This is a genomic window from Parabacteroides sp. AF21-43 (assembly GCF_003635435.1).
GTDB classification, from domain to species: Bacteria; Bacteroidota; Bacteroidia; order Bacteroidales; family Tannerellaceae; genus Parabacteroides; species Parabacteroides distasonis.
In genome coordinates, this window is sequence record NZ_QTMG01000032.1 from 1 (window position 1) to 57671 (window position 57671).

Sequence of the window (57671 nt, forward strand, 5' to 3'; positions counted from 1 at the left end):
GCCGCCGCAAAAGACGGCTTCGGATTAGGCTTCCTGCAACCAGCCGTTATCCAACAGCCGGGTTAAATGCGTCCTCCCTATCTCGGCCGTCCCTTGCAGGACGACACAGCGGTCTTTCTCCTGAAGCTTTCTTAATTCCTCCAGTGAAGCCGCCATTTTCTCCGCCATTGTTGCCATAACCGTTTTTATTTAGATTCTGATTATTTTCGTGCAAATACTCGTTTTTAGACACGTGTAAATACTCGTTTTTAATTATGTGCATTTACTCGTATTTGTTGCAAAAATACAATATTTGTTCCGATAATCAGCTACTAATGAAGTCTTTTTTTACTTGTTGTATCGTCGAAACGGCCTTTCCCGTGAGCTTCGCCACGTTCCGGATCGAGTAGCCTTTCTTTAACAAGGCGATCGCCTCCCGGTATTCCTCTTTCCTCTGTTCGGCCGTTTTCCGGCTTCCCGGCTTCCGTCCCAGCCTGCCCCCTTTCTGGATGTACAACTCCCGTCCGCTATTAAGGCGGTCGATGATCCCCTGGCGTTCGATCGCGGCCAGTTCCCCCAACAGGGTAGTGATCAGAGAGGACAAGGGGTTTACCGTCTTGTCCGGCCGTAACGTTTCCAGGTTCAGGTTTTGAATATACACGCATATTTTATGCGTGTGCAGCGTATCGAGTGACTTTAGGATCTCCAGGGTTGAACGCCCCAGGCGTGAGATCTCGGTCAGCAACAGCATATCCACCCGGTTCTGCGGATCTGTGCAGTATTCCAGGCAACGGCTTAAAACCGGGCGTTCGATATTTGCCTTTCGTCCGCTTATCTTTTCCTCAAAGACCGCCGTCACCTCGTACCCCCGTCCGGCTGCGAACCTCTCCAGATCGACAACCTGCCGTTCGGTCGATTGCCTGGCCGACTGCGAGCTTACACGTGAATAGATAACCACATTCATCCCTTTTGCTTTTGTTCTTCCTTATCTATTGTTTTAATCACCTTATCCACCTCTTTCAAGGAGGCATTATTTCCGGATCTATCCAAAAAAGAAATTCGCTAATTAACCTATAATTACTATCTTTGCATTGTAATGCTTGGTAAAGCCTCTGTTATCAAAACACGTAACCAAGTCAAGGATATACCCGTTCATCAAGAACGGGTTTTTCTTTTGCGACAGCCCATTCATAAGACAAAGGATATTATAACAGGTCAGTAATCACAGCCGCCGGAATATCCAGCTTTGAGAAAGCGAACATCTTTTTCCCCAGATCCTTTAACGAGGCTCCGATATGGTACACGTCCGTTTCATCAACGATCAGGAAACGGTCGTGACTGTCCCGGTACGTCCTGATGTCGATAGGTGGGTACTGGCTGTTATGCCTGTCAAGATCAAGTTGGAGTTGCTGCGTGATACGCTGGGTGTAAATGGTGGCCGAGACACCGACGCTGCGTTTACTCAACATGAGCAAGACCGTTTCGTCCACATAGTTGTCGATAAGCACGATCGAACGCCTGGCCGACTTTACCAGATCGGTAGCGAACTTGTACGCATCGAAAATCTGGCCGTTATAAAAAATGCCTTCGACCGGGGGCAAGGCAGTACGCACAAAAAAATCTATCTTCTCGGTATGTTGAGCGACAGTCCTTTCAAGTTCTGACAAACGTTTATTAATGGAATACCCTTTTAAAAGATAGTCCTTTAAAACCTTATTCGCCCATTGCCTAAATAAAATACCTCTTTTACTATTGACACGAAACCCAATGGATATGATCGCATCCAAATTGTAATAAGTCAGATTGCGCATCACTTGCCGTTTGCCTTCCTGTCGAACTGTTCGGAAATCCCGAACAGTTGAACTTTCCTCTAATTCTTTCTGATCATATATGTTTTTTATATGCTCGCTTATATTTGCTTTGCTGGATTGAAAAAGATCCACAATTTGCGCCTGTGTCAGCCAAACGGTTTCATCTTCCAGCCTCACTTCCAACTTGACCGCTTCATCCGGCTGGTATAATATGATTTCTCCCTGTTCCATTACTTATTTACCTTTTCTTAATTCATCAAGCCTCTGCATCGCACCGCTGAACTTCTCACTAAACATCATATCATCGGGCAAAACAAACCAGGTGGGAATACCTCTCGACTGTGGATTACCTATACATTCATCTTGCCCGTTCTGTTTGCGGTAATCGTCCCATTCACTATAAGCGATGTTCCAACGAATACCTAATTTATAGGTATTTTCCCATTTAATAATAGCCAGTGAATAGGCCGGATCATCTTTGCCGTCATAAATCACTTCTACAACTTCAACCATCCCTTTAGGGGAATTTATAAACTTCGGATTTTTATACGAATAAGTGCTCATGTCTTTTATTTTTTATTTATAGCACACAAAGATACTCAAAAACAAATATATACATATATACATACGTATGATTAACGTATAAAAACATTTATGGTTATTCTAATCTTTGATTAATTCCGGTACAGAAACAAAACGTACCGAAAGGTGGAAACCGGATTTATTTCGGTACGCTTCCCCGATCGGCACAAAAAACACGCAAAAAACGAAAAATACTACTTTTAGTATTTTAGTATATTAGTTTTTGACTATATTTGCGGACATGACAACCATTTAAAAAACTGAATTTATGAGCAAAGCAAAAGTAATCTCCGTATTGAATCACAAAGGGGGAGTAGGAAAGACTACAACCACGATCAACCTGGGCGGCGCGTTACGTCAAAAAGGGTACAAGGTTCTTTTGATCGACCTTGACGGACAAGCCAACCTGACTGAATCGCTGGGCTTCTCTGCGGAGCTTCCCCAAACGATCTACGGCGCGATGAAAGGCGAATACGACCTGCCGATCTACGAGCATAAGGACGGCCTTAGCGTCGTTCCCTCCTGCCTGGATCTCTCGGCCGTTGAAACGGAGTTAATCAACGAGGCCGGGCGGGAACTTATCTTAGCCCACCTTATCAAGGGCCAAAAGGAGAAATTCGATTATATCCTGATCGACTGTCCCCCCTCGCTGTCGCTGCTCACGCTTAACGCACTGACGGCCTCGGATCGGCTGATTATCCCGGTTCAGGCTCAATTCCTGGCAATGCGTGGAATGGCCAAACTTATGCAGGTCGTCCACAAGGTGCAGCAACGTTTGAACTCGGATCTTTCGATAGCCGGGGTTCTGATAACCCAGTACGACGGAAGAAAGAACCTGAACAAGAGCGTTTCGGAACTGGTACAGGAAACATTCCAGGGCAAAGTGTTCAGCACCCATATACGCAACTCCATTGCGCTGGCCGAAGCCCCGACACAAGGGCAGGATATTTTTCACTATGCCCCCAAATCTGCCGGGGCAGAGGACTACGAAAAGGTATGTAACGAACTGCTAACAGAAATAAAGTAACCATATGGCAAAGAAGAACGATTTAAAAAACAGTATGTCGGCCGGGCTGACCGGGGGATTAGACAGCCTGATCCAATCCACGGCCGGGCAAAAAGAGGCTCAAAAGCCGAAGAAAGCGAAAACCGTGCATTGTAATTTTGTCATGGACGAAACCTATCACCAGAACTTAAAGCTGATCGCGATCCGCAAAGGCGATTCGCTAAAATCGGTATTGCAAGAGGCTATATCTGACTACTTGGATAAAAACAGTTCCCTGCTATAACAGCGTATCGGGAATATACAGGGCAAACACTCCACAAAAGAAATTCTCCAGGAAAAAGGTACGCAAAAAGCACCCCTACACATCAAAAAGTATATTGAAAATGCGATTCCCTATAAAGAACCCGTTGGCGGGATTAATCTTGCGTATGTTTAACCTGCCAACGGGTACGATATTAATTAAACGTTTACGTCTTTTGCCGCATTAACCCAGCCTGTTGTCTCTGCATCAAACTGGATCGGATTCAACACAGCCTCTCCCTGATCAGTATAACCACCACCGAAAATCAACGTGTAGATATGACGCTTGCCCTGTTCCCATGTATCTCCGAACGGAACATAAATTGTTTTGTATTCGCTTGCTGAACCCAACAGATAAGCTCCGGACTGCCGGATTTTGCAGGAGATCTCCAGATAACATTGCTTCGCATCGTCGGTACCCTTCTTGGTTTTGCTGGCTCCGGAAACAGTCCAAGCAGTCAGCTCCTGTGGTATATTCAGCATAGGAGTATTTGTGGTAATATCGGTAGCTTCGGTATTGCTATTGACCGTGATGTCTGCGTTTTTCACTACGGTAAATGCGTGTGGAAATGCTAAATCAGACGAACTCCAACTTCCCGTTCCATCGGCTGCCGCAGGCAATGTGAAGGCGCCGGCAAATTTGAAATTATGAATCTTGATCACGTCGATGTCCACCTGCATGTTATCGTATTGGGTCTTTGCTTTGAATACGACCTGTGACAGAATATGTTTGAAATTAAATTTCACTATTCCGTTGTTCATGTCTTTTGTCTGGCCTTTGGCCATGGCATACATCACGTCGTAGTTTGCATGAGTACCGGCTCCATACTCATCCATGCAGGTATAACTTATCTTTTGGACATCCTTGGTGGCTTCCCAACTATAAAACACCATCATGTCTTCACTAACCGTTCCGGGATTGAACGCGTAAAAGTCCAAAGCCTCGGTAGGCCAATAACGAAGGTCGCTCGCATTGTCATAATCCCACTTACCATTTTTGTACACGATCTTCACTCCGTCATGTTCAAATTCCGTGTCGTTCTTTCCCATGAAGGCAGTACCATCCGCCGTAAAAGCGAACACGTCGAAATCGGTGTTCTTCAAGTTGGTGTTGGTAGTAGGGGTAGCCCTCGTTTCCGCCGCATTACTTAACACGTTAAAACCAATCGCATTTCGTGAGGAGGTTTCCACATTCGCAATCTCCTCTTCTGAGCAACTCATCAGTAGTACTCCAAAGATTGCCCAAAGCATTACTGTACTTTTTTTCATAAAATGAATAAAATTGTTAATAAATATAATTAATAAAACTCGATTACAACACTATATCCACATTCACATCATCCCAATCATCAACGTCCACATCAAATCCCGGACCGCCACTTCCCGGCTCGGATGGTACCTCATAATCAAAATTCAACACCAGATGCACATCACCGATATGCCCCGCTACCGGGACATCATGCACTTGGTCGCTCACGTCCTGTTCCAATACAGACATGCTGCCGGAACGGTTCTTGAGATACAGCCGGAAAACATTGGGCTCTCCTTCAAGTGCGGAATGTCCAAACGTATAGAATCCGCCTATAATCTGATTCCGTGAAACCATTCCATCAAAGAGCAGGCTCTCCGAAAGACCGGCGGGCAAACTGTCGCCGGACATGTTAAGCGAGCCGGACATGCCGGAAAGAGCGGCCCGCAAATCCGCCACCCTGTCCAGTCCCCGAATTCCGTTCACCTCATACGTGTAGTGACATACCATGTTTACGGGAGTTAGCCGTATTATCTTCGTGCTTCCTTCCGGAATGTCCTTGAGGATAACTCTGTCTATATGGTCGCCACACAGCCAGGGTGGGGTGACGGCCATTGTCTGGTTATCCGGCGACCGAACATCACGCGTATCGGCAGTAAAAAGCGTGTAACTGCCGTTTTCTTTCCAAACCATCCCGTCGGTATCGTAGTTGAAGCAAATTACCCGGTAATCATTCTCGGGGAGCTCCACTTCCCCATCCTCTCCTCCGGGGAAATCAAATATCCACGTGTTGCTTTCATCATCGGTCGGATAAAATACGACCCTCATGCCTTCAGGCTTGTCATGATTGGAAATCTTGGTCCAGTCGAATACTACCCGCACCGTGGCAAAGTGCGGATGATCGTAACATAAATCCTTATGCTCACAAGCCGTCAGTCCCATCCATAAAAATATGAACACCAGACTAAAGCGTATCAGTATCACTGCCTGCCTCCTTTCTTCCGGCTATAATTCCCCCGCCCGATCAACCACACCAAAGAGATACCCGCCTTGGTCGGGCCGAACCAGCGGCGTTTTTTAGTGGTCTGCCATACATAGTGACCGTCCAAAGGGATGTACTCCTTGTACAATCCTCCAAGGTAGCCGATTCCCAACGTGAAATCCACATTGAACCGATGTCCCACAGGTAACGAGTAGCCGTAAGCCACGCCTCCCCCGTAACTCCATTTATCCCCCAAGTAACCTTTCCCACCCAATTCGAAATCATAGGTGACGATCTGCCCGTACAATCCGACATGATGCCCGGAAAACGGTTTTTCCACCGCTCTCCGACCGAACCAGCGGCGCAACTCCACATCTCCCCCATAGATACGCCAATAATTATGCTTCCGATCACTTTTCCACCAGGCATACATCCAATTCCCGGCCACAGACCAGTTCTTCCCCAAACAGAACTCAACCCCGATGTCAGGTATCAAAACAGCGTCATAAAGCAAGTTTGTTTTCACCGCCATGCAAAACGGCCGTTTCTTTACCGGAGCTATGACGGTAACGGTATCACGGATGCACAACGTATCACGTGTATGTATATATACCGTATCTCTGACGGGATTTATCGGATCACTATCATAGCATATTTTCACCATCGACGAACGAAGTTTCGGAAAATGGAATTTATACAAATATGAGTATGGCCTCCCCCCTTTCAGTCTTTTCAGTTCTCCCCCCCAATAAGGGCTATCCTGGTTTTCCAAACGGACGATCTTCTCCAACAAACGAAGGACATCCTCCCTCTCCGGAACATTCACATCCGCTCTCACCATCGTTATAAGTCCGTTCCAGTCGCTTCCCGAAAAATGAAAATCCTTCTCCAATACCGGAATCTTTATATAAGGTGATATATACCGCCACAAAACCTCTGCTCGTTTTTCAGACAGCCTTCCATTCAACAGCCCCCCTCCTTCCGGGGAAGCTCCTCCTATTATTTGAATTTTCCTGATAAGACGGACGGAGTCGTTCAATGCGGAACAGATTTTAGCAAACCGCTCCATCTCGTTCCCATTGTCAAGTAAACATGTATCTATATTTACCTTTCCTTGATGAAAATAGATCCTTACCGAATCACGCTTCTCCTGAGCGGATATTTCTCCGCTTATACTCAACACGAGCACGAACAATACACATTTAATATAAAAAAAACATCTTTTCGTCATTTAATCATTTGTTAATATGACAATCCAAACCCAGACTTTTACACCCCTTGAATTTCGACCGCAAAATACACATCTATAAACCAACCTCCAAAGCAAAAAACAAGTATTTTAAACTTATAAATACTTAAAAAGACAACCACACAACAGCTACAACATTTACCACAGCAGCCAATCACGCTTACACAACAATTAAAAACACTTAATATCATAAAGAAAAGTACTTAAACATACAAAAAAAAAAAAAACAGTTATTTTTGCAGGAAACATTATACTTAATAACACTTAAAACAATAAAACACATGAAATTCAGCACAAAAGCCGCTACTTTTCTAAGTTCAATAAAAACTCAAACTTACGACAAAAAAGAAAGCGAAATGATAATAACGTATCAACAAAAACGTGTCTTTCATCTATCCCTGCTCATGCTGGCCTTATGCGCACCCATATACATATATTCAGTTCCATTTCCCAATGAACAGTTTTATTATATTAACAGCGTATTATTCCTGTTTATCATTATGTGCACTCTCGCTTATTTTAAAAAGAGAGTAAATCTGACCACGACCTTTTCCATTATACTGATAGCCATACATATCGAGATTTTTATCGAGATAATTTATTGCTCAATATGTAGCGGATATGAATATAGTTATCAAAGAGCATTGATAATGAGTAACATTACTATCTCTCTCTTATTTACCATGCTTTCCATCTGTGCCTATATGAGTAATATCTCCATCCTATTGTCCTCCCTTACCATAGCTTCCTATACAATCTGCACACTTATCACCGACGAACCGTTCCTATACAGTTATCTGCCTTTGATCATCATCATATACACCATGATCCCCTTATTAGGAAGATCCTTACACAGTAATATCAGCAGCTTGCTAAAAAGTAGCAACTTGCTAAAAGAGGAAGAGGAAATGCTTTTGAAACGTCTCCAAATGAAAAAGGAAGAACTATTCGCGTTCGCCGAGTTGTTAAGCGAGAATAACCCGGAAGAAAAGACAAGCTCCCTGTTAAACATAATAGGGGAACAATCCAAAGAAAATCTTTTTACAGCCCTTGCCGCATACCAGAAAAAGGAAAAAAGTAAACTTGATACAATCAGGAGAATATATCCCAATTTATCCCCGTCCGAATTAAACATCTGCCGTTTAATACTGCAAGACAAGACCGTCAGCCAAATATGCGAATTATTACATCGGAGTAGCGGAAACATAACCAGCCAACGAGCGAACATACGTGCCAAACTCGGACTAAAAAAAAGCGACAATTTAAAAGAAGCATTACAAGAACGCATGAGGCTGTATGAAGAAGAACACCGGCAAGAGGACTTTTCAGCCATGCGTTAGGGATTGCAGAGTAAAGCCCACAGCCTTTAGGCGAGGACTTGCAACGGAAAGCCTGACCGTCCCACAGGAACGCCCAAAAGAAAAAGAATCCCCCGAACATTCATCCGGGGGACATCCAAGCCGTCACATCAATTATAATACAGATTCAGATCATCCGTGCCAATCTCCTTTCCGTCCCGGAAAACAAGGCGTAAATCAATCCTCTCTCTGTTTTCATTGCCACAAAGATAGACATACCGGCCAACATACGCATCATACTTATCAATCAGTTCTAACGGTATGACCGGCATGGGAAAAGGATACACCTATATTGCATATAGCGGAAAATTTGTAAGATTACCCTGTACTTTATAAGGCAACATAGAAAATCTCTCCGCATGCAATTCCGGTCTTTTTCCCAGTAATGCTGTCAACGAATTGGCCCGGACATTCCCTTCGGCCTTCACTTCTATCGGCACCATTTGGGCATTACGTTGAATAACAAAATCCAACTCAAGACGCGAATTGTCTGTGTTATGGTAATAAATCGGTGACACGCCCTTACTTTTCATCTGCTGCAATACATACTGTTCAGTCATTCCTCCCTTGTATTCCTTAAATATGTCGTTTTTAATCAAGACTTGGGCCGGATCTGTCTTGACCATAGCACCCATAAGCCCCAAATCAACCATATAGAGTTTGAAAGCCGACAGGTCTTCATAAATATCAAGCGGAAGCTCCGGTTTGGTACATCGAGGCACTTTATACAACAACCCGGCATTTACAAGCCATTGAATGGCCATCTCAAAATCATTGGCTCTGGCACCTTTTCGCAAAGCTCCGTAAATGAATTTCTTGTTTTCTTTAAATAATTGGGAAGGAATGCTGTTCCATACCATTCGGACACGCGGAACCTGTTCTTTGGGCGCATGTTTTGAGAAGTCAAGATCATAGCCTTGCAAAATCTCCGACTGTATTCTTCTGACTTCCAGCAAGGAATCCGTTTCTACATATTTGAGTACAACTTCCGGCATACCACCTACATAATAATATTGCCGAAGGAGATCCGTATATTTGTCATGCAGGAGGCTTATCGTTTCAAAATCCCCACTCATAAGCAATTTACAAGCTTCTTCTTCTCCCTTGGCGACAAGAAACTCTTCAAAGTTCATAGGAAATATATTGATGACATTTACCTTCCCTACGGGATAAGACACATCCTGATGAAGGGATATCCCCAAAAGTGAACCTGCCACAGCTATATGATACTCCGGAACCTCCTCTTTAAAATACTTCAAAGATTCCAGTGCTTCCGGGATATCTTGTATCTCATCAAGGATAATAAGCGTATCACCCGGAGTAATGTCAACGGAAGTCATCGCACGCAGCCCCCGTAAAATTCTGTCAACATTGAAATCCTGAGAAAAAAGCTGGCGTGCAAGGTTATTCTTACGGCATACCACATAAGCCTCTTTTTTGTATTCAAGTTTGGCAAACTCATGGAGCAGCCATGTTTTCCCAACTTGTCGGGCACCATTTAAAATCAGAGGTTTTCTATCCTCACGGTTTTTCCATTCTATAAGTTGTTGCAAAACAAATCTTTTCATCTACAAACAGCATTTTTATACATGTAAAAACAGCGTATAATACATTTATCAGCACTTATTTAAAGCACAAATATACTAAAATAAACAGATAATAGAAGCAATCTTATACATTTTTCCGCACTTTAATCAACTCCAATGGAAAGCAGTAGCCAATTTAGGATTGCCTTCTCCACGCTCGATGGCCACCAGCGTATTGATGCCCACGCCCGCCAGTTCGGAGAAGTTCCAGCTGATTGACCTTCAAACTCTTCCTGCACTCTTTAATCATCTTTCCTAGCTCTTTCATATTCACAACACATTGTGATTTTAGTCAGTTTTCATCCTAGTTCAAAGAAAAAAACAGCCGATAAAGCAACTATAATCATTGTATTCATATAGATTAACATCATATATTCAAGTTAATCTATATATTTACATGGATTATTTGTATATTTGCAAAAAAGGAACAACCATGTGGAATGAAATGAGCAATCCAGCTGTGCTGATGAGAATCGGCCAGCGCATCAAAGAGACACGTATCAGGCAGCATATCACGCAGGAAGAACTGGCAACGGCTTCCGGTGTAAGCCCCTTGACCGTTGCGAACATCGAGAAGGGCAAATCGGTATCGCTGCTGTTGTTCATCAGCGTACTCCGCTCGCTCGGCCTGCTGGAGAACCTGGAGCAACTGGTACCGGAAATCCGGGTCAGCCCGATAGAGCTCAAAAAACTGCAAGGAAAGAAACGCTACCGTGTACGCCATTTAAAACAAGATAACCATGAATGATTTGATAGTAGATGTAAAGCTATGGGGAGAAAGCGTAGGCTCTCTCTATTGGGAAAAGGAAAGCAATGCCGCCTTGTTCGACTATGAACGGAAGTTCATCCGCTCCGGTCTTGACATTTCTCCCATCATCATGCCCATCAGCCAGTACAGGAACACCCCCTACCGGTTCCTTGAAAACCGTACCGACTGTTTCAAGGGGTTGCCCGGCCTGTTTGCCGATTCACTGCCGGACACTTTCGGAAACCAGATCATCAATGAATGGTTTGCCAGCAAGGGATTGTCCGGAGAAGAGATTACCCCTTTAGACAGGCTTTGCTATGTAGGCAAACGTGGCATGGGCGCACTGGAGTTTGAGCCGTCCTCGCCAATCAACGGCATGAACGAATCATCAGTGCTCCATATCGAGGAACTGACTGAGCTTGCCAAATCCGTATTCACGGACAGAATGGCTTTTCAGGTCCAACTGCGCCAGGAAGGAAGAAACATTCTGGATATACTGAAAGTGGGAACATCTGCCGGAGGTGCCAAGCCCAAGGCCATCATCGCCTACAACGATATTACCGGAGAGGTACGCTCCGGACAGGTAAAAGCTCCTGAAGGATTCGGGTATTGGCTGTTGAAATTTGATGGCGGCAAATACAGCGAACACACGCAGATAACGGACAATCCACAAGGAATAGGAAATATCGAATATGCCTATCACCGGATGGCAAAAGCCTGCGGTATCGATATGATGGAATGCCGGTTACTTCAGGAAAAAGAGTCATATCACTTTATGACACGACGTTTTGACCGTATGGAAGACGGAGAGAAGATCCATGTACAGACATTGGCCGGGCTTGCCCACTATGACCGTGACCAACGCCATTCATACGAAGAGATATTCCGTATCATGCGGCAGATGAACCTCCCTTATCCAGAGCAGGAGGAACTATACCGAAGAATGGTGTTCAACGTCATGAGCCGGAACCATGACGACCATAGCAAGAACTTATCTTTCCTGATGGATAGACAAGGGAAGTGGAAACTGGCCCCAGCATACGACCTCTGCTACTCATACACACCGGGCGGCAAATGGACGAACCGCCACCAGCTGTCACTCAACGGCAAACAAGACAATTTCACGATGGAAGATCTGCAAAAGGTAGGTGAGAACATGGGTATCCGGAAACACAAACAGATTATCGAAGAGATACAGGAAACCGTATCGCATTGGCATGAGACTGCCAAGGATTGCGGGGTCAAGCCGGAACACGCCGATTTTATCGGAGAAAACCTGCTCTTGTTCGGCAAGCAACTGCATACGATCCAAATCCGGACATTGCCAACGAACAAGAGGAGGCTTTCATGAAGGCTATGCGAAATGATGACTTCAATACCATTCTGGAACTGAAGATGAGAGGATATCAGCCATCGGAGAACACACTGAAAAGCCTCCAGCCGGATGTATCCGCCACCACCTTCATCGCTGCCGCCAAAATCTTCCAAATGGAAGGGATGCTAAAAAGCCTTCAGGACATAAAACCCGCGCAAAGCCCGATTACAGGCGGCAATAAACGTAGCATGGAATTGGGGGATTAGCACACAAACTACATCGCGCACAATTCAATATAACAGTAAATATATTAATTGTTATATATCATATTTTGATTTAACAATTAATATATTTACCTTTGTAAAATGACAACGAATCACATCACCCAAGCCATGGCCAATCCGGAAATCATAGTGGAACTGGGCAGACGATTTAAGGAATACAGGCTAACCTATAGGCTCACCCAAAAAGAGGCTGCCGAGAAAGCCGGTGTCAGCCTTATCACCTTACGCCAGTTTGAGAACGGGAAGGCCTATAACATCAATATGGGCAACTTTCTTGCCCTGTTACGAGTAGTGGACTGTCTGGAACAGATGGATGATCTGATGCCGGAAATACCTGTTTCAGCCTATACAATGGAACGAATAATGAATAAAAAGCCGAAAAGGATAAGACATGGAAAATAATGTTGTGAGTGTTATGTTATGGGGAGAAGAAGTCGGAAAGCTCTATTGGGACGAAAGAAACAAAAGAGCCGTCTTCAACTATCATCCGGATTTCATCAAGAAAGGAGTGGAAATCGCCCCACTGACCGCTTCTGTCAAAGGACCGGCGGCAAAGGGTATGCCCATACTCGGAAACAAAGAAAAGACTTATCAAGGTCTCCCACCGTTTTTGGCAGATTCATTGCCTGATCGGTGGGGTAACATGGTCTTCGACCAATGGGCGGCACAAAACCATATCCCCAAGCGCAAACTCACACCGGTAGATAAACTGTCTTTCATCGGGAAACGGGGAATGGGAGCCTTTGAGTTCATCCCGGCCACTCCTGGATTGGAATCCTCTTCCACTCTCCAGATAGAGAGTTTATACCAACTGGCACGCCGTATCTTTGAGGAACGGGAGGAAATATCCGTGCAAGATGACGAAGCACTGCAACTGCAAAGTATCTATGAGATAGGTACATCAGCCGGAGGGCAGCACCCGAAAGCCATCATCGCCATCAATGAAACGACACATGATATACGTTCCGGCCAAGTCCCTTTACCGGAGGGCTATACCTACTACATATTGAAGTTTGCAGAAGGGGACGATTTTCCGTTCACGCAAATGGAAATGGTATATTATGAGATGGCAAAGGAAGCCGGGATTACGATGATGCCTTCCCGACTCATTCAAATTGAGGGAAAACATCACTTCCTGACGGAGCGTTACGATAGGATAAACGGAGAGAAGATACATACACAGACACTTGCTGCCATGAATCCGGATGCAACGAGCTATGAGGATTTGTTTGAAGTCTGCCGAAAACTGAACATCCCGGCAAGCGAACAGTCCGAACTCTACCGTAGGACGGTATTCAATATCATGGGCGGCAATGTGGATGACCACATCAAGAATTTCTCTTTCCTGATGGAAAGAAACGGCACATGGCACATCACCCCAGCCTACGACATGACATTCACCACCAATTTGGACGGTGCGGCATACGAAAACGCACACTCCATGAGCATTGCAGGAAAAGATAACGACATCACGGAAGATGACCTGATGCAATTTGCCAAACAGAACGGAATAAAGAATGCGAAAAGGATAATCGAAGAAGTCAGCCTTGCCATCAGCCATTTTTACGATTATGCCACCAATCATCAAATCGATGACTATTGGAAAGACCGCATCGAAGAGCATCTTTCCGGTTTGGTATCTCCGATCATAGGGAAAACCATGAAACACTACCTGCCCACCATTGTCGAACCCTACGAGACAGAGGATGGCTTTTTGGTATCAGAAATCAACATCATCGAAAACACCCGGCATGATTTCCGTATCGAGGCCTTCATAAACGGAAAGCGACAGAAATACATTGCCGGGCGTAAAAGCGATTTGGCTGCTGAAGTCATTGCCAAAGGCAGAAACAAGATGCCCGTTGAGAACAAGAAAGAACTTGTGGAACGGTTGTTACTGCCTTTAGCTAGAAGATAAAAACAGACGAATAGCGACACTATTACATTAATAAAAAGTCTGTTCTTGTTCGGCAAGCAACTGCATACGATCCAAATCCGGACATTGCCAACGAACAAGAGGAGGCTTTCATGAAGGCTATGCGAAATGATGACTTCAATACCATTCTGGAACTGAAGATGAGAGGATATCAGCCATCGGAGAACACACTGAAAAGCCTCCAGCCGGATATATCCTCCACCACCTTCATCGCTGCTGTCAAAATCTTCCAAATGGAAGGGGTACTAAAAAGCCTTCAGGACATAAAGTCTGCGCAAAGCCCGATTACAAGCGGTAATAAACGTAACATGGAGCAAACAAATTTACTATTCAATTTTCAGTTTTTTTCTATTTCTATACTACTGTACGCCATAAAATAACGAAGAAACTTATTCCTATATCAATTCATAATCAATAACATACAATTCACCAAGAATATTAGGGAATGCTACAGTATCATATATCACCTGCCCTACTCCATTAAAATTACCCGGAGATATTACAGATGCTACAACACCATGATAAGCTGTGGGAGAAAAAGAAAGATCTGCTAATCCATTTATCCCAATAACATTTTTCTGTACACCAGCATTATTAACATTACAAAAAATTGCATAATGAATAGTTTGATGTAAATTTACAGCAGCATTAGGAAGATGCACAAAATATAATATATCTCCATTATTACATTTAGCTAAATCATGATAGGTATTTATTTTTTGTATCATACTTTCTAAAGAAGCTCCAAAAGGATTAACTGAAATTCTTTTTCCTGTTGCCTGTTCTATAATTCCTCTAACTAAATTAGCACACCCTCCACCATTTGTAGGTAAATTAACATTCAAATTCTGAGTATTAGTAATAAATTGTGTAATCAATTGTCTATCATTTATACTTATAGCCATATATTATAACTCATGTTCTCCTACTCTCTCAAAGGCTTTTCGGAACCTGCCTATAAAAACTGTCTCTGTAAGCTTACCCCACAAATCTACCCTATAATCCCCAAACCGCTATCATCCCTTTTCTGAATGCCATGGAATTTTTTCCGAATACATAAGTTAGAAGATGAAAAAAGATTGTATTCAAAGTTTTTGGTTCTTTTTTGAAAAAAGAACCGCTGGCCAAAAATCCAACGGTTACTTTACTTTCGGAAAAATATGCAATGAAGTTTATAGGCCGAATGAGGAACGCAGCTTCTTCATGGCATTCTCCACATCAAAGAAAGACACATCCATAAGATCTTCTCCCCATGCTTCCGGAAAGTCAAGAATGGAACGTCCGTTATTAAGAACCGCATCACGGATGGCTTTCATCACATTCTGCCGAGTCGGTTCCAGCTTGAAGAAAAGGCAATGCCTGACTGCCATTGTAAGGGTATCATCATCTATAAAGAAACGGATGGTGACGGTCATGTGTACCTGCGTCCGTTTCTCCAGTTTCTTCTTTTTAGTTTCCAGTTTGGCCAACCGGGAAACATAGAATGAAGGGATATGTTTCCCGGATTCAACGCAAGTCTTCATCGCTTCATGTATTTCAGCGATGCCGTCACGTATATCCGTCAAGTCGGTGCAGTTGGATGCAACCGTATAAGCCGATAACTTTTTCATCTCAAAAGCCGTTTTTATATGGCAAAAGCCCTGTTTGTGAAACTTATAATATATGAATCTCCTTATCACCTACCTTCTCGTCCGATACGACCAATACCTCGTACTTCATCCTCTTGTAATTATAGACTACGGCAAGCGTATTAAAGCCACCGTTATCATACCGCCTGTCATAAACGGTATGTACATACTCATACATCGCATTCCCCATCATGAACTTTACGGAAACATCCGTAAAGTAAAATGCCACCGCATAAGCCAGCGTTTTCTTTTTATCAACCTTTTTTGTTTTCATAACCATTTGTCCTTTATTGTTTTCTGATAAAATATTCAATGGCCGAATGAACCAATATATAATGTGTGGGTGTCTGCCTGCACTGTTCCGCATAAGGATTATAGAACTGGAGAGCCAGCGCATGGTATAATTCCGGCAATTCCCGCTTGATTCTCGCCGTAAGCAGCCGATAGGAGCATTTTCTACCGTACTTCATCAGCTCACGCCATTTGTCCTGTGTTATTTCCGTGCAATTCGTCTCGTAAACCATAACTTCCGTTTTTAAGTTCAATATTCCGGTTGGAAAGCGGAAAGGGGTTGTTCCCTCTCCGTTTATTCTCTAATCAATTCAGGCAAGCTTTTACCGTTATACCGGTTTTCAGTCCTTTATCCAGCTGCACGGTCAACCCACGAACATTCACCTCTTGAATTTGAGAAAGAAGCACATAACCCCATTCCCATTCTTGAATATGGCAATAACCGAAAAAAAGCCAGTCACCGTCTTCCTGCTGTTCGGCTTCCGTTACCAACCATACCACCGAAGAAAAAGGAAGGAAAAACCTTGCGATGACTTCCGCATTAAGCCCCTGCCCCTCTTTTGAGTACAAAGGGTTGGCTTCAAACACATTCTTTAGTTGTTCCGTCACTGTAATCATATGTCACATTTTTAAAGGGTTAAACTTCTAATTTTATGCTTCAGCTAGATTTAAAGACCTTTTTTTAAAACCCCTTTCCGGGATGGCCTTTTCTTTCTGCCGACTTTTTTTTTGAGCTTTCATGCCCCATCTGAGTTTATGAGCCTTTTTTTTACGGCACACAACAATAAGGAAGGAGGGATTAAGAAAAGTTTTGGACGACAAAAAATGTTGGGGACAGCGAAGCCGTCCGGCGTTATTTTTTTCGGGACAAAGGGGCGAAGACCGGAACTCTTTCGTATCCATCCACCGAAATAAATTTGCCGTTCAAAAACAAAGGCTCTCAGACGGGGCTATGAAAAAACGTACATTAGGGGAGGCAGAAAACAAGGAAAAGGGCAGTACGGAAATAAAAGAAGAATAAAATCCAACATTATTCACATTGATATATAATAGCCAAGTATTTCGCCATATCAATATAAATCCAACTATAATCAAAATCAAACAGTTATCTAATTTATTGGTTATTAAACATATAATACGCCAAAACATTTATTTTGGAGAATATAATATTAATTAAACAAAAAAATGGCATCATTAAAAATAAAGTATCGACATTCCTCTATAGAAGGAAAAGCGGGAACATTGTTCTATCAAGTAATTCATAATCGTGTAGCAAGGCAGATAAATTCAGGATACAAGATTTATCCTGACGAGTGGGATATTTTCAATTCCCAAATAATCATACCAGCAAAGACAGGAGAAAACCGGCATCGGTATTTGGTTTCTTTAAAAAAATGTATTGAGGAAGACACCTCACGTCTAAAAGATATTATGATAAGATTTGAGAATCTTGGATACAAATATACGGCAGACGAAATCATTGAATATTATTCCGCTCCTCCTGTGAACGAGTACTTTGTGTCATTTTGTGAGAATCTCATTGAAGAATTGAGACAAATAGGTAAAATACGCACCACAGAAACTTATACCACTACGCTCAATAGCTTCAAGCGATTCATGAATTTCAGAAAGAAAGGCAGAGACATCCCTTTCGACAATATAGACTCCAACCTGATGATGGAATATGAACAATATCTAAAATCTAATGACATTTGTCCGAACAGTACTTCCTATTACATGAGAAACCTCAGAGCCATGTATAATCGTGCCGTAGAAAAAGAATTGGTTATACAGCGATATCCGTTTAAACATGTATATACGGGCATAGATAAAACTGTAAAACGGGCAGTTCCGGCCAAAATTATCCGACAGATACGCGATATGGATTTAAGTCACGACTCCTCTTTGGAATATGCAAGAGACCTATTTATGTTCAGTTTTTATACCCGAGGGATGTCATTTATAGACATGGCTTATCTAAAGAAAAGTAATTTGCAAAACGGTTTTTTATCATATCGCAGAAAAAAGACCAACCAACAGCTAGTAATCAAATGGGAAAAGCCCATGCAAGAAATCATAGATAAATACGATACCATAGGTTCTTCTTATCTATTGCCGATCATTCTCGACGCAAAAACGGATGAACGGAAACAATACAAGAATGCAGCCCAGCTGGTGAATTCAAAACTAAAGAAATTGGGAAAACAAATCGGCCTTCCTATTCCGCTGACGAGTTATGTGGCACGTCACGCCTGGGCTTCTATCGCCAGAAGCAAAAACATTCCGTTGGCTACCATCAGCGAAGCTATGGGACATGATTCAGAAAGCACTACACGGATTTATCTTGCATCGTTAGACACCTCCGTAGTGGATAAAGCGAACAGTATTATTTTAAATACACTTTAATTCACATTATAAAACAGTTTACGCCATAGGTTTCAGCATACGTGCCCAATCGGCCCGCTGTTATTCTATGGCAATTATTATTTTTATTTATCTGACAAAAAATAAGTTGGAATTATGTTATACAAATTGAAGTTTTCTTTCTGAGAGAAAGATTTGTAAATGCAAAAGTACAAAAGATAACACAAAAAACACTAAAAATCAGAAGAAAAATATTAGTCATACCATAAAAAATAAGAGGTATGATTAGAAAAAACTGATTATTTGTTGAGCAAATTGATTATACCAATCTTATAAATATTTGATATACATCAAAATACCAATCACCCCATTTCTCTCAGAAAGAGAAACACCGAAAATAGGAGAAATTTCCTATACGAATGCCATAGGAATATAATGAACAAGTATATACCCTATACTTTCAGTTGTATGACAAGATGGATTCAGAAAGGAAAAAGCCCCGTGAAAGTACAAAATTCTTGCTTGAAAAAGATTGAATAAATGACGGTTTTCTCCATAAGAGAAATGTTTTGAATATGCAAAAATACATAAATTATTGAACATAATAGCATAAAACAAAGAAAAACCTTAATAGCCACCTCGTTAAATGTCGTGGTTACATAACAAATGTTGAGTAAACTAGATTGTATTTACAGCGAATAATCCCTGTAAATCAATTATATATGTTAAATATTTATGTCCTCTATTTCTCTTATGGAGAAAAATAGGAATGCGGCAAGATAAAAGACGGCATGAATGGTTGATATGACAGCCAAAAAAGACATAAATTACTATAATACAGACCAATACATAAGTTGGGATGAACTATGGGTATATCTTGACCTGCCGTAATAACTAAAAAACACACGACGAATGAGTACTCCCATAACCACAAGGGAAGATCTAACTAGAATCCAATGGTTCGCCATGAGCGCTTATAAAAACGAGAAAAAGGCGGAAGAGATGCTCAAAGGCAAGGATGGTCTAGAGTATTTCATACCGAAACACTATGCCGTAAGGGTCTATCACGGAGTGAAATCCAAAAGGCTTGTACCAGTCATCCCGAATCTCGTCTTCGTGCATGCTTCCCGAAAACAGATCACGGATTTCAAAAAAAAATATAATTTCTTACAATTCATGATGTGGGAGAAAAGCACGGGACTGAAATATATCGTGGTGCCGGATAAGCAAATGGAGAGCTTTATCAAGATTGCCTCGCAGTATGAAGAAAACACTATTTATTATAAACCGGAAGAGATTGACATACGGAAAGGTACCCACATATGTATTTACGGTGGCAAGTTCAATGGAGTAAAGGGCGTATTCATGCGGGTGAAAGGAAAACGTCGCCGCCGGGTGGTTGTGATGCTTGAAGGGATTATGGGTATATCGGTAGAAGTTCATCCCGATTTGATTGAAGTCATCAATGATTCCGATTGTGACAAATTTTGAGAGATGACACAAAAAGGAGATGATGAAGTTCCCCTTCCTCGTGGCCTTACACAAATAAAATAATATTTGAATATATGTATTTTTGGATTGTAAATTGTTCACTGGCATTTTTGCTTTGTGTTCTCTGTGCGGGTATCGTCATTCCCCAGATTCTGCTAATCGCTTTCCGTAAGAAATTGTTCGACTTTCCCGATGAGCGGAAGGTACATCATTGTGCGGTGCCCCGATTGGGTGGTATCGCATTCAAGCCGGTAGTGTTTTTCACCATAGCCCTGTTGCTAGGAATCAATATGGTGCTGGGACATTCGGAGATATTGTCCGAAATCGGGAACGACGTGTGCTCTTTGGCTTTTGCTTTCTGCTCCATCATGGTACTATATCTGGTTGGCATGGCCGATGACCTGATCGGTATCCGTTATCGTGCCAAGTTTGTCATCCAGATTCTGTGCGGCGTGATGCTTATTGCCGGTGGGGTATATATCAACAACCTATACGGTGTTCTGGGCATCCATGCGGTGCCGTTATGGTTAGGATATCCCCTGACCATCCTGATCGTGGTCTTCATCATCAATGCCATCAACCTGATTGACGGCATTGACGGGCTGGCTTCCGGGCTATGCAGTATCGCCTGCCTATTTTATGGACTGACTTTCTTTATGCTCCATCAGTATGTTTATGCCATGCTGGCGTTTGCCACATTGGGAGTGTTGGTACCATTCTTCTATTACAATGTTTTCGGGAACGCCAAACACGGAAGGAAGATCTTCATGGGCGACACAGGCAGTTTGACCATCGGCATGATGCTCTGTTTCCTCAGTCTCAAACTGACCATGTGCGGACTAGACGATAATACAGGAAATGTACATCCGATGGTGCTGGCCTTCTCACCCTTGCTGGTTCCATGCTGTGACGTGGTCAGGGTTTACCTGCATCGGGTACGCAACGGAAAGAACCCGTTCCTGCCGGACAAGAACCATATCCACCATAAGCTGCTTGCTCTCGGAATAAAGCAGCGCAATACCATGATCATCATTGTTTCCGTGTCAACTATATTCATACTGCTCAATATTCTTCTGTCCCTTTATCTCAATGTGAACTGGATCGTTTTGGGTGATATATTGATATGGACTCTCGCCAACATCAGGCTGACAAAATCTATCGCACAACTTCAATCGGAACAGAAAACCAACAAATAAAAATCAATAAATATGAAAATCAGATACATTTTATCCTTATTAACCGTGGCCTTTCTATTGGGATCATGTGCCACACCGAAAGTCGCTTATTTCACGGACCTGAAACGGGGTACCGCAGAGCAAGTCTTGAACCCGCTGGAAATCCGGATACGTCCAGAAGACAAGATTTCCATACAGGTCAACAGCAAAGACCCCTTATTAATGAACCTTTTCAACCTTCCGATCATATCCCGACAGATTGGTACGACATCAGGTACATCCAATAGTCAGGGAATATCAGGATATACAATAAATAAGGATGGGGATATTGATTTTCCTGTGCTGGGACATATCCATGTGGCAGGAATGACACGCGCGGAGATCGCCTCGTATATAAAAGAGGAATTGGTTTCAAAGAATCTCGTGAAAGACCCCGTTGTTACAGTGGAGTTTATGAACCTGACCGTTTCAGTGTTGGGCGAGGTTGCCACCCCCGGACGTTTCAATATCGAAAAGGACAAGCTGACACTTTTGGAGGCCTTAAGCATGGCCGGGGACCTTACCGTCTATGGGAAACGGGAAAACGTGCTGGTACAACGGGAGGAAAACGGGAAAAAAACCCTGTATCAGGTCAACCTGAATTCGGGATATGACCTTTATGCCTCTCCTGTGTATTATTTGCAGCAGAACGATATCGTTTATGTGGAACCCAACTCAATGAAAGCACGGCAGGCGACCGTCAACGGCAATAACGTCCGCTCAGCCTCTTTCTGGATGTCATTGGCCTCGTTGCTGACGACCATTACCGTGTTGATTGTAAAATAATATAGAATCAGATATGATGACCGTAAATCAAAAGAATATAAAACCGGGGCAGCAGGATGATTTCCTGCGAATACAGGACCTGTTATACCTGTGCCTCGCAAGATGGAAGTGGTTCGTCTTGTCTTTAGCGGTAACGATCGGTGCCGCTACTGCCTATCTGTTACGCACTCCTGCCGTATATACACGTACCGCTTCGGTATTGATCAAAGAGGATTCCAAAGGCAAGTCGGTCTCCTCGGATTTGGAATCCTTCTCGGAGTTCGGGCTGTTTCAATCCGGTACAAATGTGAATAACGAACTCATCACCTTTCGATCACCGTCTTTAATGACCGAAGTGGTTAAACGGTTGCGTCTGGATATGAATTACTTCGTTCGGGGAAAATTCCACCGTCAGGTAGCCTATGGACTGACATTACCGGTGGATGTAACGATAAATGACTTGCCTGAGAATGAATCAGCCGGTTTTACGTTGGAAATACAGCCGGACGGTACGTTATACCTATCCGACTTTATACGTAACGGGACAGATCTTGAAGAAAAGGACGTAAAGGGAAGCTTGCTCGACTCCATCACTACGCCATTGGGAAAAATCATTATCCATACAACACCCAATTACGTGAAAGGCGAGGCATATACATTATATGTAGGCAAATCCAGTCTGTATAACGCCGTCAACTCCTGCTCGTCCAATCTGTCCGTTTCATTGAACAGCGAGAAAGCGTCAGTCATAGACTTGTCATTCAAGGATAACTCCACACAGCGGGCAGAAGATGTATTGAGCATGTTGATTTCCGTTTATAACGAGAATTGGGTGAAGGACAAAAACCAGATCGCTGTCAGCACCTCAATGTTCATCAACGAGCGTCTGGGCGTAATCGAACGGGAACTGGGAAATGTGGACGAGGATATCTCCTCTTACAAGTCAGAACATCTGTTGCCCGACGTGCAGGCGGCATCGAGTATGTATATGGCTCAAAGCAGTGCGGCCAACGCGCAGATCCTGTCCCTGAACAACCAGCTTTATATGACCCGTTACATCCGGAACTATTTAGCCAACGATGCCAACCGTACCCAACTGCTTCCGGCCAACTCCGGCATTGAAAGCGCCAATATTGAATCGCAGATTGCCGAATACAACAAGCAACTGTTGCAGCGCAACAGTCTGGTTGCGAACAGCAGCACGGAAAATCCGCTGGTCGTGGATATGGATCAGGCTCTGGCATCCATGCGTGGGGCGATAATCAGATCTATCGACAATCAGATAGTGACCTTGAATTCGCAGATAAAAAGTTTGCGGCAGACGGAGCAACAGACGACATCACGTATAGCGGCCAACCCAACACAGGCCAAGTACCTGCTTTCGGTGGAGCGCCAACAGAAGGTAAAGGAAGCTCTTTACCTATTCCTGTTGCAAAAGCGTGAAGAGAACGAACTCTCACAGGCGTTCACGGCTTATAATACCCGCATTGTTACCCCGCCACACGGCAGCATGTTGCCGACATCCCCTGTGCATAAAAATATCTTTATGGTCGCATTCGCTCTGGGGCTGCTCATTCCGATAGTCATTATCTTCATGCGCGAGAATATGAATACCCGTGTACGGGGAAGGAAAGACCTGGAAAACCTGACTATACCGTTCATCGGTGAAATTCCGCTGTTCACAAGAAAGAAAAAAGGGATATTAGGAAAGAAACCGCAGGAAGTCAAGGCCGTTATCGTCAAGGAGGGCAACCGTGACATCATCAACGAGGCATTCCGCGTATTGCGTACCAACCTGGAATTTATGACCGGCAAGGACAAGACTTCGAATGTCATCATCATGACCTCATTCAATCCGGGCAGCGGCAAATCGTTTCTGACCATGAACATCGCCGTGAGCCTTGCCATCAAAGGAAAAAAAGTGCTGGTAATCGACGGAGACCTGCGCCACGCCTCTGCATCATCCTATATCGACTCTCCTGACAAGGGATTGAGCGACTATCTGGGAGGTCGTATCGATAATCTGGATGAGATCATCGTACCCGATCCGAAACATAAATCTATGGATATACTACCCGTGGGAACGATTCCTCCTAACCCAACGGAATTATTGTTCGACGAGCGGTTAAAGCAGACAATCGATACTGTAAGGGAGCAATATGACTATGTGCTGATCGACTGTCCGCCCGTTGAACTGGTGGCCGACACGCAAATTATTGAGAAACTGGCCGACCGTACCGTTTTCGTAGTTCGTGCAGGATTACTTGAACGGAGTATGCTTGCTGAATTGGAGAAAATCTACGAGGAGAAAAAATACAAGAACATGTCCCTGATCTTGAACGGGACCGAGGGAAGTGGCGGTCGCTATGGATACCGTTATGGCTATCGATATGGTTATCACTACGGTTACGGCTCAGGATACCACTAAGGTTCCGACGGAAAACAGGGTGGGGATAAATGGATGATTATTAATTAAAAAAAATAAAATGTTTTATATAAAAATACTCGTATCATTGTGTGGCCATTCAGGAAACGTATATCGCTGAAAGATAGCGGTATATTCAAGAATTTTACCGACTGTCACTCGCACATTCTGCCGGGTGTGGACGACGGTGTGCAGACGATGGAAGAAGCATTGGAAATACTGCGCCTGTATGAAGAGTTGGGCATAAAATCCGTATGGCTTACACCGCATATCATGGAAGATATGCCCAACACCACACTGCACCTCCGGGAGCGTTACGCTGAACTTCAAGCCACCTATAGCGGTCCGATAAAACTGCATCTGGCCTCAGAGAACATGCTTGACAACCTCTTCGAGGAACGGTTGGAAAAGAACGATCTGCTGCCCTTGGGTGAAAGCGGTGACCATCTACTGGTGGAAACCTCCTACTTTAACCCTCCGATGGGATTGAACAACATTCTGCTCCGCATCAAGGCTAAAGGCTATTATCCCATTCTTGCCCATCCGGAACGGTATGTTTATATGGGTGAGTCGGATTATCAACAATTAAAAGACATGGGAGTGAAGTTTCAGTTCAATCTTCCGTCAATAGCGGGTATGTATGGCAACCGGATTAAGAAAAAAGCCATGCTGCTATTAAAAGAAAAGGCTATTACTCATATAGGAACGGACATTCACAATTACAATATATTTCAAAAGTTCATTTGTACGAGTATTACAAAAAATATACAAAACTGTTTAATTGATAGTCAGACTGTTATAGTTTAAATAGATTATAATTATCGGTTATTAAGACCTGTAGATTCTGTTTAACTTTTTCTCTCTAGGTGGATTTGCATAAAATACATACAAAAAAATCCAACAGGCTGGAATTCAATGGAAATTGTAACAATCGACTTGGAGCAGATACACACAATCTCTCTTTTATCCAAACCAGTCTTAAAATAAATCATTACACCCCTATCAAGCAATAGGCTTGCAACTTCAACATAAAACAACAATCCATATGTCATTAACAAAAGTTTTAGTTACTGGTGGAGCGGGATTCATCGGCTCCAATTTATGTGAGTATTTATTGGCTCACGACTATGATGTAATCTGTTTGGATAATTTTTCCACAGGTAAACCTGAAAACATTTTTCCATTTCTACAACGATATCCGAATAAGTTTAAACTTATCGTAGGAGATATACGGAATCTGAACGATTGTAAGAAAGCTGTAGAAAATGTAGATTACGTTATGCATGAAGGAGCATTAGGCTCAGTTCCACGTTCTATCAAAGATCCTATAACTACAAATGAAACTAATATATCGGGATTCTTAAATATGCTGACAGCCGCTCGCGATGCCAATGTAAAGCGTTTTATATATGCAGCAAGTTCTTCTACATATGGAGACAGTCAGTCTCTTCCCAAAGTAGAAGATGTGATTGGTAAACCGCTTTCGCCTTATGCCATAACAAAGTATGTAAACGAGCTTTACGCCGATGTGTTTGCCAAAACCTATGGAATGGAATGTATCGGCTTACGATATTTCAATGTTTTCGGTCGTCGTCAAGATCCATTCGGGGCATATGCTGCGGTGATTCCTTTGTTCGTTAAGAAATTCATGGCTCATGAGAGTCCTGTCATTAACGGAGATGGTGAATATAGCCGCGATTTTACTTATATAGACAATGTGATTCAAATGAACATGCTGGCTATGACCACGACAAATCCGAATGCAACCAACCAAGTATACAATACTGCTTTCGGAGAACGCACCACATTAAACCAGTTGGTCGGTTACTTGAAAGAATTTTTGAGTGAATTTGACCCCGAAATTGCCAACGTGAAAATAATTCATGGTCCCAACCGCTTGGGGGATATTCCCCATTCCTTGGCATGTATTGATAAAGCAAAATCCCTTTTAGGTTACAATCCTCAATACAGTATGCGTGACGGTTTGAAAGAGGCTGTCAAATGGTATTGGAAGAATATTTAAAGTAATAATAACAGATGAAATTATGAATGAAACTAAAATTTGCGTAATTGGTCTTGGTTACGTAGGGCTCCCTTTGGCTCGTCTTTTCTCGACAAAGTATAAAACGATAGGTTTTGACATGAACCAAGCTCGTGTGACTGCTTTGATGGCAGGTCATGATGCGACACTCGAAGTGTCAGATGAACTACTCCAATCTGCCCTTGCCAATGGTTTTAAGTGTACTGCCAATATAGAGGAAATCCGTGATTACAATTTTTATGTAGTTGCCGTTCCCACTCCGGTAGACAAAAACAACAATCCGGATTTGACTCCGCTTTACGGTGCCAGCACAACTGTTGGTAAGGTAATCTCCAAAGGGGATATTGTGGTGTATGAATCTACTGTTTATCCAGGTGTTACAGAAGACGAATGTATCCCGGTTGTGGAAAAAGTGTCCGGATTGAAATTTAATGAAGATTTCTTTGCTGGCTATAGCCCTGAACGTATAAATCCGGGAGATAAACTTCATACAGTAGAAAAAATCAAAAAGGTTACTTCCGGTTCTACGCCTGAAATAGGTAAGAAAGTAAATGAGGTATATGCTTCTGTAATTACCGCCGGTACACATCTCGCTCCTACGATGAAAGTAGCGGAAGCAGCCAAAGTAATAGAAAACTCACAGCGTGATATCAATATCGCATTTGTGAATGAGCTATCCAAGATATTTACTAAAATGGGCATTGATACACAGGATGTACTGGAAGCAGCTTCTACCAAATGGAATTTCCTGCCATTTAAGCCTGGGCTGGTTGGAGGCCATTGCATTGGAGTTGATCCGTATTATTTGGCTCAATGTGCACAACGTCACGGTTATAATCCTGAGATAATCTTAGCCGGTCGCCGAATGAACGACGGTATGGGGGAATATGTGGCCAACCAAGTTGCGAAATTGATGCTGAAGAAAGGAATACAGGTGCTCAACTCTCATATCCTCATATTAGGGTTTACTTTTAAAGAAAACTGTCCTGATGTGCGGAACACAAAGGTTATAGATATTTACAATGCTTTGCGAGAGTATAACGTACATATCACCGTATATGATCCTTGGGCCAATCCTGATATAGTTATGCGAGAATATGGAATCTCGGTAACGAACCAACATCCTTTGGATAAGAAATTCGATGCGGCAATTATAGCTGTAGCACACGAACAGTTTATAGGCTTTGATGTAAAAACGTTACTAAATGCTCAACACGTCATATTCGATGTTAAAGCTATCTTTGAAAAAAACGTTGTAGATGGTAGACTCTAATCGGATTGTCTCCTTTGACATATTGAAAGGGGGAGGAATTTTATTGGTCATCCTTGGTCATATACAAATCCCTTACATGTTGAAAACCGTTATTTACAGTTTTCACATGCCCCTTTTTTTTTTGTGTCAGGCTGTTTCTTTCGTCCAATCAGTTTGAGAGAGTTTTTTGCAAAAAAGACCAGACAATTACTGATTCCTTGGGCCTTTTTTGCCTTTTTGTTGTTCGCATATTTGTTCGTTTTGAAACTTAACGAAACTCATAATTGGGCAAAAGCGATCTCGCTCCCTGTAACGAGTATGTTTGATGGTTTTCTCGGTGATGAAAACTCTTTTATTTTATTTCATGTAATTTGGTTTTTAATTTGTTTGTTCGAGGTTTCATTCGTTTATTTATTGATACATAAAATCACCCCTACAATAAAGCATTAACAATCAGCGCATTATGTATATTATTATATGGAGTAGGATATTGGTTAAATGCTAATAACATTGATTTGCCATATTTTATTGACACAACAATGTCTACCTTGATTTATTACCATCTTGGTTTTTGCTTCATGCGGAACAAATGGTACGGCATGAAGGTTTCACCGATATACTCATTATTCTTGCTTATTATCGCCATTGTTTTCATCGTTCTATTTCCCTCTTACGTTGACTTAAAATCAAACAATTTTCCATTGCATCTATTGTTGCTTTCAATGGTTTTTATTATGAATTTTTATTGGTTTATCAATTCATATTTTAATTCGAGAAAGCTGAAACTTATTCCATTGGATAAAATATTGATTTGGTGTGGAATTAACAGTTTGGCATTATTGGGGCTACATATATTATTTGTAGATACATTCTGGATCGTGCGCAATAAGTTACATCTTGTAAACTACAGTTGGACCATATTGGAATTTGCACTCATTGTTGCAATATGCTATTTTGCGACAACCTTAATAAAAAGATACATTCCGTCTGTATTAGGAAGATCATAAGCTTGCTATGAATAAGACATCGTCCGTAAATAATAAAAAAATATTCAAGAATACAGTGGCACTTTATGCACGTATGTTGCTGTCCATGATTGTATCACTATATACATCACGGATCGTGTTAAATGCACTTGGTGTAGATGATTATGGCATTTATGGACTTGTCGGCGGTATTGTTGTCCTATTTAGCTTTTTGAATGTAACGATGAGTGGAGCGACTTCACGCTTTCTTACAGTCGAACTTGCCAAAAATGACCCTCGACAACTCCAACAAACATTCAATACAGCCTTTATATTACATATAGGAATTGCAATTATAGTCTTGTTTTTGGCTGAAACGGTCGGACTTTGGCTGTTATTCGAAAAATTGAACATTCCAGATGAGAGAATGAGTGCAGCTGTTTGGGTGTATCAATTTTCAATAATTTCCTCAATGGTCAGCATCACTCAAGTTCCATACAATGCGACTCTTATTTCGCACGAAAAAATGGACGTGTATGCTATTGTGGAAATTGTTGGATCACTGTTGAAGTTGCTGATCGCTACACTTCTACTTATTACAGTATGTGATAAGCTCATTTTATATGGAGGACTTATGCTCTTATCTTCATTCTTGATTGCAATGACATATCGCATTTATTGCATTAGGCATTATGACGAATGCCGGATTAATTGGGAATGGAATAAGGTTATCGGCCGTTCTCTGTTTAGCTTTTCAGGATGGAATCTTTATTCCAATATTTGCTTTACTACTCGTCAACAGGGAACAAATATGTTGCTTAATATATTTGGCAGTACAGCTGTTAATGCCGCAGCCGGATTGGCAACAACTGTGCAACTGATGATTGAACAAGTATCAACCAATTTGGTAATGGCTTCGAGGCCGCAAATTATAAAGCAATACGCATTGACCGATTTCAATGCCATGATACAATTACTAAAGCAAACTACTTGTTTGGCAAATGTGTTATATCTGTTGGTTGCTATTCCTTTTATCTCTGAAATACATTATGTAATGAATTTATGGCTCGTGGAAGTTCCTCCATATACAATTGAATTCTGTATTTTATTGATAGTCTCAAGCTTCATATCATTGAATAATAATATTATATATATTGGAATACAAGCTGTCGGACGTTTGAAATTTTATTCATTTATGGCGGGGACAGTATCATTATCAGTCATTCCGATACTTTGGTTATTGTTTAGTAAAGGTATCGGCTTGACTTGGGCTTTTGGATTGCCTATAGTGAGCACATTATTGATTTATATCGTTTGCTCATATACACTCCATCATTATGTTGAAGATTTCAAACCGATACGTTTTTTCTTCACAACGATGGTAGTGAATCTTTTCATAAGTATTCCTTCTTTTACCGCAATCCTACTCATACAACATATCTTGGTTGAGTCCTTTACAAGAGTGATTATCGTGGCTCTTAGTTCTTCAATAATATTGGTTGTTCTGTCCTATTATGTGCTATTAGACAAAGAAAATAAGAAAAAAGTAAAAGCATTGATTTTAAACAAATTAAAACGATGAATAAAAACATACTTATAATTACTCCTTTTTTTCCGCCACAGACTCATGCTGCGGTATTTAGGGCATTTAAACTTGTAAAATATCTTAAACGTACAGGTTGGAATCCGATAGTACTGACGGTTAATCGTAATTATCTATATTTAGAAGATCCTGATTTGTTGGACGAAGTCCAAGACGTGCCTATTTATCAAGCCAATTATATAGAACCGACATTGCGCGGCCTTAGAATGTTGCTTGGAGGAGAAGATACTTCACTCAAAGCCATTACAGCCAAAGCAAAAACTATTGGTGCACAGTCAAAAAGCACGGATACAGTCACCTCTAACAAGCAATCTTTATTCGGTAAGTTTTATAAATATATACTAGACCGATGGATTCAAGTTCCCGACCGCTTTAGATTCTGGGAAAGAAGTGCCGTGAGGATGGGACGAAAAATAATTAAAGAACATGATATATCTATCATATATACCACTTGCCTGCCTTTTACCTCAAATAGAATCGGTATGCGACTTAAACATCTAACCGGAGTAAAATGGGTTGCTGATTTCAGGGATCCTACCACATACGCTAAGCGAATGTATTCTGATTATTTTCCTGTTTTTGCCAAGCAAAAGAAAATTGAACAAGATACTTTTAAATACGCTGATGCTATTACTGGTCTGTCGGGAGCATACCTGAATATATTTAATGATTTATATGAGGGACGATACTCAAATAAATCATATTTTATTCCAACTGGAGTAGATGATGATTATTTGCCTTCTTTTCAAAATAGAGAAAAAGAGAATTATATAATATTCGTGGGTGAATACCTCCATGAATATAAAGATAATTTCTTGAAAATATTTGCCGAAGCTGTCAATTCTAAGGAATTAAAAGGCAAGGGTTGCACCCTTAAAATTGTGGGTAATAAGAATATCAATCAAAAACAAACGGAAGAATTTGTCAATGATTTGGGAATCTGTAACAACGTGGAATATATCAATCATGTACCGCAGCGTAAATTGTATGAATTGATAGTTAATGCAAAAGCAGCAGTACTTATTCCCGGACACACGGCTTTATGGTGGACTAATTTCGCAAAAATGGTCGATTATATCGCATTACAAGTGCCTGTATTAGCAATGGTGCCCATGACTAGCGAAGCACGAACCGAATTGATAAAAGCAGGCATAGGTATTTTTATAGATACTCCTCAGCAAGGTGTTACTGTCATCAAACAAGTATTTAGCGAAAAATTTCCAATGACGGCAAACAAAGAATATTGCCGCCGTTACTTGGCATCGCAACAAACAAAATCTTTCATTGATATTTTCCAAAAAATACAATAGAGATGCATATAGCGTTTTTAACTACAGAATATCCGATATTGGGTATGAAATGTGGCGGAATCGGAATTTTTATCAAACATTTGTCTCATCTTATCGTTAAGAGTGAGACTGGTGTGAAGGTATCAGTTGTGTATTGGGGCAATAAGTTTACAGAAACTGTGTGGGACGATGGTATATCTGTGATACCTATAAACCAGCCTCATAAGTCTCCATTTTCTTCTTTTATCAATAGAAGGTATCTAAATAAAAAGTTAAATCTATTAGTGGCAAAGATTGGCATCGACCTCGTTGAATCTATCGACTGGGAGGGACCTTTGGCTTTTTGTAGTTTATCTGTACCAGTAGTTACAAGATTACATGGTTCAAATGTGTATTTCGATCATTTGTCTGGAAACAAAACTCCATGGAACGTACGGCTTATGGAATATAATGCTTTGCGTAATTCTGATGCCTATATAGGAGTTAGCCGACAGGCTCTCGACCTGACGGATAAATTATTCAGTCTGTCTTCGAATAAGAGAAAATGTGTAATATATAATCCTGTGGATATAAACATGCCCCCTCTTTCATCTAGTGACATGAACAAAAATACAATAACGATACTTTATTGGGGGACAATTGTTGAGAAAAAGGGGGTACTTGATTTGCCTCTTATTTTCAACAGGATATGCGAGCAAAACGACAATGTCAAACTCATTCTCATCGGACAGGATGCAGTAGTGAATGGTTCTTCGACATGGGAAAAATGCAAATCTCTCTTTTCAAAGCAATCGATCGGTTGTGTATCGTATTTAGGTCGCTTACCTTATGACAAGACTATGTCATACGCTAACAGTGCCGATATTTGCATATTTCCAAGCCATGCAGAAACTTTCGGTTTGGTCTTACTGGAGGCAATGTTACTGCGGAAGGCAATTGTTTGTTCCGATATCGATTGTTTTCAAGAGATTATAGGAGACAGTAACTGTGTTTGCAAATGCAGGGTGAAACGTATCGATGAATTTGCAGAGGCTTTGCAACGGCTAATCTCGAATCCCATTTATAGGTGTGAACAAGCCGACAGGGCTTATCTAAATGCAACTGCTAGATTCAACACCAACGAGATAGTGGCACAAAACATCGAATTTTACAATCGAGTTATAAGAGATAGCTCCAAACATCATGTAGAAGAATCCTAACTCAACTGCTTTATTAGAAAATTTAAACGGACTTTTTATTTATAAAATCACATATTCATACGAAGGGGAGTTAAGGCTTTTTTTGTATTGCCATCTTGAAGAAAGTCAAACATTTCAGTACAACTACGTAAAATATAGAAATGCTTCATTATAGTGAAATTTCTGATAGAGTATAATTCCTAAACGAAGTGATTAATTTCTTAACTCTTGATTCATATTATTCATAAACGCCTTATGCAAAAAGGGATAAGCATTATTTTGCCCACACTTAATCGGGCTGATTATCTGGCAAGTACAGTTGATTGCTTAATAGAGCAAGATTTTGGGGAGCCGTATGAAATAATTATTGTAGACCAATCGGCAGCCATTGACAGTACTATGTATAGTCGTGCAAAAGATAGTGATACATTGATTAAGTACTATCATGTGACTGAATTTAGAGGGCTACCTGAAGCTCGTAATTTCGGTGTGCAACACACACAATACGCCTACATCCTATTTCTAGATGATGATATCGAGTGTGACTGCAACCTGCTCAAAGAGCATTACAAGTTCTTGTCACAACCTGATATCGCAGTAGTGGCAGGGGGAATTACAGAAAAATATAAGAATAATCCCAAATCGAAAAATGTAGGCAAGTTCCATTTCTATACGGCAACTCCAGAACGGGGATTCCACATTAATCATAAAGAATATGTAGATCATGGCGGAGGTGGAAATTATAGCATAAAAAAAGACATATTTTTAGAAGTTGGTGGTGTTGATGAATATTTGAATTATGGAGCTGCTCTATATGAAGAAACCGAAATATGTTTACGAGTAAAGGAACTTGGATACAAAGTTTTTTTTAATTATGATGCTCATGTATGGCACTTGGCTGCTGATACAGGCGGTTGCAGGGTTCTGGATATCAATCGCTATATTGCTTCATTAGTACATAACCGGGCTTTATTGATTAGCCGTCATCTCAAATGGTATCATAGGCCGACTGCTTACATCTATTTGTTGCGTCTTGTTGCATCATACGCTTTTACTTACCGCAATCCCGGACTGTTTAGACTTTTTGCAAAAACTTATAAAGAAGGTTATAAAAAAGGAAAACTAACTCCTAAATATACTCATTATGCAAACATCTAACAAACACATTTTTATTGTAACCTATGATTATCCACCAAGTAATGGTGGTATTGCAAGGCTTTGTTTTGAACTGAAAAAATATTTAGAGAAAAAAGGACTGAATGTTACAGTCATTTGTCCCCAAAGTACTTCTACCGATGCAGAGGAGGATAATAATGTGGTGAGATTGCATGGAAGAAGAGGAATATTGGAGTTGCGTACATTGAAGTATTTACGCAAAAAAACTGTTCCCGGTGATATTGTAATTACCGGGAATTATCATCCAGAGGGAATGCTGTCTCTATTGTCAAACAGAGAAACCTATATATTGGCACATGGAGCCGAATATCTTGCCGGAAAGAGTTTTTTCCGACGCTGTATTTGGCCTACTTATCGACGTTTTATACTAAGAAACGCCTCTTGCGTGATTGCTAACAGTCATTATACAGAGACATTAGTAAAACATTGTTCTCCAAATGCTAAAACAATCGCTATTCCGTTAGCGGTTGATGCAATTCATTTTCGCCCTACTTGTGAAAAATATAAGGATGGCTTGCTACACCTCTGTTCTATTTCTCGATTGGAAAAATTTAAAGGACATGATTTTATTATCCGGACGATAGCTTCTTTACCGGCAAAGTATAAGCAACAAGTGCGATTGCATCTCGGAGGTAAAGGAAAATATAAGAGTGCACTTGAGCGGATGGTTACCGATTTAGGATTGTCAGATATTGTATCATTTGAAGGTTTCATTGATGATAATAAACTTTGCGATTTCTATTCAGCCTCGCATATATTCATTCTCTGTACACGTGAAGAAGCGGATAATAGGAATGTAGAAGGATACGGGCTTGTTTTTGCCGAAGCGCAAGCTTGTGGAACCGCCGTTATAGGTACTCGTACAGGTGGCATTCCCGATGCTGTCGAGGAGAATAATGGCGGTTGGTTGATACATCAGGACGCCCACGAAGAATTGGAGAATTTACTCATTAAGTTAATCGACGATAAATCTCTTGCTATAAATGAAGGTCGTAATGCACGTCGGCGCATAGAAGCTAAAATTACGTGGGAACATTATGTGGACCAAATTTGTGATGTCATTTTATGAGTATTAGTCTATATATAGCCTTATATTACAACTTGTTGCTGCTATTAGTTGTTTACATCGCTATTCAACCGGTCAGGGCAGAAACAGTAAGACAGCCTTATATCAACAACCAGATATTTAGCCTTGCTTTACTCTTGATTGTATATGTTCATGTAACTTTCCGACCGACCGATTATCACTACTTTGGAGATACTTCAGCTTATGCCATGGCTTTCCAAAAGAAAGCCTTCTATGGTACGGTTGCTATAAGAGATAGAGATATTGGTTTTGAGTATCTTACCTATTGGCTTTCACAACTCGTCAATTTAAAAGGGTATTGGTTTGTTCTTTGCTCATTATATATATTGCCTGTTTTCTTTGCTTTAAAGAAACGATTCAAACAACAATATGCTGTAGCACTAGTGTTGTTCGTTTGTTCTTTGAGTTTTTGGGGATACGGAGTAAATGGACTGCGTAACGGAATAGCTACATCGTTAGTTATCTTCTCTTTTCTTGTTCCAAACAACGATATTAAACGAATTCCTGTTTGGATTATAGCATGTCTTTTCCATCAATCCGTCATGTTGCCAATTGGCTGTTTCTTGCTGACCCGACTTTCAAATAATCCCAAACACTACTTATACTTATGGGGAACGTTTTTCCTGCTTATGCTTGTTGCACGTGATTCTTTCTCCACTTTGTTGACAAACATTCCTTGGTTTGAACAGGATAAAAGGATGTCTGAATATTTGAATATGTCTTATAAAGGCATGGAGCAAATGTTCTCTAATATTGGATTTCGCTGGGACTTCATTATTTATAGTTTGATACCCATTATCGCAGGAGTGAAATATATCTATACATATTGCTACGAAGACAAATTGTTTATCCGTTTATTTAATACTTATATAGCAAGTAATGCGTTCTGGCTATTGACCATTCATGTACCGTATAATAACAGATTTGCTTATCTATCTTGGTTTCTTTATCCTATAGTATTGATATATCCCTTGCTAAAAGATAACTTAATAAATAACCAGGGAGAACGAATAAAATGGATTATTCTATGTTATTATATGTTCACTTATGTAATGTGGATAAAATAAAATACAAAACAATAGAAAAAGATTTTTATGAAAGATTTAGTTACTGTATTTACACCGGTATATAATAGGAAGAATTTAATTGGAAATCTATATCAGAGTTTGTTGTCTCAAACCTATAAAAATTTTGAATGGATTATTGTTGACGATGGGAGCACTGATGATATTGATGAAATTATAAAATCTTATCAAAATGAAGATCGTATATTAATTCGTTTCATCAAACAAGAGAATGGTGGAAAACATAGAGCAATCAACAATGGCGTATTACATGCAAAAGGAGAATTATTTTATATTGTAGATAGTGATGACTATTTAACAAAAGACTCTATAGAACGAATAGTTTTTCATTATCAATATATAAAGAATAATGATAAATTTGCTGGAGTTTGTGGTATGAAATGCTTTCCAGATGGTTCTCGTATAGGGAAAGAGGTTACATGGAAAATTTTAAAAGATTCTTGGATTAACTATTGGATTATAAAAAATATAAAAGGGGATGTTGCGTTTGTTTTTAAAACATCAGTCCTGAGAAATTATTTATTTGACGATATACCCGGAGAAAAATTTTGTGCAGAAAGTTTGGTTCTAAACCGTATTGGAAAAAATTACCTTATGTTATTTTTTAATGAAAAAATATACATCGCAGAGTATTTATCAGACGGTTTATCTGTTTCATCAATCAAAAACAGAATGAATTCACCTAATTATGCCATGAGAATTTATTCAGAAATGGCATCACTAGATATTCCATATTTAAAAAAAATAAAAGCTCATATAAATTACTGGCGTTTTGCTCCTTGCTCTAAATTGAAAATGAAAAATAAAATAAAACAAATAGGAATTTCTAGTTATATTATTTTTATGCCTATTGGCTATTTGTTTCATATGAAAGATAAAAAAAACAATTATATAGATATTAGACATGTCGGATCTAAGCGGTAGAACTTTATTTAAACGGATTAAACCATTAATTAAGGTATTCGTTATAGTAGATTCATATCTTCCTAGGAAACTTAATAATTTTTTATTTGTAAGTTTAAGAGGTATTGGAGGAAAAGTTGGTATTGTGATTAGATACATATTGGTGAAAAATCTAGCAAAAAAATGCGGTGATAATGTTGTAATTAAAGAAAATGTATATATATCTAACATAGAGAAACTAGAACTGGGAGATAATATCAGTATTCATCCGATGTGTTATTTTGAATGTAGCGGAGGATTGATGATCGGAAATAATGTGTCTATTGCCCATTCAAGTTCAATACTAACAAGTACTCACACTTATTCTGATTTTAATTTACCTATTAAATATAATGAAATCCTAAAAAAAACGGTAGTTATCCATGATGATGTATGGATTGGTTGTGGAGTGAGGATTTTATGTGGAGTTCACATTGATACAAGATGTATAATAGGCGCAAATAGTTTGGTTAATAAAAGTGTTGACTCATTCTCTATTTATGGGGGAGTTCCTGCAAAAAAAATAAAATCTTTTCAATGAAAAAAAAGAAATTATTCAAAATAACAAATTCAGCTTATTTTCAAGTCCGGCAACTTCAAGGTCAATTGAATTATTTTTCCGCATATTTCGATGTCATTGCCGTTGCCCCTAAAGGAGAAGGTTGGGAGGAATTACAGAAGCAACAGGCACGTTGTATTCCGGTAAAAATGTCAAGAGCCATAAATCCGATTTTCGATTTAATAACTCTTTTCCAATTGGTAAAACTTTTTATCAAAGAGAAGCCGACTATTGTTCACTCGCACACCCCCAAAGCTGGTCTTTTGGGTATGTTAGCAGCATGGATAGCACGTGTGCCGATCCGTATGCACACGGTAACAGGCTTCCCATTGACGACGGCTACGGGCATAAAAAAACAAATTCTTCGTTTTACGGAACGGTTAACTTACGCTTGTGCCACAAATGTATATCCCAATTCACAAAAGATGTGTGATATTATTTGTTCAATGGGGATCGGCAATCCTAAAAAAATGCTTGTTATCGGTAATGGTGGTTCAAATGGAATTGATACGGCATTCTATTCGCGAAATGCTACACAAGATATTAAGATTTCAACTTTCGATTTCACGTTTGGTTTTGTAGGTCGTATATTTTATGAGAAAGGAATCAATGAATTAGTAGCTTCTTTTATTCGATTACAGAAAGATTATCCTAACATAGGATTACGTTTAATCGGCTTTATGGAAGAAAACCTTTATCCGGTTGATGATTGGGTAAAACAAGAGATTAGCACAAATTCTCACATTGAGTTTGTCGGCTTTCAACAAGATGTTCGTCCCTATCTAATGGGGTGTGAGGCTTTTGTTTTTCCCTCCTATCGTGAAGGTTTCCCTAATGTTGTCATGCAAGCTGGGGCCTTGGAATTACCACAAATCGTTACAGATATCAATGGTTGTAATGAAATAATTGTTCAAAACAAAAATGGAATAATTGTTCCACCACAAGACGAACACGCATTGTATAAAGCCATGAAATATTTTTTGGATAATCCTAATGAGGTAAAAAGAATGGCAAAGAATGCAAGGGCAATGATTACATCACGTTACGAACGCAATAAATTTTGGAAATTGATGCTTGAAGAATACTATCGGCAAATTAAAAATCGAATTAAATAACATCTATGCAAATCATACTGTTATCCGGCGGTTCTGGTAAACGCCTATGGCCGCTTTCCAATAATACACGGTCAAAACAATTTATCAAACTGTTGACTGCGCCCGATGGCTCGAAAGAGTCGATGGTGCAGCGGGTGGTACGGCAATTACGAGAAACCGGCATCTGTGATTCGATTACTGTGGCAACAAGCCAGTCACAACGGGATATCATCATCAACCAGCTTGGAGAAGAGATTCCTGTAGTTACGGAACCGGAGCGTCGCGATACATTCCCGGCTATCGCTCTCGCAAGCTCGTATTTGGCCTACAAACGAAAATGTTCCACCGATGAGATTATAATCGTCATGCCTTGCGACCCTTATACCGAAACAGGTTATTTTGAAACGATTCGCAGGATAGCGGATGCAGTGAAAAACAATGTAGCCGAACTAGTATTGATGGGAATTAACCCCACATATCCGTCAGCAAAATACGGATATGTAGTGCCAGTCAATGATGTACAGAACAAAGGAATATTTCAAGTATCACGCTTTACGGAAAAGCCAGATATGATAACTGCCGAGAAACTTATTTCAGAGGGTGCTTTCTGGAACGGAGGCGTATTCGCTTTTCGGTTGGGGTATATGACAGATATTGTAACCCGACACATCAAAACCGACACTTTTTCAGAAATTCGTTCTCGCTATGGGGAATTTCCGAAAATCAGTTTTGACTACGAAGTCGCTGAAAAAGCGCAGTCGGTAGCCGTCGTACCTTTTGCCGGAGAGTGGAAAGACCTTGGTACATGGAATACGTTGACTGATGAACTATCGGAACACACCATGGGCAATGTTGTCATGGATGAAGAATCCGAAAATACCCACGTCATCAACGAACTTGGACTGCCAATCATGTGCATTGGCACACGGAATCTAGTTATCGCAGCATCAAATGATGGAATCCTAATTTCGGACAAAGATAAAAGCGAGAACATCAAAACTTACGCTGACTGCCTACAACATCGGCCAATGTTCGAAGAACGTCGCTGGGGTGAATACAAAGTTGTCGATACCGCCGAGTTTTCCGACGGTTACAAATCACTTACCAAGCAACTGAAAATCAAATCCGGTAAGAGTATCAGCTATCAGGTACACCGCCATCGCGATGAAGTCTGGACGTTTATCGACGGCGAGGGAGAACTGGTACTCGATGATATCAGGTCGGTTATCAGCAGAGGCGATACGATTACAATCAAGAAAGGTGTTAAACATGCAGTCAGGGCTATCTCTGAATTGACGTTCATCGAGGTGCAGTCCGGAAATCTACTTGCAGAAGAAGACATTGAACAATTTGACTATAAATGGTAAAATCCTTCGTTAAAACCTCTGACAAAAGAATGAAGTTGGTTTACAAGAAAGTTATCGAACCTCAATTAGGCAACCTGATATCCATATTGAAAAAGAAATGATAATCTATAGCATTGATTATTATCAACAAGATCAAGATTGTACTCAATGTGGAAAACATTCGGAATGTATTTGCCGGTAAAATGATAAAATATCACTATCCATATGTAAGTAAGTATATATACCGGACACAGGATCTTGCGAAAGTAGCTTCGTTTTCAGATTCTAAACCGCAGAAACAGCATTACGCAAAAATTAATGGGTTGGAAAAACTTATTATAAATACTGGTAATGAACCTTTTCATTGATTTTTCTAATGAAAAAGACCATCCTTCAATACATGACCGATATCTATCAGGAAGATATTCCCAAACATATCCTTCAAGAAAACAAGATACGCCTGAATTCTTTTTTCCTGGAACAGGAATCCGTACAGAAGAAAGGGACTCAGTTTATATTCAGATATGCATTCTACTCCGTTGAGAAACCCCGAAAGATCACGAAGCAGCATCTATTGAAAGAATATGCAGGGGTGCCTTTGGAAAAAAGGAGCGTACAACCGGAACAAATACCCGATATGAAGCAATATAGTGATATAATACTGTATGGAGATGCCAGCTCTCCTGAAGCACAGCAACAGCTGGCGGAATACCTCCAACAACATAATTCATTAAAAGTCCAGTTGTCTTTTTTTGACAAGAGAAATGATTCCACTAGCAAGGATGAACAAGCCATCGCATATGCGGAACTACAGAAGGCGCTATTTTTTTGCCAAAGAAAAAAGATACCTCTCCTGTTCGTTTCCTTAAAAGGGATGATAGACGACATCCGTTTTCTCAATCTGCTGGAGGAGAGCCATGTCGATTTCAGATGTATCGATTTTCCATGGTTCTGCAAGGAGAATCTGCCTCTGATAAAGGCAGTTGTGCTATATGAAAAGTTGGAAATAAGAATAAATGTATAAGATATCAAGCTTACAGATTGGACTTCAATGTTGCAGCATTGAGGTTTATGAGAAACAATTCTAAATATATTTCTGTTTGGCGAAATCTTATTCTAAAAGGAACTCTAAATAAAAGAATCCACCTTCAGATATCTTTCTTCACTTATCCTCAAAGTATATAATCCAAACATAAATATCAGACCTATTTTCCCTATAACTGAGTAATAAAAAGATTATTCCCCAACACCGTAAACAAAGAAATAACAGAAGCACTTTAAAATGGTGTATCTAACTCACTTTTTTAAGGATAATATCCCTGTTACAGTTATCTGTAGCAGGTGATCCTTTCAAATTGGGCATTAGATGCACCCTTTTCCTTATTCCAACAAATGCGCCTCTTGTAACCTCACCAATTCCCAATACATCTTCAAAAACATCTCCAGATACACCTTCAGACTCGGGAAATAGACGAAAGACTTCCAGCAAAAGAAAGGCACATGAATGGCCGTTCATTCGGAACCTCCATTTCTGGATAGCGTTTCTTTGTCCATCCAAAATAATCTCTATCGGGACAGAACAATAAACAAAAGCATAAATATCAGGCAAAATTGTCCCGATAAAAGAATTATAACATGACTATTGAAGATGAAATCCTCCAATACCTGCACTATCATCCTCTATCAAACAGGGTTGAGATAACGCTTGGGATAACCAATCCTCCCAGTGGCAGGATTGTAAAAAGACTACTGGCCGATGCCGTAACCAAAGGAATGATAGAAGTACTCTAACAATAGTAGTGCCACTATTTTATAAGCAGCACTGCAATTGTTCCTTACCCCAGCAAATGCACCTCCTGTAACCTCACCAACCCCAAATACATCTTCAAGAACACCTCCTGATACACCTTCAGATCCGGGAAATAGACGAAAGACTTCCGGGCAAAAGAGAGGCACGTGAATGGCCGTTCATTCGGAACCTCCATTTCCGGATAGCGTTTCTTCGCCTGGTCAACCGCCATCTTGTTCAGTGAAGCCACGAAGTTAGCCTGGCGTATCGGATTCCATTTCGGGGTTTCAAGAATCACCATCCCATCTTTCCGCTCAGGAATAACCAAATATTCATCCTGCACGTTACGGACGTAATAGCACACAAAAGACAAGGCCTCATAGACATTATCCCCTACATGAATACCGATAACCCGTTCTTCAACCGGTGTACCGGCAAAGCATTCCGCAATCTGTTTCATGGCATACCCATGCAACAAGGCAGCATCAGAAGCCAACAGATAAGCCGGTGCGGTACGCTCTCCTCCCTTATCGATGGCAGCAAAGACAGAAGGACTCCAACAGAGATGGATGAGCTTTCCTTTTTCTTTCTCACGAAGGGAAGCGACACATAAACGGTTATCAAAGACCAAACGGGCTTCTTTCGTTTCCGGATGGAACTGGAACACGTTCCGTACCCTGTCCGGCTTATGGATATCCATCATCAGATAGCCCTGCCAACCGGACACGTGCTTTGTCTTCAAGACGGTTTCGCTTTCCTCCACATCGAAAAGATAAGACAAGAGCTTTTCTCGCTTACAACATACGAAGAGAGAAAGCTCGTCCTGTTCTTTCATCTGCTGCATATCCAAGGAAAGAACAAAAGCCAATTGCCAAGGAGTAAGCTCGGAAAAGCCATGTAATTCAATACAAGACAACGCATCCTTCTCCGGTGAGTAAACGACATATCCCCGGCCACCTATCTCATATCTCAACATGAAATCCCCCTGTTCAGTGGGATGATAATTCTGTAAAACGGTCTGATAATTCATAAAGCAAATATATTAAGTTAGTATTCATCATAATGAGAAATCGGGACCACTCTTGCGTTTCCGTTTCTTTTTGGACGGTATGAGATCATCCTCTTGCGACTTCTTCCCGCTGCCGGTAATGTCAAGTTCCGGAATGGCCATAACTCCCCCACCCTGCATATAGAAAGCCTCACGATCCACCCGCTCACGGAACTCCCCTACCCTATCGATATGTGGCGAGAGACCGACAGCCACACCATCGAAATGCTTCTGGATATTCTGATAAGTGAGCTTACGGGAAAGATCCGCACCTTTAAAGACATGAGCATTTTCCACGTTTTCCATATAAAAGGAAATCCCGTATGCGCCTTTGCTGTTTACATGTTCCGTCACACGGATCGATTCTTCCGCCAACCTTTTCTTAAAATCCTCATAGCCTAAAGAAGCGTTCAATGCCTTAAACACATGGTCATAGAGATAATGCTTCTGTTCATCGGCGCTCATGCCCCGGCCATCAAAACGAATATTACCAAAACGATATTTCTGAGGAAGTGAAACGTCCTTCAGGTAAAAGCCTGAATCCTTGATGCCATAGACATAATAGGATTTGTCCTTCTTGGTGACCAGACGCATATACAATCCTTCTTGTTCCAGGTTCCTTCGGAAATCGGATGTACTTTCGGAAAAAGAGTAGATGCGGTCAAGCTGTTGTAACAGTTCATCCTTGAACAAGGGGTTGAAAAAACCTCCTTTTTCCAGCAATGCGAAAAGGTTGTCATAGCTTTCATCCCCCAATAGGACACGCCATTCTTCATTGGCCAATTTTATTTCTTGCAAGGGTTTATTCAAAGACCGGTATGTATCGGATTGTTCCAGGACAGCCGATACCTTATCCTTGTAATTATAACTACGCATGGCTTTCTTCAAGGCCGCATCGAAATAATAGTTACGGTATTGCGCCTCTCCCAACGTGGTTCTCTTGCCTCCTTCCCTTTCCAAAGGCAACAGACCGTACTTCTGCTCCAGTTCCCTTGAGATCTTTTCGGAACGGCTGTAATTATTTCCGGAAGGAATGCTTTTGCCTTCTTCATCAATTGTGGTCAGCAGCACATGCACATGGCTGTGTGCCTTGTCGGTATTTAGGACAACGGCATAACAGGACTTTCCGTACCCCATCCTCTCGATATATTCCCCGGCAAGAGAAAGCCACTGTTCATCGGAAAGGCTTTCTCCCGGATAGAGGCTCAGAATAAATTCCGCATAAGGTAGTTTCACCCGGTCATTCAACTGGGAGATAAGTTTCATGTAGGCTGGCATGGCGGCCAGTTCGTCACCAGTGGAGGTGTAAAGCACTTTTCCGTTTCCTTCCTTGACCTTGGAAAGCTGGTATTCAATTTTCCGGCTCATGGACAGGTGGGATGAGAAAGAAGGTTGTATCTCGGCTATCATAACAATTTCCGGTTAATGGTTTCTACATCCGAAAGGTATTGGTTAATCCGATCCAATGAATACAATATATTTTCATCGGACGGAAGCGTATTGATATGTTTGGCAAGCTGGTTGATATTGGCTCCTATTTTACGAAGTTCATATATCATTTGCACATCGGTTTTCGATATGCTTCTGCCTTTCAAGGCAGACTCTCTGATAAAGGAAGAAAGGGATTTTCCCTCTTCCTTTGAACGTTGAAGAAGCTGTTCTTTCTCGGCTTCCGTCAAGCGGATCTTTATACTTATATCTCGATTCTCTTTCATATATACAGAGTATGTGAGTGTAACGAACATTGGTCGGCAGCTCGGCTGTCGCAAGGTTTTTTGTACCCACAAAAACATACCTTGCATTAGCAAAGATATACAATAATACTCAGCTGTGAAACAAAACCAGACAAAAGTCTTGATTTCTTAATCCAGATTAACCGCTCACTTTGTTACAAAGTAACTACGCACATTGTAACAGGCGAACGGAAAGCCATTAGTTACAAAATACATAATTACTAATTATATTATTACAAAGTATGAACATACATACTTAATTATAAGATTAAGTATGTACATATTTATATTTATATTTATATATGTAATTACTTATACAATTAAGTAAAAAAGTGTATAATAAATTAATTATAAAAGTATGCAATTATTTAATTTATTATTTATATATTTGCGCACATACTTAAAAACGTACATTATGGGACAAATATTACCAGGAGTAGTCGTAGCTTTTGAGAATCCCAAGGGCGGGGTAGGGAAGTCTACGCTGACAGCTTTGTTTGCAGGTTATATTCATTCGCAGTCAAACGAAGAGGGGGGCTTATCCATTGCCGTGGTGGATATCGACGACATGCAGAACACTATCGGAAAATTACGTGAGGACGAAGCCGAGGACGGAATCATGAAAAAGGAAGAAGAATATGAGGTTATCAATATCTCTTCCTCAGAGTTCATCAACCAACTGGATTTCCTTCAGGACAATTACGACATTATACTTGTCGATTTTCCGGGTAACCTGAAACAAAACGGTGTAGTTGAAACGCTGCACTTCGTTGACGTGATCATCATTCCCTTCGAACCGAACCAGACCGATTTAAGACCTACATTGACCTTTTACTATAACATCTATGAAGGGATTATCGAAAGCCGTCGAAAGATTGGTAAAAAGACTACCGTGCGTGGTGTTATGAACCGTGTTCTTCCGAATGTGCTGGAGTTCAAAGAAATTTTGAAAAATAAAAAAACCTTGCCTTTCGAGTTGATGCAAAACTACATCAAGGATTCAAGGGTTGACTATCAACGCAATTTAAGTACGCTGAGTAAAGCGTACCATCATCCCTGTGATGCTTTCTGTGAAGAGGTATTGGAATTAATCTGTAACCATATAGGAGAATAAAGCTATGGCAACCAACAAAGAAAGGACATCATCAGCCGCCATGAGAAAACTCTTGCTGCAAAGCGCCAGTAAGAAAGAGCAGGAAATCCAGCAGATCGGAAGTGTTGCGGAAAGCACTATCCCCCAACCTGCGATTGAGCACCCCATCCATGAAGAGGTGAAAGAATCGGCTCCAGTCAAAGAAACCGTCCAAGAACCTCAGCCGGAACAAATGGAAAAGCCGGAATCCAAACCTTCCGTGCAGTCTTCTCCAAAAACAGAAGAAAGCAAAGTCTGCGGAAAAAAATTCTCGGAATATCTGGAAGAGCGAAAATTAAAGAACACCGAAGTAATCCGGATATCCAGCGAAACCCACAGAAAGCTGAAGCAGATTGCTATGGCCACTGGATTAGGAATGCACAACATCGCAAACAACATTCTTGAAGACATATTGACCAGCCATAACAAGGAGATTCAAGCGATACTGAAGAAGTATATGAGCATCTGATTCTACTTTCGGAAAAATATATACGCCTGTTCGACTGCATCCGTCGGGCAGGCGTTATTTTTGCACACCGTTTTAGTGAAGGCCGGCATTGAACCGGGACACTTTTACACAACTGCGGAAAAATCCCTTTGCCTATTATCCTGGACAATATGTTAAAGAATTCAAACCTCTACTTGTTTCCACCTCAAAATTTTTTCCGAAAGTAAGAATACGGTAACAAAATCATTTCTTCGTTTTATTTAGGTTTTTAGGGATTTAAGTATTTGTGGGACACTTTTACACAACTAATAAGGGAGGTTTTCCGTATAATCAACTATATTATTGCAAGTTAGCACTTACTGGCATCTTCTCGTAACCGGGACACTTCTGCACAACTAACCGACTATTCGGGACACTTCTGCACAACTGAACAGGAAAGTCGGGATACTTTTACACAACTAGAATCTGCATTCGGGACACTTTTACACAACTAAATCAGGAATCCGGGACACTTCTGCACAACTAAACCGGCCATTCGGGACACTTTTACACAACTGGGGGATCGGAAACAGCCGTAGTCGGGACACTTTTACACAACTAAATCAAGAAACAGCACGAAAAAAATGCTTTGGAATCTTCATTTATAGGGAGTTAGATTCACTATCTCCGTAAAAAAACGTATCTTTGCATCAGTAAACAACAAGTGTCCGCCTATGAAGGAAAGTAATACACAAAAAGAGTTGAGCAGAGTCCCCAGGACTCTCAGCGAGTCTTCCAACACGAAAGTATTGGAAGTTCTATTTGATGCAGGCGGCACTGTCATGTCTGACATTATCATTTACGTGGCATCTTCACAAATGAAAGATCTGTTCGGCGACTGCTGGTTCTCCATCAACGATTTTTGTGAGGTCATGGGGTATGAACGAACCAAGTTGCAACGAAAACTGACCGAGAAGCAGCTTGATTTCCTGTTCAGCAACCAACGTCCGGTATATATCACCGAACAGAACGGCCAAAAGATAGAGCATCCGATAGAGAACACCTTTGAAGCGGCGTTATACCGTTTAGGGACATCCAACCTCAGTGTAGCATACGCCATGAACGGCAAGACGCAATATAAGTTCATTCAAATACTGGACCGCTTTGAGATAAAGGATAACTTCGGCACGAAAAAGCGCACCAAGCGGAATTACAACGTGCATCTGAGCAAAGATCTGATGAATACTTTGCTTACCGAATACAATCTGCTGGAACTGAAAGACTACCGTAACCTGCCCAACCGCAAAGGCTACCGCAAGTTTTATCTGAACCTGGCGAAAATGATTTACCTGATCAAGTATAAGATTGACCAAGGACAAGCACCTTATTTCACCGTTACGGTTGACCAACTTGCCAAGGAATTTGATGTAACGGTAAAGGACAACCATGACCGGAAGAAGAAGGTGACCAGCATCTTAAACGGTATCAACAAAAAGCTGGAGAGAACCAAATTCCAATACCAGTACATCAAAGGAAAAGGGGAGAAGTGGCCCTACACCGTACAGTTTTTCTTTGACCAGGAAACATTGGAATATTTCGACGAAAAGATAAAGGCGATACTGACCTCGCAATATCACGATGCGCTTAAATCATGCTTCTTGTTAAACAAGAAAGGCATTCCCGTGAGCAGACATTATCAATATAAGGATTTCTTTAAATTGGGAACCGGCGAATATTATCATGAATTTACCGCATGGCTTTATTCTGAAGAGGACAAGGAGATTAAGGAGAACATCTACCGGGATATCTATATAAAGGTAGTAGGCATTCGTCCAGAAGACCTTGCCGTCAACTTAAATCCCTAAAAGTTGGAACAAAAACCATAAAATAGTATCTTTGCAGCGGATTGTCAGAAAATTGGCAGCCCGCTTTTTACATACGTCCGTCTGTCTAACAAAAGAGTGGCATCTATCGTTAAGGAATTAACAACAACAGGCGCATGCCTGTACCAGTATGAAACTGGTACGGGGCGTGCCTTTGTTGTTGGAACGCCACGTCCATGTTAGAGGGTACGTTTCCGTACCCTTATATAAACATAAAACAAATTCAATGGTTCAAACAATTGCCACCCTGATAGATGAGACGCTCATGGTAATGGGCGCCCATCTTCACGTGCGGATGACAGACGAAGAAAAGGCGTATCTTGATGCTCATTTCGAGCTTATCCATATCAAAAAGGGAGAACACCTCGTCACCAGGGGCGAGGAAGTATGCTACCTCTATTATCTGGAATCCGGCATCGTCCGGTTATGGTTTCCGGACAAAGAGAATAGAGAGATTTCAGCACGGTTTATCCAAGCCAAAGAGTTCATCAATTTTTTCCTTTCACATGAAGAACACCATGCCCACTACAATATCAAGGCATTGGAGCCATGCAAGATCTGGAGATTGCCCAAAAAAGATCTTCATCAGCTATATGAGTTATCCATCAATTTCAACAAGCTGGCCAGAATACATTTGGTAAGATCCATCAACCGCAAAATAATAAGGGAAGAGGAGTTTTACACACTGGATGCCGAAGCGCGTTACAAAGCGCTTTTGGCCAATGAAAAATGGCTGTTACGTTCAATACCCTTAAAAGACATAGCAAGTTATATCGGCATCACGCCACAAGCATTGAGCAACATCCGAAAGCGCATATAAACCAAACCCTATAAGCCGGGCAGGACAGTTTTACACAACTAATCCTATCCGGCTTTTTTCTGTAGAATTATTCCACACCTGCCGGTTTACGGCACATGTATTTTTTAATGCACATTAAATAAACACGAAAGGCCCTTTAAAAGCCCTTCATAAAATTTGTCCTCCCGTATATAATCTATATGTTTGGAGCGAAAACAACGCGATAAGCACCTTGATTCGGTTCTGCCGACAGGAATCCGCGTAAATTGGAAACACCGTATGAGACAAATAGAAAAATATATAACATTAATAACCTAAAGAGTAATTCCCATGGAACACATCAGACTGACTGCTATCAGCCTTAGCCTGCTGTTATGCACCGTAAGCGCTTTTGCGCAACGCCATTATGAGAACATCCCGGCACTTGAATTGAACTACGGCACTAACCTGTTCGGCAATGCAGGCAACTATTACAACCTGTCCTTTTCCAGATACATCAACCGGACAAGCTATTGGAAAGCCGGGTTTAGCTATTTTGAGAAACCTTACGAATATACAGCCAACCTACCGCAAGTCTCTACCTTGAACCCGGAAGAAACGATTCCCGAAACGATACATGACAAGGGTAAGGACTTTTTTGTGGACGGCGGTTATTACAGAACCCTGGCCTGCAACCTGAAATCCGTTTACTGGGGCATCGGCCTGGGAGGATTCATCGGTACAGAATACGTCCGCCACCCCGATAAGGAATACAACTTCATCATCGGCCCGAAACTGGAAACGGAACTGGAAGTATTCATCCTGCCCCGAACGGCATTGCTTGCCCGCATACAACAACATTGGAATCCCCTATCCATTGACAAGTGGAACACTGTCTGGAACGTAGGAATAAAGATACTGCTCTACTAACCGACAAATCATATCACCATGCTTATTATCATATTGTTAGCCGATACAAATGTATCCGGCCTGATCTCCTTATACCGTGAAATAGGCGCCATGCTGATAGGGGTAGGCTTTCTATGTGCCGGACTAGCGGTACTTAAAAAGCTGATAAGCAACCACGAGCGCACCAAAGAGGCCATCATCACCTATATCACGGCATTGGTCACTTGGCTCATTATCTGGCAACTCTTATGAACGTAGTGGATTTGATACTGGTTGCCATACTCGCCTGTGTCACGCTTCACTTTTACTTTCGGAAAAAGAAGAAAGCACTTTCTTCCGGAAAGGAGAAAGAGAAGCCGATAAGGGAGGCGGTGCGCAAGGAAGGGCAGGAGAGAGCCTGTCCGGTCATCTGCGTGGTATTTCAGCCTGAGCTGGAAGAAGAGGAATTGGCTGCCGAGATAGCCGATATGTACCTGCATGGAAGAGCCTACTACTACTCAGGCAAACCACTGCCGGAACAGCCGAAAGAAGAGCCCATATCCATCAAGTATAAGGATGTGCAATGGGAGAGACTGAAAACGATTCATGTTTAATTAAAAAATAGGAACAAAATGAAAGCAATCGAAAATGTAAGAGAAAAAGCGAACCAAGTCATTAACCGCTATGGAAAGGTTATCTTCACCTTTCTCATATTCTTCACGCTGTTGGGAACGGCACAAGTGGCGGAGGCACAAAGCGGCCTGAAGATTAACAGCCTATCCGAAGTGACAGACAAAGCCAAAGAGGGTGCGGACACCATTCTGGACGTAGCCAAATACATTTTGGCGGCGGTACTCGGCATCGCTCTGGTCTTTGTCATCTATTCGCTTGCCACGAACAATCCCCATGCCAAGGAATACCTGCTCGGCTGGATCATCGCCGTGGTAGTCATCATGGTAGCCTTCCTGATTATCTAAAAACGAAGAGCCATGAGAACCATGCGTAAAATCAACAAGCCGATCAAGTTCTTCGGTCTGTCATCGGGACAGTTCGCCATCTTCATGCTGCTGACGGCCATCATCATCATCGTGAGCATATTCAAGCAGCTGCACCCGATACTCATCATCGGAATCATTTCCGCCATTCTGTTTCTATCCGGTCTGCTGTTCCAAACCTTGAAAAAGGAACACAAGGCCGGTAACCCGGACTACCTGACCGGCCTCCGGATCAAGAACGCCACCCCCCGGCAGATAACGGACAAACGGCAGATTTTCAAATTCATCCTAAAACAGCAACCATGATAGGAATCATCATACTCATATCCCTGCTAATCTGTGCGCTGTGCCTGCTGATTGCTCTGCTGTATATCCGGCAGACAGAGATAGAGGTGAAGGACAAATCCGTGGATCTGGAAAGTGTCTTGCCTATCCAGACCATCACGGAGAACGCCGTCATCAACGGGAACGGTGACATCACCGTCGGCTACCGGCTGCTTCTGCCCGAAGTGTTCACCTTGTCGGAAAGCGAGGCGCAATACATCCATGAGCGGTTGGAGGCTCTTTTGAAGCTGCTTCCGGCAGGCACGGTCATCCATCAGCAGAATTTCTACTATACGGGGCGATACCATCATGCAGAATACTCTTCCAATGCCCTGATAGCGGAGAACAACCGTCATTTCAACGGCAAGGAGATACTGAACAGTTACACCAACCTGTATGTGACGTTCACGAACGGCAGCCGAAACGGTAAGATACGCAAAAGCGCATCGGGCACCTCGCTGATGCGAAAGCTGCACTACCCGTTCAAGCAACCTTATAAGGAATATCAGCAACGGCTGACAGAAATGGAAGCCTTTCTGATGAACTTTGAGAACGGTTTGTCGTCCATCCAGCAGTTTGAGATACGCAAGATGGATGATACGGAACTGAACAACGCCATCTACGACTACGTCAACCTCTCTTACGAGACACCGGAAAACGATGCCACGCAGAAGAGCGTCAACCCTATGGCTGTCAGTGAAAGCGGAAGCATGAAAATAGGGCAGCAGCACGTTTCCATCCTTTCGCTGACCAACGAAGGCGAGCATCTTCAGGAACTGGCCGTGCCGCACACCGGCAAGTCGAAGGCATACGGGGGAAACATAGAGATACCGGACAGCATACGGAGCAAATGCTCGATGCTGTACCCCGTAGGACTTGGCCTGCCGTTCAACCACATCGTAAACATCGTGATAGAGATAACCGATCCAGATGCCACCGTAACGGCCATCGGTGCGGAGAAAGACGCGCTGAACTACATCACCAACTTCTACCCTCCGGCGGCAGAGAAGCAACGCGAGCAGGCAGCCTTCTGCGATGAGATTACCCAGTTCGACTACCAGACCGCCTATACCGCCTTCAATGTCGTGCTGAACGATACAGACCGCACCTCGCTCATGCGGAAAACCGCACTGGTACAGCAAGGCTTCAGCTTTATGAACCAAAGTTCGTGCTATGTGGAGAACGCCGAGCTGTGCAACCTGTTCTTCTGCAACATACCCGGCAATGCCAGGGCCAATTACCGGGGCTTCGTCAACACGACCAAGCAGGCCATCTGCTATCTGCAAAAAGAGGGGATGTACCTTTCGGACGAGAAAGGGCATATCTACCATGACCGTTTCGGTACTCCCGCCAAGATAAACCTCTGGGATTATCCGGCGCTGAACAACAAGAACCGCATCGTTATCGGCCCGTCCGGTTCCGGTAAATCTTTCTGGCTGAACAATTACATCCTGCAAAGCTATGAGCTGGGCCGGGATGTGATGATCATTGACATCGGCGGCTCTTACCGCTCGATGATAGCCTTGAACCGGGGCAAATACTTCGACTCTACCGAGCAGAAGAAATTTGCGTTCAACCCCTTCTTGTGTGACCGTGACAAGAACGGCAAATACCTGTACATCGACACCACGGATGCCGAGTCTGCCGATGACCAGATAAAGACCATCGTCGCCATTATCAGCTACATTTGGAAGGTACGTGAACCCATGCTGCCTGCCGAAAACGCCATTCTCAGGAAATCCGTCATCGGATTTTACGACTATGTGAACAATTCTTCAATAGGAGAGAAGCATGAGCGTATCTTCCCGACGCTGATAACTTACCGGGCTTATCTGAAGGAAGTGTTCAGCAAACGGATGACCGAGTTTGAGAAACAGAAATTCGAGATAGAGGAGCTGTTGCTTTTACTGGAACCCTATACGGACGGAGAGCTGTCATTCCTGCTGAACGCTACCGAGAACGTGGATATCGTGCATGACCGGCTGATAGCCTTCGATATGGAAGATGCCTCTAAGAAAGAGTACTTTCCACTCGTTGCCATCATCACCCTGCAAATGATCGTGGATAAAATCAAGAAACGCCAGGGGTTTGCCAAAGAGCTAATCATCGACGAAGCACTCGACTTCCTGCAAGACGAGAAATTCGGAGACTTCATCGCCTACCTGTACCGAACCTTCCGTAAAAAGGAGGGAAGCATCACGCTGGCCGCACAGAACATCCTGTTTTTGAAAAACATGCCGTCCAGTATCAAGGACTCCATCATCATCAACTGCGCGACCAAGATTATCCTCGACCATTCAGAACACCGGCAGAACCTGCCGGAAGTGAAAGCCGTGCTTTCCATCACGGACGAAGAGGCCTATATGATCGAGTCGTTGCAGCGCACGGAACGCTGGAGAGAGTTTTTCATCAAGATGTCGAACGATGCCTTCATCTTCCGCAACGAGGTGTCCGACTTCGCCGCCGTAGCCTTCGATTCGCGCCAGGCGACAGTAGTACGACTGAAGCAGTTGTTCAACGAAAGCGGCTCGACCTATACGGCCATCAACCGCTATCTGGAGGAAAGGAGGAAAAAGTATGGATGACGCCACCCAAGGGCTGACCGCCCTTCTAGGCTGGTCAACCGACTTCAACGGCAGCGCATACAATCTTGCCGGAAGCATTGCCGCCGCACTTTTGGGCGTTGCGCTCATTTTCGTGGTATGGGCACTCGCCACGAAAAAGGAAAATGCCAAGAGCTATCTGACAGCCTGGCTGGTATGTGTCATATTCACCCTATTATTCATCACCAACAAATAACCGTCATGAAAAGAATCATTCTCATACTCGGACTTGCCGCCTCGATAGGGCTGATGGGAACCGGCAGTGTTCATGCCCAGTTCGTCGTGCATGATCCCGGCCACACCCTGCTGAACTCAACGGAATGGATCGCCAATGTCAAGAAATGGGTTACACAAATCAATGAAATGATCGATGCCCAGGAACTGCGGCTCGGCCTGCAAAAGATCGACCAGTTGAAGGAACTCAAATCATTGAAAGAGCTTGCCGACCTGCTGGACGACGTAGCCTGCCTGAGCAGCGACTACAGCTTTTACCTGAACGTAGGATCGAATTACCACTGCCTGAAATTTCTCAACTTTCAGCGTGTGACCGTCAATCTGAGCCTGAGTACCGACCTGCTGTTCAAGGTGGCCACCGTGACCAGTTACTTCTCGATGAACTCGGAAGGGCGCATGTCCTTTATCGAGCAGGTGAAGGAATCGGTGGAAAAAGCCGCCGAAGAGATGCGTGAGTTTAACGAATCCGTGCGTTCCACGGTCATTTACAAATCCATGAAGGGGCATAACCGGAAGACCTATTACCAGGGACGGTTGGCCGCTTTCACACGACACACCAATTAAAGCGTTATGAATCAAGATAATTTTCTCTGGGGACTTCAGATCACGGACGGTCTGACGATGGAACTCGTTTCGCAAATGACAGTCATCGCCTTCGGTGTTGGTGTCATCTGCTTTATCTGCAACCTAGCATACAACTATCTCTATCACGGAGCCAGCCAGCTGTTAAGCCCGAATGAGGACAAATTTCCCGACATGATGGAAATCGCCCGTTGCCTGGTACTGTTCTTCTGCCTAAGCATATACACCCCCATCGCCCAAACCATCGTAGGCACGATGGAAGTAATCAACGAAGCCACCTCGCTGACCTCCGAGCGTGCGCAGGAATTTGCCCAGTTCATGGCACAATCAGCCATCGAACAAGGAGAGATGATTGCCGAATACGACAAACACAGCCTCCAGTCGGAGGTAGCAGCCGGAGAAGACAGCACCGGCGCCATGCAGCACGAACTGGATAAAAAGATGGAAGAGGACGAAATGACCGGTGTACGCTCCAGCGTGGAGAAGATTGTGCAGCTGCTCAACCCCGCCAACCTCGCCACCCTTGTGCTTCATGGCATTTCCGCCCTATTGGTAGGAATCATACAAGTAGTCATCTTGGGTATCGGCGTGGTCATTGTCAAGCTACTGGTCATTCTCGGCCCGTTTGTCTTTGCCGTAAGCATGTTGCCGGTCTTTCAGAAACAGTTGAGTATCTGGTTCGGTACGCTCTGCTCCGCCTGTATGGTATTCACCGTCATCAATATTCTGAACCAAATCATATGGCAGACCTTCAAGGCCATCTATACGGAAAGTGCCGACATGGTGGACGCAGCTACGCAGCAGATACAATATTTAGGAATGGATCTCGCCCTGATTGGTGCTTATTGCAGCTGTTTCTGGCTATCCTCCAAAATCGTAGGACACAGCGATGCCGGGAAAATCATTTCGAAAACCGTGTCAATCGTCACCACGGCGGCCACCATCGCCCTGATGGGAGGCGCAGCGGCAGGCGGCAAGCTGACCAACGTAGGCGGTGCCGCCTCTATCGGGGCAAGTTTCATAAACGACAACAATAAAAAATAGAACTATGAATCTGATGAAATTCAAAGGAGCAGATGATGCGGTCAAGCTGACTATCCGGCTTTCAGCCGGGTACTGCATCATTCTGACTATCGCTTTTGCCAGCAGTATCATCTTCCTTATCAACAAAATAGAAAAAGCATACGGCCAGGCTCTCGTCATCGACAGGCAGGGAGAAGTCTATGAGGCAAGCAGCCTGTCTGCCAGCGATATGCGGCAATACGAATACATGAACCATGTAAAGACCTTCGTAACCCACTGGTATGCCTTTGACGAGAGCAGCTACGAGAAGAACATTTCGCTTGCGCTCAACCTCATAGGCAACAAGGGGAAGGAGCTGTTGAACGAGTACAACGATGTGAATATGCTGAACTCACTCATACAAAAGAATATCCGTTACGGGGTACGCATCAAGGATGTAGAGATTAACACACAAACGATACCCGTTTCCGGAAAGATAATCTTCACGCAGACCGGGTACCGGGCACGGGGAAGCATCTCACGTAATATCGAAGCGGAGTTCACCATCTATGATATGCTGTCCCGCAGCGAGGAAAATGCGCACGGAGCCAAGATAGAAGATTGGATTGTCCGCTATTCCGAACCCGTGGAAAGCAACGGCACCAACACATCGCAGGCAGCTTCTCCGGGCAAGAATGAAAACCAGTCAGAAACCTCTAAACCAACCGACCATGGAACCGAATAAACTTATCAAAGACAAGAACAAGCTGTTGATGGCCATCCCGGTAATCCTGGGCATCCTCTTCCTTTATGTATTCTTCATCCGTGAGGACGGGAACGTGCCGTCAGGGAGTGACAGACAGGCCGCCTCGCAAGCCTTTTTGGAACCACAGTCGGAAATGGCCGACAAGGTGAACGACAAGATGGAAGCCTATAAGCAGGACAAACTGGAAGAGCAGGAGAAGGCACGCATCCTGAAAGAGTCTCAGGTCAAAGGATCTGATTTTTACTTCGAGCTGCAAAACCAGCAGGAGCGGTATGACCGTGCCACACTGGAGCGCATCCGCCGTATGCAGAACGATCCGTACAGCGAAGTCATGGCAGAATACGGAGGTGGCCGGAACGGACGCTTCTCTCATCAGCTGGAAAGCCAACTGGACGGACTGGAGGACGAGCAAGCGCTCAACGAGATTATCCGGGAAGCCAAGAAGAACTCACGCATCCGCAAGGAACTGGAAGAATCCGACAAATACCGCAAGCGCATGTATGAACGGATTGTCAATTATGACCAAGAGGGAAAAACGGAGAAAGCCGCTGCCAACCCTTCCGGCCATCCATCCGCCGACAGCCTGATGCAAAAAGGCCCGATCTACCATGCCGAAAACGGCAAGCGGGTACGCCGCCAACCGACCTCCGCACCGGGAAACAGCAACCTCTTCAGGGCTTGCATCCACGGCGACCAGACCGTAGTCACGGGCAGTACGGTACGGATGCGGTTGCTTCAGGACGTAACCCTATCCGGCATGAAGATACCGGCCAACACGCTGTTTTACGGTATCGCCACTTTGGGAGCCAACCGCCTCGATGTGGTAGTCAGCAACCTGAAGGTAGGAGACAACCTCAATCCCGTATCGGTGGTTGTCTTCGACAATGATGCCATGGAAGGTTTGAACCTGCCCAATAACCTGAAAGCCAGTGCAGCCAAGCGTATGGAACAAGGTCTTGTACAGAACATTGACATGCCGCTCTCTTCCATCGGCACGATGGCCAGCGAAGTGACCAGCGTAGTCAACGCCACCACCCAGGTAGCCAAGCAAATCTTGAACATGAGCCTCTCACAAGTGAAGGTACATCTCAAGTCCAACTACGAAATGTATATCCAAGAAGAGAGTCAGGAATCGAAGTTGCGTAGGCAAGCCGTGCAAGCGGAGTTACAGAAGCTCTATGAGCAAATGGAACAAGAGAAAACGAACAAGAAAAATCATCCCCTTCAAACATTGATAGACAAATTATGATAGACATTCTCAATTACCTGCTTGCGCTGTCAGCGGTCTTTTTCGGCTATCGGATCTA

Annotated in this window: 59 protein-coding genes and 2 pseudogenes (1 of these 61 running past the window's edge); 44 read left to right on the plus strand and 17 right to left on the minus strand. The window is 42.3% G+C overall.

Features of this window, described 5'->3' with window-relative positions; genetic code table 11:
- Positions 1–24 precede the first annotated feature (24 nt).
- From DWX84_RS21540 to DWX84_RS18065, 4 genes are all read right to left on the minus strand, one after another.
- Positions 25–177, minus strand: a complete 153-nt coding sequence (locus DWX84_RS21540; RefSeq protein ID WP_005868795.1) for a hypothetical protein — start codon at positions 175–177, stop codon at positions 25–27.
- A gap of 127 nt (positions 178–304) precedes the next feature.
- Positions 305–943, minus strand: coding sequence for a recombinase family protein (locus DWX84_RS18055; RefSeq protein ID WP_007564634.1), 639 nt, complete (start codon positions 941–943; stop codon positions 305–307).
- Between the two features lie 241 nt (positions 944–1184).
- Positions 1185–2021, minus strand: coding sequence for a virulence RhuM family protein (locus DWX84_RS18060; RefSeq protein ID WP_007564633.1), 837 nt, complete (start codon positions 2019–2021; stop codon positions 1185–1187).
- A 3-nt stretch (positions 2022–2024) separates the two neighbouring features.
- Positions 2025–2354, minus strand: coding sequence for a hypothetical protein (locus DWX84_RS18065; protein WP_007564632.1), 330 nt, complete (start codon positions 2352–2354; stop codon positions 2025–2027).
- A 286-nt stretch (positions 2355–2640) separates the two neighbouring features.
- Here DWX84_RS18065 and DWX84_RS18070 point away from each other — a divergent pair, with 286 nt between their 5' ends.
- Both DWX84_RS18070 and DWX84_RS18075 read left to right on the plus strand, forming a co-directional pair.
- Entirely contained in the window at positions 2641–3399 is a 759-nt protein-coding gene (locus DWX84_RS18070) for a ParA family protein (RefSeq protein WP_007564630.1), read from the plus strand.
- A gap of 4 nt (positions 3400–3403) precedes the next feature.
- Entirely contained in the window at positions 3404–3661 is a 258-nt protein-coding gene (locus tag DWX84_RS18075) for a hypothetical protein (protein ID WP_005648607.1), read from the plus strand.
- Positions 3662–3837: 176 nt separating this feature from the next.
- On the opposite strand, the gene DWX84_RS18080 is transcribed toward DWX84_RS18075, so the two are convergent.
- The 3 genes from DWX84_RS18080 to DWX84_RS18090 are packed head-to-tail and all read right to left on the minus strand — an operon-like array spanning position 3838 to position 7140.
- On the minus strand, positions 3838–4947 hold the full coding sequence (locus DWX84_RS18080) for a fimbrillin family protein (RefSeq protein WP_122377585.1): 1110 nt from the start codon (positions 4945–4947) through the stop codon (positions 3838–3840).
- A gap of 43 nt (positions 4948–4990) precedes the next feature.
- Positions 4991–5911, minus strand: coding sequence for a DUF5119 domain-containing protein (locus tag DWX84_RS18085; protein WP_122377586.1), 921 nt, complete (start codon positions 5909–5911; stop codon positions 4991–4993).
- Positions 5908–7140: a DUF3575 domain-containing protein gene (locus DWX84_RS18090; RefSeq protein WP_122377587.1), complete on the minus strand. Its 1233-nt coding sequence runs from the start codon at positions 7138–7140 to the stop codon at positions 5908–5910. Before DWX84_RS18090 ends, DWX84_RS18085 begins: the two co-directional genes overlap by 4 nt.
- A 299-nt stretch (positions 7141–7439) precedes the next feature.
- Between DWX84_RS18090 and DWX84_RS18095 the strand changes: the two genes are divergently transcribed.
- Positions 7440–8498: a LuxR C-terminal-related transcriptional regulator gene (locus DWX84_RS18095; protein WP_008777463.1), complete on the plus strand. Its 1059-nt coding sequence runs from the start codon at positions 7440–7442 to the stop codon at positions 8496–8498.
- Positions 8499–8803: 305 nt separating this feature from the next.
- Here DWX84_RS18095 and DWX84_RS18100 read toward each other — a convergent pair whose 3' ends face one another.
- Positions 8804–10084: an ATP-binding protein gene (locus DWX84_RS18100; protein ID WP_005868811.1), complete on the minus strand. Its 1281-nt coding sequence runs from the start codon at positions 10082–10084 to the stop codon at positions 8804–8806.
- A 126-nt stretch (positions 10085–10210) separates the two neighbouring features.
- Positions 10211–10370 (minus strand): annotated as a pseudogene (locus DWX84_RS21960) (helix-turn-helix domain-containing protein).
- 129 nt (positions 10371–10499) lie between these two features.
- Between DWX84_RS21960 and DWX84_RS18110 the strand changes: the two are divergent.
- The 4 genes and pseudogenes from DWX84_RS18110 (at position 10500) to DWX84_RS18125 (ending at position 14367) form a co-directional block, all read left to right on the plus strand.
- The gene (locus tag DWX84_RS18110) at positions 10500–10850 is read left to right on the plus strand and encodes a helix-turn-helix transcriptional regulator (protein WP_005868812.1); all 351 of its coding nucleotides are present in this window, start codon (positions 10500–10502) and stop codon (positions 10848–10850) included.
- A pseudogene (locus tag DWX84_RS18115) lies at positions 10843–12431 on the plus strand (type II toxin-antitoxin system HipA family toxin). Before DWX84_RS18110 ends, DWX84_RS18115 begins: the two are co-directional and overlap by 8 nt.
- A 99-nt stretch (positions 12432–12530) precedes the next feature.
- Positions 12531–12851, plus strand: coding sequence for a helix-turn-helix transcriptional regulator (locus DWX84_RS18120; RefSeq protein WP_005868815.1), 321 nt, complete (start codon positions 12531–12533; stop codon positions 12849–12851).
- The gene (locus DWX84_RS18125; protein ID WP_005868817.1) at positions 12841–14367 is read left to right on the plus strand and encodes a type II toxin-antitoxin system HipA family toxin; all 1527 of its coding nucleotides are present in this window, start codon (positions 12841–12843) and stop codon (positions 14365–14367) included. Before DWX84_RS18120 ends, DWX84_RS18125 begins: the two co-directional genes overlap by 11 nt.
- A 413-nt stretch (positions 14368–14780) precedes the next feature.
- Here DWX84_RS18125 and DWX84_RS18135 read toward each other — a convergent pair whose 3' ends face one another.
- From DWX84_RS18135 to DWX84_RS18155, 5 genes are all read right to left on the minus strand, one after another.
- A complete protein-coding gene (locus tag DWX84_RS18135) occupies positions 14781–15290 on the minus strand; it encodes a hypothetical protein (RefSeq protein ID WP_007569216.1) in 510 nt (169 codons plus the stop codon).
- Between the two features lie 267 nt (positions 15291–15557).
- A complete protein-coding gene (locus DWX84_RS18140) occupies positions 15558–15995 on the minus strand; it encodes a hypothetical protein (protein ID WP_005868821.1) in 438 nt (145 codons plus the stop codon).
- Between the two features lie 43 nt (positions 15996–16038).
- Positions 16039–16287, minus strand: a complete 249-nt coding sequence (locus DWX84_RS18145) for a hypothetical protein (protein WP_005868823.1) — start codon at positions 16285–16287, stop codon at positions 16039–16041.
- Positions 16288–16300: 13 nt separating this feature from the next.
- Entirely contained in the window at positions 16301–16537 is a 237-nt protein-coding gene (locus tag DWX84_RS18150; RefSeq protein ID WP_005868824.1) for a hypothetical protein, read from the minus strand.
- 73 nt (positions 16538–16610) lie between these two features.
- Positions 16611–16922, minus strand: a complete 312-nt coding sequence (locus DWX84_RS18155) for a DUF2958 domain-containing protein (RefSeq protein ID WP_005868826.1) — start codon at positions 16920–16922, stop codon at positions 16611–16613.
- 567 nt (positions 16923–17489) lie between these two features.
- On the opposite strand from DWX84_RS18155, the gene DWX84_RS18165 reads away from it, so the two are divergent.
- The 21 genes from DWX84_RS18165 to DWX84_RS21705 all read left to right on the plus strand — a co-directional run bounded on the left by DWX84_RS18165 (position 17490) and on the right by DWX84_RS21705 (position 41971).
- Entirely contained in the window at positions 17490–18710 is a 1221-nt protein-coding gene (locus tag DWX84_RS18165; protein WP_005868829.1) for a site-specific integrase, read from the plus strand.
- A gap of 870 nt (positions 18711–19580) precedes the next feature.
- On the plus strand, positions 19581–20159 hold the full coding sequence (locus DWX84_RS18170; RefSeq protein WP_005868833.1) for a UpxY family transcription antiterminator: 579 nt from the start codon (positions 19581–19583) through the stop codon (positions 20157–20159).
- Positions 20160–20233: 74 nt separating this feature from the next.
- On the plus strand, positions 20234–21355 hold the full coding sequence (locus DWX84_RS18175) for an MraY family glycosyltransferase (RefSeq protein WP_005868835.1): 1122 nt from the start codon (positions 20234–20236) through the stop codon (positions 21353–21355).
- Positions 21356–21367: 12 nt separating this feature from the next.
- Complete coding sequence (locus DWX84_RS18180) at positions 21368–22159, plus strand: polysaccharide biosynthesis/export family protein (RefSeq protein WP_005868837.1); 792 nt, start codon at positions 21368–21370, stop codon at positions 22157–22159.
- A gap of 16 nt (positions 22160–22175) precedes the next feature.
- Positions 22176–24566 carry a polysaccharide biosynthesis tyrosine autokinase gene (locus tag DWX84_RS18185; RefSeq protein ID WP_008782414.1) on the plus strand — a complete coding sequence of 797 codons (2391 nt, stop codon included), beginning with the start codon at positions 22176–22178 and terminating at the stop codon, positions 24564–24566.
- Positions 24567–24653: 87 nt separating this feature from the next.
- Positions 24654–25370, plus strand: coding sequence for a tyrosine-protein phosphatase (locus tag DWX84_RS18190; protein ID WP_005868841.1), 717 nt, complete (start codon positions 24654–24656; stop codon positions 25368–25370).
- Positions 25371–25608: 238 nt separating this feature from the next.
- Complete coding sequence (locus tag DWX84_RS18200; protein WP_005868843.1) at positions 25609–26586, plus strand: SDR family oxidoreductase; 978 nt, start codon at positions 25609–25611, stop codon at positions 26584–26586.
- A 22-nt stretch (positions 26587–26608) separates the two neighbouring features.
- Complete coding sequence (locus DWX84_RS18205) at positions 26609–27877, plus strand: nucleotide sugar dehydrogenase (protein ID WP_005868845.1); 1269 nt, start codon at positions 26609–26611, stop codon at positions 27875–27877.
- 123 nt (positions 27878–28000) lie between these two features.
- Complete coding sequence (locus DWX84_RS22245; protein WP_233519614.1) at positions 28001–28306, plus strand: acyltransferase family protein; 306 nt, start codon at positions 28001–28003, stop codon at positions 28304–28306.
- 564 nt (positions 28307–28870) lie between these two features.
- Positions 28871–30403, plus strand: coding sequence for a lipopolysaccharide biosynthesis protein (locus DWX84_RS18220; protein ID WP_005868853.1), 1533 nt, complete (start codon positions 28871–28873; stop codon positions 30401–30403).
- Complete coding sequence (locus tag DWX84_RS18225) at positions 30400–31734, plus strand: glycosyltransferase (RefSeq protein WP_005868855.1); 1335 nt, start codon at positions 30400–30402, stop codon at positions 31732–31734. The genes DWX84_RS18220 and DWX84_RS18225 overlap by 4 nt, the downstream gene beginning before the upstream one ends.
- 2 nt (positions 31735–31736) lie before the next feature.
- Positions 31737–32912, plus strand: a complete 1176-nt coding sequence (locus DWX84_RS18230) for a glycosyltransferase family 4 protein (protein ID WP_005868857.1) — start codon at positions 31737–31739, stop codon at positions 32910–32912.
- A gap of 234 nt (positions 32913–33146) precedes the next feature.
- Positions 33147–34049: a glycosyltransferase family 2 protein gene (locus tag DWX84_RS18235; RefSeq protein ID WP_005868858.1), complete on the plus strand. Its 903-nt coding sequence runs from the start codon at positions 33147–33149 to the stop codon at positions 34047–34049.
- A complete protein-coding gene (locus tag DWX84_RS18240; RefSeq protein ID WP_005868860.1) occupies positions 34036–35136 on the plus strand; it encodes a glycosyltransferase family 4 protein in 1101 nt (366 codons plus the stop codon). The genes DWX84_RS18235 and DWX84_RS18240 overlap by 14 nt, the downstream gene beginning before the upstream one ends.
- On the plus strand, positions 35133–36221 hold the full coding sequence (locus DWX84_RS18245) for an EpsG family protein (RefSeq protein WP_005868861.1): 1089 nt from the start codon (positions 35133–35135) through the stop codon (positions 36219–36221). Before DWX84_RS18240 ends, DWX84_RS18245 begins: the two co-directional genes overlap by 4 nt.
- A gap of 27 nt (positions 36222–36248) precedes the next feature.
- On the plus strand, positions 36249–37163 hold the full coding sequence (locus DWX84_RS18250; protein WP_005868862.1) for a glycosyltransferase family 2 protein: 915 nt from the start codon (positions 36249–36251) through the stop codon (positions 37161–37163).
- Positions 37144–37722, plus strand: a complete 579-nt coding sequence (locus DWX84_RS18255; protein ID WP_005868863.1) for an acyltransferase — start codon at positions 37144–37146, stop codon at positions 37720–37722. Before DWX84_RS18250 ends, DWX84_RS18255 begins: the two co-directional genes overlap by 20 nt.
- Positions 37719–38855 carry a glycosyltransferase family 4 protein gene (locus tag DWX84_RS18260; RefSeq protein WP_005868864.1) on the plus strand — a complete coding sequence of 379 codons (1137 nt, stop codon included), beginning with the start codon at positions 37719–37721 and terminating at the stop codon, positions 38853–38855. The genes DWX84_RS18255 and DWX84_RS18260 overlap by 4 nt, the downstream gene beginning before the upstream one ends.
- A 5-nt stretch (positions 38856–38860) precedes the next feature.
- On the plus strand, positions 38861–40201 hold the full coding sequence (locus DWX84_RS18265; protein WP_005868865.1) for a sugar phosphate nucleotidyltransferase: 1341 nt from the start codon (positions 38861–38863) through the stop codon (positions 40199–40201).
- Positions 40202–40556: 355 nt separating this feature from the next.
- Positions 40557–41204: a hypothetical protein gene (locus DWX84_RS18275; RefSeq protein ID WP_005868866.1), complete on the plus strand. Its 648-nt coding sequence runs from the start codon at positions 40557–40559 to the stop codon at positions 41202–41204.
- Positions 41205–41815: 611 nt separating this feature from the next.
- Positions 41816–41971, plus strand: a complete 156-nt coding sequence (locus DWX84_RS21705) for a hypothetical protein (RefSeq protein ID WP_005868867.1) — start codon at positions 41816–41818, stop codon at positions 41969–41971.
- A 44-nt stretch (positions 41972–42015) separates the two neighbouring features.
- On the opposite strand, the gene DWX84_RS18285 is transcribed toward DWX84_RS21705, so the two are convergent.
- The 3 genes from DWX84_RS18285 to mobC are packed head-to-tail and all read right to left on the minus strand — an operon-like array spanning position 42016 to position 44762.
- A complete protein-coding gene (locus DWX84_RS18285) occupies positions 42016–42999 on the minus strand; it encodes a hypothetical protein (protein WP_005868869.1) in 984 nt (327 codons plus the stop codon).
- A 27-nt stretch (positions 43000–43026) separates the two neighbouring features.
- Positions 43027–44427: a relaxase/mobilization nuclease domain-containing protein gene (locus DWX84_RS18290; protein ID WP_005868870.1), complete on the minus strand. Its 1401-nt coding sequence runs from the start codon at positions 44425–44427 to the stop codon at positions 43027–43029.
- On the minus strand, positions 44424–44762 hold the full coding sequence (gene mobC, locus DWX84_RS18295; RefSeq protein ID WP_008770294.1) for a plasmid mobilization relaxosome protein MobC: 339 nt from the start codon (positions 44760–44762) through the stop codon (positions 44424–44426). Before mobC ends, DWX84_RS18290 begins: the two co-directional genes overlap by 4 nt.
- Positions 44763–45165: 403 nt before the next feature.
- Between mobC and DWX84_RS18300 the strand changes: the two genes are divergently transcribed.
- The 16 genes from DWX84_RS18300 to DWX84_RS18375 form a co-directional block, all read left to right on the plus strand.
- On the plus strand, positions 45166–45864 hold the full coding sequence (locus DWX84_RS18300) for a ParA family protein (RefSeq protein ID WP_005868872.1): 699 nt from the start codon (positions 45166–45168) through the stop codon (positions 45862–45864).
- Between the two features lie 4 nt (positions 45865–45868).
- Complete coding sequence (locus DWX84_RS18305; RefSeq protein ID WP_005868873.1) at positions 45869–46351, plus strand: DUF3408 domain-containing protein; 483 nt, start codon at positions 45869–45871, stop codon at positions 46349–46351.
- A gap of 692 nt (positions 46352–47043) precedes the next feature.
- A complete protein-coding gene (locus DWX84_RS18310) occupies positions 47044–48174 on the plus strand; it encodes a hypothetical protein (RefSeq protein ID WP_005868874.1) in 1131 nt (376 codons plus the stop codon).
- Between the two features lie 244 nt (positions 48175–48418).
- A complete protein-coding gene (locus DWX84_RS18315) occupies positions 48419–49012 on the plus strand; it encodes a Crp/Fnr family transcriptional regulator (protein WP_005868875.1) in 594 nt (197 codons plus the stop codon).
- Positions 49013–49321: 309 nt separating this feature from the next.
- Entirely contained in the window at positions 49322–49900 is a 579-nt protein-coding gene (locus tag DWX84_RS18320; RefSeq protein ID WP_005868877.1) for a conjugal transfer protein TraO, read from the plus strand.
- An 18-nt stretch (positions 49901–49918) separates the two neighbouring features.
- On the plus strand, positions 49919–50131 hold the full coding sequence (locus DWX84_RS18325; protein WP_005868879.1) for a hypothetical protein: 213 nt from the start codon (positions 49919–49921) through the stop codon (positions 50129–50131).
- On the plus strand, positions 50128–50472 hold the full coding sequence (locus tag DWX84_RS18330; RefSeq protein ID WP_005868881.1) for a hypothetical protein: 345 nt from the start codon (positions 50128–50130) through the stop codon (positions 50470–50472). The genes DWX84_RS18325 and DWX84_RS18330 overlap by 4 nt, the downstream gene beginning before the upstream one ends.
- Before the next feature lie 18 nt (positions 50473–50490).
- On the plus strand, positions 50491–50835 hold the full coding sequence (locus tag DWX84_RS18335; RefSeq protein WP_005868883.1) for a hypothetical protein: 345 nt from the start codon (positions 50491–50493) through the stop codon (positions 50833–50835).
- Between the two features lie 12 nt (positions 50836–50847).
- On the plus strand, positions 50848–51159 hold the full coding sequence (locus DWX84_RS18340) for a hypothetical protein (protein ID WP_005868885.1): 312 nt from the start codon (positions 50848–50850) through the stop codon (positions 51157–51159).
- Entirely contained in the window at positions 51156–53762 is a 2607-nt protein-coding gene (locus tag DWX84_RS18345) for a TraG family conjugative transposon ATPase (RefSeq protein ID WP_005868887.1), read from the plus strand. Before DWX84_RS18340 ends, DWX84_RS18345 begins: the two co-directional genes overlap by 4 nt.
- Positions 53755–53976: a hypothetical protein gene (locus DWX84_RS18350; RefSeq protein WP_005868888.1), complete on the plus strand. Its 222-nt coding sequence runs from the start codon at positions 53755–53757 to the stop codon at positions 53974–53976. The genes DWX84_RS18345 and DWX84_RS18350 overlap by 8 nt, the downstream gene beginning before the upstream one ends.
- Positions 53977–53981: 5 nt before the next feature.
- Positions 53982–54578 carry a hypothetical protein gene (locus tag DWX84_RS18355; RefSeq protein ID WP_005868889.1) on the plus strand — a complete coding sequence of 199 codons (597 nt, stop codon included), beginning with the start codon at positions 53982–53984 and terminating at the stop codon, positions 54576–54578.
- 6 nt (positions 54579–54584) lie between these two features.
- A complete protein-coding gene (locus DWX84_RS18360) occupies positions 54585–55640 on the plus strand; it encodes a hypothetical protein (RefSeq protein ID WP_005868890.1) in 1056 nt (351 codons plus the stop codon).
- A 4-nt stretch (positions 55641–55644) separates the two neighbouring features.
- Complete coding sequence (locus DWX84_RS18365) at positions 55645–56343, plus strand: hypothetical protein (RefSeq protein ID WP_005868891.1); 699 nt, start codon at positions 55645–55647, stop codon at positions 56341–56343.
- Complete coding sequence (traM, locus tag DWX84_RS18370) at positions 56330–57613, plus strand: conjugative transposon protein TraM (protein ID WP_005868892.1); 1284 nt, start codon at positions 56330–56332, stop codon at positions 57611–57613. The genes DWX84_RS18365 and traM overlap by 14 nt, the downstream gene beginning before the upstream one ends.
- Positions 57610–57671 carry the 5' portion of a hypothetical protein gene (locus DWX84_RS18375; RefSeq protein ID WP_007564699.1) on the plus strand. Its footprint extends 124 nt past the window's final position, so the window shows 62 of its 186 coding nt (coding positions 1–62); the start codon lies at positions 57610–57612; the stop codon falls past the right edge of the window. Before traM ends, DWX84_RS18375 begins: the two co-directional genes overlap by 4 nt.

Coding starts and splice junctions, on each gene's coding strand:
- DWX84_RS21540 (WP_005868795.1), bottom strand. CDS start 177: ATGGCAACAATGGCGGAGAAAATGGCGGCTTCACTGGAGGAATTAAGA.
- DWX84_RS18055 (WP_007564634.1), bottom strand. CDS start 943: ATGAATGTGGTTATCTATTCACGTGTAAGCTCGCAGTCGGCCAGGCAA.
- DWX84_RS18060 (WP_007564633.1), bottom strand. CDS start 2,021: ATGGAACAGGGAGAAATCATATTATACCAGCCGGATGAAGCGGTCAAG.
- DWX84_RS18065 (WP_007564632.1), bottom strand. CDS start 2,354: ATGAGCACTTATTCGTATAAAAATCCGAAGTTTATAAATTCCCCTAAA.
- DWX84_RS18070 (WP_007564630.1), top strand. CDS start 2,641: ATGAGCAAAGCAAAAGTAATCTCCGTATTGAATCACAAAGGGGGAGTA.
- DWX84_RS18075 (WP_005648607.1), top strand. CDS start 3,404: ATGGCAAAGAAGAACGATTTAAAAAACAGTATGTCGGCCGGGCTGACC.
- DWX84_RS18080 (WP_122377585.1), bottom strand. CDS start 4,947: ATGAAAAAAAGTACAGTAATGCTTTGGGCAATCTTTGGAGTACTACTG.
- DWX84_RS18090 (WP_122377587.1), bottom strand. CDS start 7,140: ATGACGAAAAGATGTTTTTTTTATATTAAATGTGTATTGTTCGTGCTC.
- DWX84_RS18095 (WP_008777463.1), top strand. CDS start 7,440: ATGAAATTCAGCACAAAAGCCGCTACTTTTCTAAGTTCAATAAAAACT.
- DWX84_RS18100 (WP_005868811.1), bottom strand. CDS start 10,084: ATGAAAAGATTTGTTTTGCAACAACTTATAGAATGGAAAAACCGTGAG.
- DWX84_RS18110 (WP_005868812.1), top strand. CDS start 10,500: ATGGATTATTTGTATATTTGCAAAAAAGGAACAACCATGTGGAATGAA.
- DWX84_RS18120 (WP_005868815.1), top strand. CDS start 12,531: ATGACAACGAATCACATCACCCAAGCCATGGCCAATCCGGAAATCATA.
- DWX84_RS18125 (WP_005868817.1), top strand. CDS start 12,841: ATGGAAAATAATGTTGTGAGTGTTATGTTATGGGGAGAAGAAGTCGGA.
- DWX84_RS18135 (WP_007569216.1), bottom strand. CDS start 15,290: ATGGCTATAAGTATAAATGATAGACAATTGATTACACAATTTATTACT.
- DWX84_RS18140 (WP_005868821.1), bottom strand. CDS start 15,995: ATGAAAAAGTTATCGGCTTATACGGTTGCATCCAACTGCACCGACTTG.
- DWX84_RS18145 (WP_005868823.1), bottom strand. CDS start 16,287: ATGAAAACAAAAAAGGTTGATAAAAAGAAAACGCTGGCTTATGCGGTG.
- DWX84_RS18150 (WP_005868824.1), bottom strand. CDS start 16,537: ATGGTTTACGAGACGAATTGCACGGAAATAACACAGGACAAATGGCGT.
- DWX84_RS18155 (WP_005868826.1), bottom strand. CDS start 16,922: ATGATTACAGTGACGGAACAACTAAAGAATGTGTTTGAAGCCAACCCT.
- DWX84_RS18165 (WP_005868829.1), top strand. CDS start 17,490: ATGGCATCATTAAAAATAAAGTATCGACATTCCTCTATAGAAGGAAAA.
- DWX84_RS18170 (WP_005868833.1), top strand. CDS start 19,581: ATGAGTACTCCCATAACCACAAGGGAAGATCTAACTAGAATCCAATGG.
- DWX84_RS18175 (WP_005868835.1), top strand. CDS start 20,234: ATGTATTTTTGGATTGTAAATTGTTCACTGGCATTTTTGCTTTGTGTT.
- DWX84_RS18180 (WP_005868837.1), top strand. CDS start 21,368: ATGAAAATCAGATACATTTTATCCTTATTAACCGTGGCCTTTCTATTG.
- DWX84_RS18185 (WP_008782414.1), top strand. CDS start 22,176: ATGACCGTAAATCAAAAGAATATAAAACCGGGGCAGCAGGATGATTTC.
- DWX84_RS18200 (WP_005868843.1), top strand. CDS start 25,609: ATGTCATTAACAAAAGTTTTAGTTACTGGTGGAGCGGGATTCATCGGC.
- DWX84_RS18205 (WP_005868845.1), top strand. CDS start 26,609: ATGAATGAAACTAAAATTTGCGTAATTGGTCTTGGTTACGTAGGGCTC.
- DWX84_RS18220 (WP_005868853.1), top strand. CDS start 28,871: ATGAATAAGACATCGTCCGTAAATAATAAAAAAATATTCAAGAATACA.
- DWX84_RS18225 (WP_005868855.1), top strand. CDS start 30,400: ATGAATAAAAACATACTTATAATTACTCCTTTTTTTCCGCCACAGACT.
- DWX84_RS18230 (WP_005868857.1), top strand. CDS start 31,737: ATGCATATAGCGTTTTTAACTACAGAATATCCGATATTGGGTATGAAA.
- DWX84_RS18235 (WP_005868858.1), top strand. CDS start 33,147: ATGCAAAAAGGGATAAGCATTATTTTGCCCACACTTAATCGGGCTGAT.
- DWX84_RS18240 (WP_005868860.1), top strand. CDS start 34,036: ATGCAAACATCTAACAAACACATTTTTATTGTAACCTATGATTATCCA.
- DWX84_RS18245 (WP_005868861.1), top strand. CDS start 35,133: ATGAGTATTAGTCTATATATAGCCTTATATTACAACTTGTTGCTGCTA.
- DWX84_RS18250 (WP_005868862.1), top strand. CDS start 36,249: ATGAAAGATTTAGTTACTGTATTTACACCGGTATATAATAGGAAGAAT.
- DWX84_RS18255 (WP_005868863.1), top strand. CDS start 37,144: ATGTCGGATCTAAGCGGTAGAACTTTATTTAAACGGATTAAACCATTA.
- DWX84_RS18260 (WP_005868864.1), top strand. CDS start 37,719: ATGAAAAAAAAGAAATTATTCAAAATAACAAATTCAGCTTATTTTCAA.
- DWX84_RS18265 (WP_005868865.1), top strand. CDS start 38,861: ATGCAAATCATACTGTTATCCGGCGGTTCTGGTAAACGCCTATGGCCG.
- DWX84_RS18275 (WP_005868866.1), top strand. CDS start 40,557: ATGAAAAAGACCATCCTTCAATACATGACCGATATCTATCAGGAAGAT.
- DWX84_RS21705 (WP_005868867.1), top strand. CDS start 41,816: ATGACTATTGAAGATGAAATCCTCCAATACCTGCACTATCATCCTCTA.
- DWX84_RS18285 (WP_005868869.1), bottom strand. CDS start 42,999: ATGAATTATCAGACCGTTTTACAGAATTATCATCCCACTGAACAGGGG.
- DWX84_RS18290 (WP_005868870.1), bottom strand. CDS start 44,427: ATGATAGCCGAGATACAACCTTCTTTCTCATCCCACCTGTCCATGAGC.
- mobC (WP_008770294.1), bottom strand. CDS start 44,762: ATGTTCGTTACACTCACATACTCTGTATATATGAAAGAGAATCGAGAT.
- DWX84_RS18300 (WP_005868872.1), top strand. CDS start 45,166: ATGGGACAAATATTACCAGGAGTAGTCGTAGCTTTTGAGAATCCCAAG.
- DWX84_RS18305 (WP_005868873.1), top strand. CDS start 45,869: ATGGCAACCAACAAAGAAAGGACATCATCAGCCGCCATGAGAAAACTC.
- DWX84_RS18310 (WP_005868874.1), top strand. CDS start 47,044: ATGAAGGAAAGTAATACACAAAAAGAGTTGAGCAGAGTCCCCAGGACT.
- DWX84_RS18315 (WP_005868875.1), top strand. CDS start 48,419: ATGGTTCAAACAATTGCCACCCTGATAGATGAGACGCTCATGGTAATG.
- DWX84_RS18320 (WP_005868877.1), top strand. CDS start 49,322: ATGGAACACATCAGACTGACTGCTATCAGCCTTAGCCTGCTGTTATGC.
- DWX84_RS18325 (WP_005868879.1), top strand. CDS start 49,919: ATGCTTATTATCATATTGTTAGCCGATACAAATGTATCCGGCCTGATC.
- DWX84_RS18330 (WP_005868881.1), top strand. CDS start 50,128: ATGAACGTAGTGGATTTGATACTGGTTGCCATACTCGCCTGTGTCACG.
- DWX84_RS18335 (WP_005868883.1), top strand. CDS start 50,491: ATGAAAGCAATCGAAAATGTAAGAGAAAAAGCGAACCAAGTCATTAAC.
- DWX84_RS18340 (WP_005868885.1), top strand. CDS start 50,848: ATGAGAACCATGCGTAAAATCAACAAGCCGATCAAGTTCTTCGGTCTG.
- DWX84_RS18345 (WP_005868887.1), top strand. CDS start 51,156: ATGATAGGAATCATCATACTCATATCCCTGCTAATCTGTGCGCTGTGC.
- DWX84_RS18350 (WP_005868888.1), top strand. CDS start 53,755: ATGGATGACGCCACCCAAGGGCTGACCGCCCTTCTAGGCTGGTCAACC.
- DWX84_RS18355 (WP_005868889.1), top strand. CDS start 53,982: ATGAAAAGAATCATTCTCATACTCGGACTTGCCGCCTCGATAGGGCTG.
- DWX84_RS18360 (WP_005868890.1), top strand. CDS start 54,585: ATGAATCAAGATAATTTTCTCTGGGGACTTCAGATCACGGACGGTCTG.
- DWX84_RS18365 (WP_005868891.1), top strand. CDS start 55,645: ATGAATCTGATGAAATTCAAAGGAGCAGATGATGCGGTCAAGCTGACT.
- traM (WP_005868892.1), top strand. CDS start 56,330: ATGGAACCGAATAAACTTATCAAAGACAAGAACAAGCTGTTGATGGCC.